38 protein-coding genes, 2 tRNA genes, 1 pseudogene and 1 CRISPR repeat array are annotated in these 42,776 nt (G+C 68.8%); of the genes and pseudogenes, 15 read left to right on the forward strand and 26 right to left on the reverse strand.

The features are described 5' to 3' along the window. Positions 1-225: 225 nt before the first annotated feature. From K344_RS0118695 to K344_RS25090, 8 genes and pseudogenes are all read right to left on the reverse strand, one after another. Entirely contained in the window at positions 226-1,692 is a 1,467-nt protein-coding gene (locus K344_RS0118695) for a sigma-54 dependent transcriptional regulator (protein ID WP_028081952.1), read from the reverse strand. After that, complete coding sequence (locus K344_RS0118700; RefSeq protein WP_028081953.1) at positions 1,685-2,068, reverse strand: response regulator; 384 nt, start codon at positions 2,066-2,068, stop codon at positions 1,685-1,687. Before K344_RS0118700 ends, K344_RS0118695 begins: the two co-directional genes overlap by 8 nt. Positions 2,069-2,100: 32 nt before the next feature. Then, positions 2,101-3,546: an RNA polymerase factor sigma-54 gene (rpoN, locus tag K344_RS0118705; RefSeq protein WP_245586266.1), complete on the reverse strand. Its 1,446-nt coding sequence runs from the start codon at positions 3,544-3,546 to the stop codon at positions 2,101-2,103. A 157-nt stretch (positions 3,547-3,703) separates the two neighbouring features. Further along, complete coding sequence (locus tag K344_RS0118710; protein WP_028081955.1) at positions 3,704-4,339, reverse strand: response regulator; 636 nt, start codon at positions 4,337-4,339, stop codon at positions 3,704-3,706. A 59-nt stretch (positions 4,340-4,398) separates the two neighbouring features. Beyond that, a complete protein-coding gene (locus K344_RS0118715) occupies positions 4,399-4,929 on the reverse strand; it encodes a PilZ domain-containing protein (protein WP_028081956.1) in 531 nt (176 codons plus the stop codon). A 1-nt stretch (position 4,930) separates the two neighbouring features. Next, positions 4,931-5,314, reverse strand: a complete 384-nt coding sequence (fliS, locus tag K344_RS0118720; RefSeq protein ID WP_028081957.1) for a flagellar export chaperone FliS — start codon at positions 5,312-5,314, stop codon at positions 4,931-4,933. A 43-nt stretch (positions 5,315-5,357) separates the two neighbouring features. Beyond that, on the reverse strand, positions 5,358-5,591 hold the full coding sequence (locus tag K344_RS0118725; protein ID WP_028081958.1) for a hypothetical protein: 234 nt from the start codon (positions 5,589-5,591) through the stop codon (positions 5,358-5,360). Between the two features lie 999 nt (positions 5,592-6,590). After that, a pseudogene (locus K344_RS25090) lies at positions 6,591-6,740 on the reverse strand (AAA family ATPase); the annotation flags it as partial. Positions 6,741-7,013: 273 nt separating this feature from the next. Here K344_RS25090 and K344_RS23260 point away from each other — a divergent pair. Both K344_RS23260 and K344_RS0118740 read left to right on the forward strand, forming a co-directional pair. Further along, positions 7,014-9,194, forward strand: a complete 2,181-nt coding sequence (locus K344_RS23260) for a TonB-dependent receptor family protein (protein WP_084197619.1) — start codon at positions 7,014-7,016, stop codon at positions 9,192-9,194. Between the two features lie 65 nt (positions 9,195-9,259). Further along, positions 9,260-9,700 carry a bacteriohemerythrin gene (locus K344_RS0118740; RefSeq protein ID WP_028081961.1) on the forward strand — a complete coding sequence of 147 codons (441 nt, stop codon included), beginning with the start codon at positions 9,260-9,262 and terminating at the stop codon, positions 9,698-9,700. A 26-nt stretch (positions 9,701-9,726) separates the two neighbouring features. Here the strand turns inward: K344_RS0118740 and K344_RS0118745 are convergent, their stop codons facing one another. Together K344_RS0118745 and K344_RS0118750 are read right to left on the reverse strand one after the other, a co-directional pair. Next, a complete protein-coding gene (locus K344_RS0118745) occupies positions 9,727-9,933 on the reverse strand; it encodes a hypothetical protein (protein WP_028081962.1) in 207 nt (68 codons plus the stop codon). A gap of 75 nt (positions 9,934-10,008) precedes the next feature. Further along, positions 10,009-12,354 (reverse strand): Tex family protein, encoded by a 2,346-nt coding sequence (locus K344_RS0118750; RefSeq protein ID WP_028081963.1) that lies wholly within the window; start codon positions 12,352-12,354, stop codon positions 10,009-10,011. A 440-nt stretch (positions 12,355-12,794) separates the two neighbouring features. Between K344_RS0118750 and K344_RS0118760 the strand changes: the two genes are divergently transcribed. Next, positions 12,795-13,406, forward strand: coding sequence for an LON peptidase substrate-binding domain-containing protein (locus K344_RS0118760; protein WP_084197620.1), 612 nt, complete (start codon positions 12,795-12,797; stop codon positions 13,404-13,406). A gap of 3 nt (positions 13,407-13,409) precedes the next feature. Here K344_RS0118760 and K344_RS0118765 read toward each other — a convergent pair whose 3' ends face one another. The 4 genes from K344_RS0118765 to K344_RS0118780 all read right to left on the reverse strand — a co-directional run bounded on the left by K344_RS0118765 (position 13,410) and on the right by K344_RS0118780 (position 16,799). After that, positions 13,410-13,991, reverse strand: a complete 582-nt coding sequence (locus K344_RS0118765; RefSeq protein WP_028081965.1) for a rhomboid family intramembrane serine protease — start codon at positions 13,989-13,991, stop codon at positions 13,410-13,412. Positions 13,992-14,387: 396 nt separating this feature from the next. Beyond that, on the reverse strand, positions 14,388-15,209 hold the full coding sequence (locus tag K344_RS22560; RefSeq protein WP_211234583.1) for a hemerythrin domain-containing protein: 822 nt from the start codon (positions 15,207-15,209) through the stop codon (positions 14,388-14,390). 130 nt (positions 15,210-15,339) lie between these two features. Further along, a tRNA-Ser gene (locus tag K344_RS24250) sits at positions 15,340-15,405 on the reverse strand. Positions 15,406-15,962: 557 nt separating this feature from the next. Next, entirely contained in the window at positions 15,963-16,799 is an 837-nt protein-coding gene (locus K344_RS0118780) for a RodZ family helix-turn-helix domain-containing protein (protein WP_028081966.1), read from the reverse strand. A 228-nt stretch (positions 16,800-17,027) separates the two neighbouring features. Here K344_RS0118780 and K344_RS22565 point away from each other — a divergent pair, with 228 nt between their 5' ends. Then, a complete protein-coding gene (locus K344_RS22565; protein WP_043114951.1) occupies positions 17,028-17,627 on the forward strand; it encodes an NUDIX hydrolase in 600 nt (199 codons plus the stop codon). Between the two features lie 97 nt (positions 17,628-17,724). Beyond that, positions 17,725-18,048 carry a ferredoxin FdxA gene (fdxA, locus tag K344_RS0118790; protein WP_028081967.1) on the forward strand — a complete coding sequence of 108 codons (324 nt, stop codon included), beginning with the start codon at positions 17,725-17,727 and terminating at the stop codon, positions 18,046-18,048. A 210-nt stretch (positions 18,049-18,258) separates the two neighbouring features. Here the strand turns inward: fdxA and K344_RS0118795 are convergent. Beyond that, positions 18,259-18,335 (reverse strand) — tRNA-Pro (locus K344_RS0118795). A 9-nt stretch (positions 18,336-18,344) separates the two neighbouring features. Next, complete coding sequence (locus tag K344_RS0118800; RefSeq protein WP_028081968.1) at positions 18,345-19,313, reverse strand: polyprenyl synthetase family protein; 969 nt, start codon at positions 19,311-19,313, stop codon at positions 18,345-18,347. Between the two features lie 220 nt (positions 19,314-19,533). Here K344_RS0118800 and rplU point away from each other — a divergent pair, with 220 nt between their 5' ends. From rplU to proB, 4 genes are all read left to right on the forward strand, one after another. Further along, positions 19,534-19,860, forward strand: coding sequence for a 50S ribosomal protein L21 (gene rplU, locus K344_RS0118805; protein ID WP_028081969.1), 327 nt, complete (start codon positions 19,534-19,536; stop codon positions 19,858-19,860). A gap of 39 nt (positions 19,861-19,899) precedes the next feature. After that, positions 19,900-20,157: a 50S ribosomal protein L27 gene (gene rpmA / locus K344_RS0118810; protein WP_028081970.1), complete on the forward strand. Its 258-nt coding sequence runs from the start codon at positions 19,900-19,902 to the stop codon at positions 20,155-20,157. A 121-nt stretch (positions 20,158-20,278) separates the two neighbouring features. Then, the gene (cgtA, locus tag K344_RS0118815; RefSeq protein ID WP_028081971.1) at positions 20,279-21,472 is read left to right on the forward strand and encodes an Obg family GTPase CgtA; all 1,194 of its coding nucleotides are present in this window, start codon (positions 20,279-20,281) and stop codon (positions 21,470-21,472) included. A 32-nt stretch (positions 21,473-21,504) separates the two neighbouring features. After that, on the forward strand, positions 21,505-22,668 hold the full coding sequence (proB, locus tag K344_RS0118820) for a glutamate 5-kinase (RefSeq protein ID WP_028081972.1): 1,164 nt from the start codon (positions 21,505-21,507) through the stop codon (positions 22,666-22,668). A gap of 65 nt (positions 22,669-22,733) precedes the next feature. Here proB and K344_RS23265 read toward each other — a convergent pair whose 3' ends face one another. Then, positions 22,734-24,242: an Ig-like domain-containing protein gene (locus K344_RS23265; protein ID WP_084197621.1), complete on the reverse strand. Its 1,509-nt coding sequence runs from the start codon at positions 24,240-24,242 to the stop codon at positions 22,734-22,736. Positions 24,243-24,479: 237 nt separating this feature from the next. Between K344_RS23265 and K344_RS0118830 the strand changes: the two genes are divergently transcribed. Together K344_RS0118830 and K344_RS22580 are read left to right on the forward strand one after the other, a co-directional pair. Further along, positions 24,480-25,970 (forward strand): thrombospondin type 3 repeat-containing protein, encoded by a 1,491-nt coding sequence (locus K344_RS0118830; protein ID WP_028081974.1) that lies wholly within the window; start codon positions 24,480-24,482, stop codon positions 25,968-25,970. Positions 25,971-26,116: 146 nt separating this feature from the next. Then, complete coding sequence (locus K344_RS22580) at positions 26,117-27,388, forward strand: EAL domain-containing protein (RefSeq protein WP_051362416.1); 1,272 nt, start codon at positions 26,117-26,119, stop codon at positions 27,386-27,388. Between the two features lie 10 nt (positions 27,389-27,398). On the opposite strand, the gene K344_RS0118845 is transcribed toward K344_RS22580, so the two are convergent. Together K344_RS0118845 and edd are read right to left on the reverse strand one after the other, a co-directional pair. Beyond that, on the reverse strand, positions 27,399-28,043 hold the full coding sequence (locus K344_RS0118845) for a bifunctional 4-hydroxy-2-oxoglutarate aldolase/2-dehydro-3-deoxy-phosphogluconate aldolase (protein ID WP_028081975.1): 645 nt from the start codon (positions 28,041-28,043) through the stop codon (positions 27,399-27,401). A gap of 22 nt (positions 28,044-28,065) precedes the next feature. Next, entirely contained in the window at positions 28,066-29,919 is a 1,854-nt protein-coding gene (gene edd, locus K344_RS0118850; protein WP_028081976.1) for a phosphogluconate dehydratase, read from the reverse strand. A 277-nt stretch (positions 29,920-30,196) separates the two neighbouring features. Here edd and zwf point away from each other — a divergent pair, with 277 nt between their 5' ends. The 4 genes from zwf to K344_RS0118870 all read left to right on the forward strand — a co-directional run bounded on the left by zwf (position 30,197) and on the right by K344_RS0118870 (position 33,841). Next, on the forward strand, positions 30,197-31,657 hold the full coding sequence (gene zwf / locus K344_RS0118855; protein WP_028081977.1) for a glucose-6-phosphate dehydrogenase: 1,461 nt from the start codon (positions 30,197-30,199) through the stop codon (positions 31,655-31,657). A 3-nt stretch (positions 31,658-31,660) separates the two neighbouring features. Continuing rightward, positions 31,661-32,386 carry a 6-phosphogluconolactonase gene (pgl, locus tag K344_RS0118860; protein ID WP_028081978.1) on the forward strand — a complete coding sequence of 242 codons (726 nt, stop codon included), beginning with the start codon at positions 31,661-31,663 and terminating at the stop codon, positions 32,384-32,386. Further along, entirely contained in the window at positions 32,383-33,261 is an 879-nt protein-coding gene (gene hexR / locus K344_RS0118865; RefSeq protein ID WP_043114955.1) for a transcriptional regulator HexR, read from the forward strand. The genes pgl and hexR overlap by 4 nt, the downstream gene beginning before the upstream one ends. Positions 33,262-33,322: 61 nt before the next feature. Next, positions 33,323-33,841, forward strand: coding sequence for a gamma carbonic anhydrase family protein (locus K344_RS0118870; protein WP_028081980.1), 519 nt, complete (start codon positions 33,323-33,325; stop codon positions 33,839-33,841). A 5-nt stretch (positions 33,842-33,846) separates the two neighbouring features. Here K344_RS0118870 and K344_RS0118875 read toward each other — a convergent pair whose 3' ends face one another. The 7 genes from K344_RS0118875 to K344_RS25095 all read right to left on the reverse strand — a co-directional run bounded on the left by K344_RS0118875 (position 33,847) and on the right by K344_RS25095 (position 42,381). After that, positions 33,847-34,542 carry a response regulator gene (locus K344_RS0118875; protein ID WP_028081981.1) on the reverse strand — a complete coding sequence of 232 codons (696 nt, stop codon included), beginning with the start codon at positions 34,540-34,542 and terminating at the stop codon, positions 33,847-33,849. Further along, positions 34,539-37,256, reverse strand: coding sequence for an ATP-binding protein (locus tag K344_RS0118880; protein WP_028081982.1), 2,718 nt, complete (start codon positions 37,254-37,256; stop codon positions 34,539-34,541). The genes K344_RS0118875 and K344_RS0118880 overlap by 4 nt, the downstream gene beginning before the upstream one ends. A 177-nt stretch (positions 37,257-37,433) precedes the next feature. After that, positions 37,434-38,003 carry a potassium-transporting ATPase subunit KdpC gene (gene kdpC, locus K344_RS0118885; RefSeq protein ID WP_028081983.1) on the reverse strand — a complete coding sequence of 190 codons (570 nt, stop codon included), beginning with the start codon at positions 38,001-38,003 and terminating at the stop codon, positions 37,434-37,436. 10 nt (positions 38,004-38,013) lie between these two features. Beyond that, positions 38,014-40,062, reverse strand: a complete 2,049-nt coding sequence (gene kdpB, locus K344_RS0118890) for a potassium-transporting ATPase subunit KdpB (RefSeq protein ID WP_028081984.1) — start codon at positions 40,060-40,062, stop codon at positions 38,014-38,016. A 19-nt stretch (positions 40,063-40,081) separates the two neighbouring features. Further along, on the reverse strand, positions 40,082-41,791 hold the full coding sequence (gene kdpA, locus K344_RS0118895; RefSeq protein WP_028081985.1) for a potassium-transporting ATPase subunit KdpA: 1,710 nt from the start codon (positions 41,789-41,791) through the stop codon (positions 40,082-40,084). A gap of 22 nt (positions 41,792-41,813) precedes the next feature. Beyond that, a complete protein-coding gene (gene kdpF / locus K344_RS25055; protein ID WP_084197622.1) occupies positions 41,814-41,900 on the reverse strand; it encodes a K(+)-transporting ATPase subunit F in 87 nt (28 codons plus the stop codon). 136 nt (positions 41,901-42,036) lie between these two features. After that, positions 42,037-42,381: a hypothetical protein gene (locus K344_RS25095; protein WP_436278836.1), complete on the reverse strand. Its 345-nt coding sequence runs from the start codon at positions 42,379-42,381 to the stop codon at positions 42,037-42,039. A 26-nt stretch (positions 42,382-42,407) separates the two neighbouring features. After that, a CRISPR array of direct repeats spans positions 42,408-42,770; the repeat unit is 29 nt; unit sequence GTTTCGATCCACGCGCCCGTGAAGGGCGC. The last annotated feature ends 6 nt before the right edge of the window (positions 42,771-42,776 follow it).

A 42,776-nucleotide genomic window follows, 5' to 3' on the forward strand; every position in this document is an offset into this window, starting at 1 on the left:
GGCCATGGATGGCCTGTCGGCGACGACCCCGAGCACGTGAGCAGCGCAGGCTTCCCTCGCGTAGCGAGGGATGCGGCCCTCAGGGTGTGCTTTCTCTTGCTTACTTCTCTTTGCACAAGCAAAGAGAAGTAAGTCGCCGCAAGGCGAAATCAAAAAGCCCAATCAAGCGCCCAACAAAAAAGCGCGCGATGAACGCATCGCGCGCTTCGGTCAGGCATGCAGCGCCTACGAGGCCAGTTCGATCTCGCCGCCCAGCGCTTCGCGCGACAGCCCGTACTTGCGCAGCTTCTCGACCAGCGTCGTGCGCCGCGTGTTCAGCAGCTTCGCCGCATGCGCCACGACACCGCCCGAGTGGCTCAGCGCCTGGCGGATCAGCGACAGCTCGATCGCCTCGATGTGATCCTTGAGATTCACGCCTTCCGCCGGCAGCTCGGCGAGCGACGCGGCCGACATCAGCGGCAGGTCGGCGGCCGCGGACACGGCGGCTTCCGGCTCCGCCTGCAGCGCATCGTCGAACGCGAAGTCGCAGACGCCGTCGGCGGGCGGCTCCATGCAGTAGCGCTTCGGCAGGCTGGCCGCATTCACCGTCGCCTGCGGATGCAGCACCGCGAGGCGTTCCAGCAGGTTCGACAGCTCGCGCACGTTGCCCGGCCAGTGATAGTGGCACAGCATGTTGATTGCATCCGGCGCCAGCTGCACGCGGCCGTGGCCGTGCAGTTCCAGCGTGCGCAGCAGATCGTCGATCAGCAGCGGCAGATCCTCGGCGCGCTCGCGCAGCGGCGGCGTCTCGATCGGAAACACGTTGAGGCGGTAGTAGAGGTCCTCGCGGAACGTGCCCTTGACGATGGCGTCCTCGAGATTGCGGTGCGTCGCGGCGATCACGCGCACGTCGCAGTGCGAGCTGCGGTTGGCGCCGACGCGTTCGAAGGTGCGCTCCTGCAGCGCGCGCAGGATTTTGACCTGCATCGACAGCGGCATGTCGCCGATCTCGTCGAGGAACAGCGTGCCGCCGTCGGCCATCTCGAAACGCCCGCGGCGCGCGGTGAGCGCGCCGGTGAAGGCGCCCTTCTCGTGACCGAACAGCTCGCTTTCGAGCAGCTCCGACGGAATGGCGCCGCAGTTGACGGCGACGAAAGGCTGGTTGCGACGCGCCGAGCGCTCGTGGATGGCGCGGGCGACGACTTCCTTGCCGGTGCCCGATTCGCCGGTGATCAGCACGGTGGTGTCGAACGCGGCGACCTGCTCGATCAGCTTGCGCACGCGGCGGATTGCCGCCGAGTTGCCGCTCGGGCCGCAGTGGCGCTTGGCGCCGACGTCCTGTTCCATCTGCAGCAGGCCGGCGCGCTTGAGATGCTCGGACAGCGGCGCGTAGCGCACCGGCACGTCGAGCGGCAGGCAGGCGCTGGCGTCGAGGCCGTAGCGGTTGAGCAGGGTGTCGTGATGCGGCTGCAGGACGATCAGCGGCGGATGGCGTCGATCGCGGCGCAGCCAGGCAACGAACGTGTCGAGGCTCGCGTCCGGTGCGCAGCCGACCAGCACGGCGAGCCAGTCCTGCGGGCGATGCTCGGCGAGCATCAGCTCGCTCGCCGAAGCGAGCACCGTCGCACGGTAGTCGATGAATTCGAGAATGGCGCGCAGCGCCTCTCCACGGGCCACATCGGGTTCGATGACCAGAACGCGTGATTCAGACATCCGACCTCTCCCGCAGCAACCGCCGCACCATGTCGATCACGTCGCGGTCGTAACTGCGCTTGTTGATGAAACCTTCGGCGCCTACCTGGGCGACGAACTCGCGATGCGCGGCGTCGTCGTAGTGCGAGGCGATCATGATCACCGGCGGCGCGTCCTGGGCCTTGATCAGGCGCGTCGCCTGCAGGCCGCCCATGCGCGGCATCGCCAGATCCATGATGATCAGTTCGGGACGCAGGCTCTCGGCGACGCGGATGGCTTCCTCACCGTCGTAGGCCTCGCCGACAATCTCGATTTCCGGGAAGCTGGTGAGCAGGTGCCGCGCCAGAATCAGGAACGGCCGATTGTCGTCGACCAGCAGCGTCCGTACCTTCGTCACCACACCTCCCCGGGCTTCTTGCCCTTTCCGATTCAGCCTGTCATCGGCAGGCGCCGCGTCGCCGTCTTCGGCAGCCGATCCTTCACCGCCGGTATGCGCATCGCCTCGCGATATTTCGCCACCGTGCGACGCGCCACCTCGACGCCTTGCCGGGCCAGCAGCGCGGCGATGTCGCCATCGCTGAGCGGCGCCTGCCGGTTCTCGGCATTGATGATCTTGCGGATCATCGCCCGAACCGCCGTGCCGGAGCTTTCAATGCCGCGGCCGGCGATCTGTGAGGGGAAGAATGCCTTCAATTCGTACACGCCCCACGGTGTAGCCACCCATTTGTTGTTGCTGACCCGACAGACGGTCGACTCGTGCATGCCGATGCTGTCGGCGATCTCGCGCAAGGTCAAGGCGACCATGCCTTCCTCGCCCTTCTCCAGGAAGGCCTGCTGGCGTTCGAAGATCGCGCGGCCGGCGCGCAGCAGCGTGTCGTTGCGCATCTCCAGGCCGCGCACCAGCCAGCGCGCCTCCTGCAGCTGCTCGCGCATGGCGCGATGCGCGGTGGCGCCGAGCATGCGCTCGTAGGCGGCGTTGACGCGCACGCGCGGCAGGCGTTCGGCATTGAGTTCGACGCGCCAGGCGCCCGGCGCGCCGCTGACGATGAGGTCCGGCAGCGCCGCCTCGGCCGCCGCCGTCAGCGCCCGCGCCGGTTTCGGATCGAGGCTGAGGATCAGGTCCAGCGCGGCGTGCAGCGCCAGCGCGTCGACGCCGAGGGCTTCGCCGAGCCCGGCATGGTCGTGCGCGCCGAGCTGGTCGAGATGCGCGGCGACGATGCGCTGCGCGAGCTCGCGGCCGGCGGTGGCGGCCGGCTGCGCGGCGAGCTGCAGCAGCAGGCACTCGCGCAGGTCACGCGCCGCGAAGCCGCTCGGCTCGACGCCCTGCACCAGGCGCAGCGCGGCCTCGACTTCGGCCGGCCCGGGCGGCGGCTGCAGGCCCGATTCGGCGGCGATGCCGTCGAGCGGCTGCGTCAGGTAGCCGTTGTCGTCGACGGCATCGACCAGCGCCGTGCACAGCGCCGCCTCGCGCTCGCTGCGCACGACCAGCTGCAGCTGGTCGAGTGCGGCGAGACGCGCATCGGTCTGCGCCGGCGCGGCGAGACGCGCCTGCCAGGGTTCGCCGTCCTCGTCGTCGCGCGGCTCGCCGCCGCTCCAGGATTCGCGGCTCGACCAGTCGAAGTCCGCTTCGACGCGGCCCGTCGCCGCGGCGTCGCAGCCGCTGACTTCGACGTCCTGGCGCTCGTCGCGCGCGGCGGCGTCGTCGCAGGCGACGCTTTCGTCGACGTCGTCCTCGCCCTCGAGCATGACGTTCTGGGCCAGCGCCTGGCGCAGCTCCTGTTCCAGTTCGAGCGTGGAAAGCTGCAGCAGCCGGATCGACTGCAGCAGTTGCGGCGTCATCGCGATCTGCTGGCTGACGCGTGCTTGCATGTTCATCTTGCTCATCGAGTCCCCCCCGGGCTCACGATCTGTGAGCGCTCTCGGCATGAGTACTGTGTGAGACTTCTGCCATGCCGATAAGAAAATTATTCCCGACCACCGATCGGGGTTTCCCCGACGCGCGACGGCATTCCGCCGCGCCCCGGGCACGGCGTCACGCGGTGCTGTAGTCGAGCCCCGCGCGGATCGCGTGACGCATCAGCGCATTGGTGCCGTACAGGCCGAGCGACTGCATGAGCCGCGCGCGATGCGTCTCCACCGTCTTCACGCTGATGCCCATCAGCGCGGCGATTTCCTTGGTCGACTTGCCGCGGCCGATCAGCTGCAGCACCTGGCGCTGGCGCGGCGTGAGCACCGCGGCGTCCTCGGCGCGCTCGTCGGCGCGGCGCTCGATGGCCTTGTGCGAAATGGCGGGGCTCAGATAGATCTGCCGGCGCTCGACGGCGCGCAGCGCGAGGCCGAGTTCCATCGGTTCGGCGTCCTTGGCGATGAAGCCGGCGGCGCCGTTCTTCAGCGCGCTGCGCACATGATGGCCGTCGCTCGGCGCGGCGAGGATGATGACGGCGATCTCCGGATAGTGGCGGCGGATCTGCGCCAGCGCTTCGAGGCCGGAGATCTGCGGCAGGTTCAGTTCCGTCATCACGACGTCGGGCCGCAGGCGTCCGGCGAGTTCGAGCAGCTCCTGGCCATCGCCCGCTTCGGCGACGACCTCGGTGCCGGTACCTTCCTCCAGCAATTTGCGCAGGCCGGCACGGATCAGCGTGTGCGGCTCCGCCAGGACCATTCGCATTTGCAGCAACCCCCAGGTGAGGTGTGTGTATCGACCTGTCAGGGATTGTAGGAATCGATTTACGCCTCGCCGCGATGAACTGGCGAACGTGCGCCGGCGACAGACCGACGGTGCCGGATGAACACATACTGCTCGAGCGCCGACAGCAGCGCCTCGGGCATCGGCCGCCAGCGCAGCTCGGCGGCGCCGGCCTCGCCGGCGACCATGTCGCCGAGCCAGCGCAGCGGCGCCGGCGCGGCGGGATGCAGATAAACACTGACGTCGACCAGCGTGCCCGGCGGCGGCACCGCGCCGTCCGGCGTCCAGCGCAGGCCGCCGCCGCTCAGCTGCAGCGGCACCGCGTCGGGCAGGCCCTGCATCGAACGCAGCAGCGCGCCGAGCAGCTCGATCATCAGGTCCACCTTGTGATGCAGGCGCTCGAACTCGGCGGCGCCCGGCGCGTCGGGCTCGACGCGCGTGCGTTCGGCGAGCGCGGCGATCGCCGCCAGCACCCGCAGGTCCTGCTCGACGACCGCGGCCGGCAGCGTGTCGGCGATCGCCGGACGCCAGGCCAGCGGCAGGGTTTCACGATAGGCCAGTGCCGCCGTCATCTCAGGCGCGGGCGCCGATCGCGTCCCAGGCCTCGCGCAGCGGGCGCAGCACGGCGATGACCTCGTCGAGCGCCGCCGCGTCGTTGCCGGCGTTGGCGTGCACGAGCCGGCGCAGGGCGTAGTCGTAGAGGGCGTCGAGCTGGCGCGCCAGCGCGCCGCCGGCCTGGTGGTCGAGGCAGGCGCGCAGGTGCTCGATGATGGCCAGCGCGCCGCTGACCGCCGGCAGCTTGGCGGCGAGATCGCCGCGCTCGATGGCGCCGCGCGCCGCGGCCAGGCGCGCCAGCGCGCCCTCGAACAGCATGCCGGTCAGGCGCGCCGGCGGCAGGTCGGCGACCACCGCGCTCATCGAGGCATCCTGGTACTGGCGGACGGCGGCGTGCGACACGGTGGGCTCCTGCGAATGGCGGTGGACGGCTCCGATGTCTCCCTTAGCGGCCCTGCCCGGTGCTTCTTGAACGCGCCGCGGCGCGCCGGCCATCGCGGCGCTTGCGGTGGATCGCCTGCACGTCGCTCTCGGCGAGCGCGAGCAGCTGCGAATGCGCGAAGCGCAGATAGCGCTCGAAAGCGCCCGGCCGCAACGGCGTGTCGCCGATCTTGGTCAGCGGCGCGCCGGCATAGGCGTCGCCGCCGCTGGCGGCATAGCGTCTCGGTCGTTCACTCATCTGTCTTCAGCTCCTCGATATTGGCCGCGCCGGATCGAGCGACGGCATCGGCGCGCGGGCGATCGGCAGCGCCTGCCGCCGGCACCCACCTCCCCCAGCCCCTCCCCCCGCGAGCGGGCGGAGGGGAATTGAAGGCGAGCATTCGTTCGTTCCCCGATGCCCGTCCATCGCGAGAGCCTCTCTTCCCCGAGGAGCGGAGAGGGTTGGGTGAGGTGGGGCCGCGGCGCATGAAGCGAGCTGCGCTGCGAGACGCGCGCACCCACCTCCCCCAGCCCCTCCCCCCGCGAGCGGGCGGAGGGGAATTGAAGGCGAGCATTCGTTCGTTCCCCGATGCCCGTCCATCGCGAGAGCCTCTCTTCCCCGAGGAGCGGAGAGGGTTGGGTGAGGTGGGGCCGCGGCGCATGAAGCGAGCTGCGCTGCGAGACGCGCAGACCCACCTCCCCCAGCCCTCCCCCCGCGAGCGGGCGGAGGGGAATTGAAGGCGAGCATTCGTTCGTTCCCCGATGCCCATCCATCGCGAGAGCCCTCTCCGCCCCGAGGGGCGGAGAGGGTTGGGTGAGGTGGGGCCGCGGCGCGTGGGGCAAGAGACACTGCGAGACGCGCAGACCCGCCTCCCTCAGCCCCTCCCCCCGCGAGCGGGCGGCGGGGAATTGAAAGCGAGCATTCATTCGTTCCCGATGCCCGTCCATCGCGAGAGCCCTCTCCGCCCCGAGGGGCGGAGAGGGTTGGGTGAGGTGGGGCCGCGGCGCGTGGGGCAAGAGACACTGCGAGACGCGCGCGCTCGACCCTGCCCGCGAGCGGGCGGCGGGGCGCCACGTGTCACTCGTCCGCTGCCGTGGCGATCTCGGGCGCCGCGCAGTTGCTCGATGATGGCCGGGTTCTCCAGCGTGATGAGTCCTGTGTCGCGGCTTCACCGCGGCCGATCGTGCGCAGCAGGCGGCGCATGATCTGGCCGGACCGTGTCTTCGGCAGTTGCGCGACGATGCACACCTCGTCGGGCCGCGCGATGGTGCCGAACGATGCCGGCGAAGCCGCGGCGCGCAGCGGCGCGTCGCCGGTCGACAGGCGCGGAATGCCGTAGTGCGCCGACAGCATTTCGCCCTGCGTGCCCTTGCCGGAACCCGGCGCGCCGAGCAGTACGATTCTCATGGGGGTGCTCCCGCGTGTCGCGAGGTTTTCGCGCAGCGGCGCCGAGCAAAGCCGGTACCACCGCCGCGCTGCCTGCGGGGGCAAGGGCCGTGTCAGCGACAGCGGTCGCAAAGTGCGACAGCACTGTCCCGTCTTCGGCACAATGTCGCGCCGCGATCGCGGCACGACCGTCGTCCGCCTTCGCTACGACGGGCCGCGCGCCTTGGCATATGGTTTGCGGTGCGCGCGGCCAACGGCGCGATGGCAGCGCCGATCGACAATCGAGGAGATTCCATGTTCCTGTCCCGCTGCGGCCCGCTGGCCCTCGCCGTGTGGGCGCTGGGCGCGGCCGCCGAGCCGATCGCCGAACCGGGCGAGGGCAGCACCGTCGTCGTCACCGCCACGCGCACGCCGCAGGCGGCGTTCGACGTGCCCGCGTCGATCGACGTCATCGGCGGCGAGCGCTTCCACGACGACACGCTCGCCGTGAATCTGTCGGAAGGCCTTGCCGACGTCGCCGGCCTGCTGGCGCGCGACCGCCAGAACTACGCGCAGGACACGCAGCTGTCGATCCGCGGCTTCGGCACGCGCTCGGCCTTCGGCATCCGCGGCCTGCGGCTCTACGTCGACGGCATTCCCGCCTCGCAGCCGGACGGCCAGGGCCAGATTTCGCATTTCAATCTCGCCAGCGCCGGCCGCGTCGAGGTGCTGCGCGGCCCGTTCTCGGCGCTGTACGGCAATTCCTCGGGCGGCGTGATCCAGCTGTTCACCGCGACCGGCGGCGCGCCGACCGTCTACGGCGGCTTTGCCGGCGGCAGCTTCGACACCTATCGCGAGAACGTCGGCGCCCGCGGCACGCTCGGCATCGCCGGGCGCGACGCCGGCTACAACGTCGCCTTCTCGAATTTCCAGAGCGAGGGCTTCCGCGATCACAGCGCCGCCGAGCGCCGCTCCTTCAACGGCAGAAGCGATCTGCATCTCGGCGCCGCCGACACGCTGACGCTGGTGCTGAACGTCTTCGATTCGCCCGAGGCGCTCGATCCGCTCGGCCTCACGCGCGCGCAGTTCGAGGCCAAGCCGGACGCCGCCGCGCCGCAGGCCACGCAGTACGACACGCGCAAGAGCGCCAGCCAGACGCAGGGCGGCGCGATCTGGGAGCACCGCTACAGCGAGCGCCAGCGCAGCGAGCTGCTCGCCTACTACGGGCATCGCAGCATCGAGCAGTTCCTGGCGATCCCGATCGCCACGCAGACCAACGGACCGGGCGCCTACCTGCATTCCGGCGGCGTCGTCGATCTCGGCACCGATTACGGCGGCGCCGAGGCGCGCTGGCACTACCGCGGCGGCAGCGACGAGCGGCCCTGGAAGCTCGTCGCCGGGCTCGCCTACGACGACCTGCGCCAGCACCGCCAGGGCTACGAGAATTTCGTCGGCAGCGAGGTGGGCGTGAAGGGCGCGCTGCGGCGCGACGAGATCGACACGGTCTGGGCCTTCGATCAGTACCTGCAGGCCGACTGGCGCTTCGCCGAACGCTGGAACCTGACGGCGGGCGTGCGCAACAGCCGCATCGTCTTCGCCTCCGACGACCACTACGTCACCGCCAGGAATCCGGACGACGGCGGCGGCAAGGACTACTCGGCGGTCTCGCCGGTCGCCGGCCTGATGTTCCGCGCCAGCGAGGCAATGCGCCTGTACGGCTCCTACGGCCGCGGCTTCGAGACGCCGACCTTCGCCGAACTCGCCTACCGGCCGATCACGCAAGTGCCGGACCCGAACGATCCCTCGCAGACCATTGCGCAGGCCGGCCTGAACTTCGACCTCAAGGCCTCGCGCAGCGACAACGCCGAGCTCGGTGCCAAGTTCAGGTTTGGCGCCGGCATGCACGCGCAGCTCGCCGTGTTCGACGCCGAAACCCGGAACGAGCTCGTCGTGCTCAGCAACAGCGGCGGCCGCACCGTCTACGGCAACGCCGGCCGCACGCGCCGCCAGGGCGCCGAAGCGCAGTTCGGCGGCCGCTTCGCCGGCGACTGGCAGTTCGATCTCGCCTACACCCTGCTCGACGCGCGCGTGCGCGAGGACTACCAGACCTGCACCGGCACGCCGTGCACCGCGCTCAACGCGACCGTGCCGGCCGGCGCGCGCATTCCCGGCATCGCCGAATCGAATCTCTACGGCCGCCTCGCCTGGGGCCGCGACGCGGGCTGGCACGCCGGCGTCGACGTGCGCTACCTGAGCCGCGTCGCCGTCAACGACGTCAACAGCGAGGCGGCGCCGTCCTATGCGATCGTCGGCCTCGACGGCGGCTACGTGTTCGACCTGCCGACCGTGCGTCTGCGCACCTTCGTCAATCTCGACAACCTGCTCGATCGCGACTACATCGGCTCGGTCATCGTCAACGACGGCAACGGCCGCTACTACGAGCCGGGCCCCGGCTTCGCGGTGCTGGCGGGCTTCGGGCTGGAGTGGAAATACTGAGCGGCCGGAGCATGCCGCGCTAGAATCGACGTCCGCCTGAGCGCTCGCCCGCTGGATACCCGACGATGTCCGCCGCACCCGTCTTCACCTGGACCGACCGCTACAAGCTCGGCTACGAGCGCATGGACGACACGCATCGCGACTTCGTCGAGAAGGTCGATGCGCTGCTGACCGCCGGCGACGACGCGCTGCTGGCGCGGCTCGACGACTTCATCGCCCACGCCGACGCGCACTTCGGCGAGGAGAAGGAGTGGATGCAGACGACCGGCTTTCCGGCCGCCGACTGCCACATCGACGAGCACGCCGCGGTGATGAAATCCGTGCACGAGGTGCGCGAGCTGCTCGCCGGCTCGCCCGGCCCGCGCGCCTTCGCGGCGGCACGCTCGCTCGGCCGCGCGCTGGTCGACTGGTTCCCCGGCCACGCCACCTACCTCGACTCCGCGCTATCGGCCTGGATGTGCAAGCGCGTCTACGGCGGCAAGCCGGTGGTGTTCCAGCGCGACTGAGGCGCCGGCGACGGCCGGCTCCGGCCTCACCGGCCGAACATCCGCGATTGATGCGCCGCCGCGCCGGCCTGCGCGCCGTCAGGGACGGACAGCGCGACCTTGCCCGCCGCACGCGCGGCGTCGCCGCAGGCCAGCACGCCCGGCACCGTCGTCTTCTGCAACGCATCGGTGCGGACGGAGCGGCCGAGCGGCCCCTCTTCGAACTCGCAGCCGAGCTGCTTCGGCGAGCGCATTCGCCACCGTCGTCCGCGTGGCCGTGAACAGGCCGTCGAGCGCGTCGGCCGGGCTTTTTCCTGAGCGGACCGGGCTTACTTGCGCTTCATCGCCTCGAGCAGCGCCGCGCCGAGCGAGCCCTGCTGCGGCTTCGCTGGCTGCTGCGGCGGACGCTGGCCGCGCGCGTTGCGCCCATCGCCCTGCCCCTGCTTGAGGCCGCGCGGCGCGTCCCGGCGCGGGCCGGGCGCGCGCTGCGCGCTGCCGTCGTCCTTCTTCATCGACAGGGCGATGCGCTTGCGCGCCGCGTCGACGTCGACGACGCGCACCTTGACGACGTCGCCGGCCTTGACGACCTCGTGCGGATCCTTGACGAAGCGGTCGGCGAGCTGCGAGACGTGCACGAGGCCGTCCTGGTGGACGCCGATGTCGACGAAGGCGCCGAAGGCGGCGACGTTGGTCACCGTGCCCTCGAGCACCATGCCGGGCTTGAGATCCTTGATCTCGTGCACCTCGTCGCTGAAGGTCGCGGTCTTGAATTCCGGACGCGGATCGCGGCCCGGCTTGTCGAGCTCATTGATGATGTCGCGCACCGTCGGCAGGCCGAAGCGCTCGTCGGCGAACACGCGCGGATCGAGCGCCTTGAGCGCCTTGCTGTCGCCCATCAGCGATCGCACGTCGCGGCCGCAGGCGGCGACGATCCTCGAAGCGACCTCGTAAGCTTCCGGATGCACGGCCGACGCGTCGAGCGGCTCGGCGCCGTCGCGGATGCGCAGGAAGCCCGCGCACTGCTCGAAGGTCTTCGGGCCGAGGCGCGCCACTTCGAGCAATTCCTTGCGGGTCTTGAACGGGCCGATCTGGTTGCGATGCACGACGATCGCCTCGGCGAGCGAGCTGCCGAGGCCCGACACGCGCGCCAGCAGCGAGGCCGAGGCGGTGTTGAGATCGACGCCGACCGCATTCACCGCGTCCTCGACCACGGCATCGAGCGTCTTGGCGAGGCGGTGCTGGTCGACGTCGTGCTGGTACTGGCCGACGCCGATCGCCTTCGGCTCGATCTTCACCAGCTCGGCGAGCGGATCCTGCAGGCGGCGCGCGATCGACACCGCGCCGCGCAGCGAGACGTCGAGATCGGGAAATTCGGCCGCCGCCGCCGCCGAGGCGGAATACACCGACGCGCCGGCCTCGCTGACGACGAGCTTGGTCGGCTTCGGCGCCGACAGCGCGGCCAGCAGATCGGCGACCAGCTTGTCGGTCTCGCGCGAGGCGGTGCCGTTGCCGATCGCGATCAGCTCGACCTTGTGGCGGGCGATGAGCTTCGCCAGCTCGGCCTGCGCGCCGCGCACGTCGTTCTTCGGCTGGAAGGGATAGACGGTCGCGGTATCGACCAGCTTGCCGGTGCCATCGATGACGGCGACCTTGACGCCGGTGCGGATACCCGGATCGAGCCCCATCGTCGGCCGCGAACCGGCCGGCGCGGCGAGCAGCAGGTCCTTGAGATTGCGGCCGAACACGCGGATCGCCTCCTCTTCGGCGCGCTCGCGCATTTCCATCATCAGATCGAGCGACAGCGAGAACGCGAGCTTGACGCGCCAGGTCCAGCGCGCCACTTCGAGCAGCCAGGCGTCGGCGTCGCTGCCGTTGGCCGGAATCGCGCAGGCATCGGCGATCATCTGCTCGGCCGGCTTCAGCGCGCCGACATGATCGGCGTCGAGTTCGAGCTCGAGCATCAGCACTTCCTCGTTGCGTCCGCGCAGCATGGCCAGCGCGCGGTGGCTCGGCACGGTCGCCCAGCGTTCGCGGTGATCGAAGTAGTCGGAGAACTTGGCGCCGGCCTCCTGCTTGCCGTCGACGACCTGCGCGCGCAGCACCGCGTGCTCCTTCATGTAGGCGCGCAGGCGGCCGAGCAGCTCGGCGTTTTCCGCGAATCGCTCCATGAGGATGTCGCGCGCGCCTTCGAGCGCGGCTTTCACGTCGGGCACGCTCTCGCCGATGTAGGCGGACGCCGCGTCGTTCGGCACCAGCTTGCGATCGTCGAACAGCGCATCGGCGAGCGGGCCGAGGCCCTTCTCGCGCGCGATCTCGGCGCGCGTGCGGCGCTTCGGCTTGTACGGCAGATAGAGATCCTCGAGATCCGCCTTGGTGGTGACGGCGGCGATCTTGCTTTGCAGTTCCTCGCTCAGCTTGCCCTGCGCGCGGATCGAGTCGAGCACGGTCTGCCGGCGCGCCTCGAGTTCGCGCAGGTAGACCAGGCGCTCCTCGAGCAGGCGCAGCTGCGTGTCGTCGAGGCCGCCGGTCGCTTCCTTGCGGTAGCGCGCGATGAACGGCACGGTCGCGCCCTCGTCGAGCAGCTCGACGGCGGCGACGACCTGGCGCGGCTGCGCGGCGATCTCGGCGGCGATCGTGCGGGCGATCTGGGTCTGAATCGATTCTTGAATGGACATGCAGCGGTGCCTGGAATGGGGAGCCGGCCGACGGCGCGCGTGCGCCCGACGGTGCGGATCTGCGAATGGAGACGCCACGCTGGCGCGGCGTGCGGGATGGCGATGCGATCGGGTGATGCGTTCGGAAGGGGCGCCGGGCCCGCGTTCCGCCGGATTTCCTCTACTTGTCGTCGTATGGCGGCCGGCGCACCACCGCGCGTCGGCCGCCGGATTCTACCCGCCGCCGTCGCGCGTGCTCAACGCCGGCCGCACGGCGGTCACACCGTCGCCACCGGCCGCATGCCGGCACACGCCGGGAACGTGCGGCACAGCCAGAATTCGCGGCCGGCGATCGGCAGCGGATTCACGGCGTCCCTTCCATGGCATCTTGAAGCGCAAACCTGCCGCATCACGGAAACCCTGCCGCGCCGGCGACGCGCCGGAGTACCATCGCCGTCTGCATGAGCGTGGGTGCCGCGATGGCCACGACCCTGGAAATCCCGATCTTCCCGCTTGGCACGGTGCTGTTTCCCGGCGGCCGGCTACCGCTGCGCATCTTCGAGCCGCGCTACGTCGACATGACCAAGGCCTGCCTGCGCGACGGGACGCCGTTCGGCGTCGCGCTGATCCGCGGCGGCTACGAGGTCGGCCGGCCGGCGATTCCGTACGAGACCGGCTGCACCGCGCACATCGTCGAGTGGCAGGTACCGTCGCCCGGCCTGTTCTCGCTGGTCACGCAAGGGCAGACACGCTTTCGCCTGCGCGAGCGCCGCACGCAGGACGACGGCCTCATCATCGGTACCGTGGAACTCATCGAACCGCCTGATCCGACGCCGCTGCCGAGGGAACAGGCCTGGCTCGGCGAGCTGCTGCGCAAGCTGATCGCCGAACTCGGCGGCGAACATTTCCCGGCGCCGCAGCGCCTCGACGACGCGGCCTGGGTGGGCTACCGCTTCGCCGAGCTGCTGCCGATCACGCCGGAACGCCAGCAGCTGCTGCTCGAGCTCGACCAAGCGCAGGCCGTGCTCGCCGGCATCGAGCGCATGCTCGCGGACCTGCGCAGCGCGGACTGAAGCTCAGCGCCGCGACGGCCGCACTCTCCACAGCTTCATCAGCGCAAAGCCGCCGACCAGGCCGCCGAGGTGCGCGAAGTGCGCGACGCCGGACATCGAGCCGGTGACGCCGGAATACAGCTCGAAGGCCGCGTAGAGCACGACGAACAGCGGCGCCGGCAGCGGAATCGGCGGGAACAGCAGCACGATGACGCGACGCGGAAACAGCATGGCGAACGCCACCATCACGCCGAACAGGGCGCCGGACGCGCCCACCGTCGGCTGCGGCGCGCTGAACCAGGTGGCGACGAACAGCTGCGCCGCGGCCGCCGTGACGATGCTCAAGCCGTACAGCAGCGCGAAGCGCAGTGAACCGAGCGCGCGCTCGACGTCGCGTCCGAACACGAACAGACCGAGCATATTGGCGCCCAGGTGCATCAGGCTGCCGTGCAGGAAAGCGCTGCTGAGAATCTGCCAGGGCGCGAAGCCGGCGCCGAGCGGCCACAGCGCGTAGCGCTCGATGATGGGGTCGCCGATCGCGAGCTCGAGCGCGAAGATCGCCATGTTGGCGATCAGGAAGAGATAGGTCAGCGGCGAGCGGTTCATCGGCGGCGGATCGGGGCGAGGTCCGCCGATTGTACGGGCAGCGCCGGCGCCCATCGGCGCGACGCGGAGCCTTCGGTGTCCCGGAAACCCCGGGGCATGTCGGTGCGCACTACGCCCGGCGCGACGAGATTGCGCGACTGCCGCGCGCGCCGTGGTCCGCCGCGATCGACTGCGCGGGACCGATGAGTCCGGCCTTCACCGCGCCGCAGCGGGCGCCGCCCATGCCGGCGCGCCGGCCCGGACCGAGCCGATGTTGATGATCGGCGAACCCGGCTGCATCACACGCAGCGCCGCCCCGGCAGAAACAGAAAACCAGCTCGATCGGCGGCCTCGCGTGCGAGGTGCGGCCGTTTCAGCGTCGTTCCGCGGCGCCGCGATGCGCGGCAGCCGCAAAGCTCAGGCAGCGCGCGCCGCGGCGAGCGTGCGCGGCTTCTTGGAAACGGCGCCGCTCGACAGGACCGGGAAGCTGACGGTGTCGCCGACGAGCATCGGCGGGTTGGCGTCGATCAGCTGATCCTTCATGGCCTGCAGCCGTTCGCACACCTTCTTCTGATCGAGCCCGGCACGGGCGACTTTCGGGAAGAACTCGTTCTCCTCTTCCTTGACGTGATGCTGCACGTATTCCTTGAGCACGGTGACACGCGCCTCGAACAGGTCGTCGCCGGCCTTCATGCCGTCGAGATCCGCCATCAGCTGCTTGAGGCTGGCGTGCTCGACGACGGCCTCGTCGACCTGATCCTGATCGCCCTTGCCCAGCACGCGGCGCGACTCGGGATAGAAAATCTGCTCTTCGATTTCGGCATGAACGGTCAGCGCGTGGCAGATCGCGCTGGCCAGGGCGACCTTCTCTCGATCGTCCGTGGTGTTCTCGAACTGCTTGAACAGCGCTTCGACTTCGCGATGATCGGCCTTCAACAGCTCGATCGCTTGTGGCGCGTCGCCGAGGGACAGGCTTCCGATCTGCATGGTGGCTTCCTCGTTCGATGGACTGAGACGCCACGATAGAAAGCCCTGAATGAACCACGCCAGAATGGCGTTTTGCGATTGCGCCCTGCAAAACGCCGTGCTCGCCGAGATCGCAGCCCTGTCGGCGGCGAGCTTGTCGATGCCGGCCTTGTGCGCGCCGCAGGCCGGTCCGTAGACATCGTGGACGGCGCCGGAAGCCGAGGTGAAGACGATCAGCCCGCGAGCGATGCCGCGACCGGCGCCCGTCGTCACCGCAACCTCCCGGTGCTCCGCCATCCTCGCCTCCGCCGCGCCTGATCGCGCCGCTGAACATGTGTTCGGCATTTATAGCGTCGGCGATTTCACGCGGTCAGTCGACGCGCGTGCAATCAACGTTGATGGATGGTGCCCAGGGACGGACTCGAACCGTCATGCTCTTGCGAGCGGCAGATTTTCGTACCACTTCGGCTTTCGCCGCCGACGAACGTTCGTGGTCTGGAGCACGCCTTCACCGTGGCCCAACAGGGCTGTAGGTGCCCGCCGTCTGCTCTCTACACCTTCCCGACGCGGTTCGCGCGGGCTTGGCTCGGCATTAGCACGGGTAATCCCAGAGCCTTCACCGAGTTTGACGGGCTTCACCTGCAGGGTTTCCCCCGCAGGGCTCATTGGTTGGTTTGAGTCTGCTGTGTCTACCGATTCCACCACCCGGGCAGGGCGTCGTGCGATTTTCGCATTTACGTGCCGGCGCTGTATAGCGGCCCCGCATCCGCGCCAGGCTTTCCCGGCGCGCAAATAGGCGAGCCCCGGCAGGGACCGGGGCTCGGGGGAACCGCCGCGTCTTCAGGGGTGACTTGGCGGAATCGAGCCGATTTCAGGGGGACCGGCTCGAAACTCATGGTACGCAGGGCCGCCCCCATGCGCCGTCACGCAGTCGGCAAACTTTGTTTCAAAACGTAAATGCGCGCCGGCCCGAAACGGAAAAGGCGGCCAGCGGCCGCCTTTTCGTGCTGCTTCCACAGCGCCATTTCAGAGCTTGAAGTCCAGGCGCACGCCGGCGTGGTAGCTGTAGGTGCGCGCTTCGCGCTCGGCGTAATAGACCACGCCGCCGCCGCCGATGCGCACGTCGGGGAACCGGCTTTCCGGGTTGACGTACACCGGGAACTCGACATTGAGGCCGAAGCTGAGCGAGTCGAACTTCACGCTGCCATTATTGTTCTCGAGGCGCAGATGCGAGTAGCCGATCGGCGCCGACACTTCGAGGAAGCGGAACAGATTGCCCGTCGGCACCACATAGAGACCATACATCTGGTTGGTCTCGACCTTGTCCGAAGCATTGCCGTCCTCGTTCTTCACGCCGAACTGCGCTTCGATGCCGATCGACGGAAACAGGCGCGTGCCGACGCGCAGGCGGTAGAAGTCCGAGTCGAACTCGTCGCCGCCCAGTGCCTGCTTGAGGCTGTCCTTCGACAGCGAGGTGCTCAGGAAGGCGTAGTCGACGCCGCCGTAGACGTAGAAGGGCTCGCGCGACGCGGAACCGCTGCGGCTCTCGTCGCTCGCTGCGGTGTCGCTGCTGCCGGCATCGGCGCTGCCGTCGGCCGGCGCGGTCTCGCCGCCCGCTGCCTCGGTCCCGGTGCTGTCGGGGCCCGCGGCACTGCTGTCCGCGGCCTGGTCGGTACCGCTGTCGGCCGGCGTGGCGGCATCCGCGGTGTCGTTCTGGGTCGATTCGCCGCTCGCCGCATCGGGCGTCGTCGTGGACTCGGTGGCGGCCGGATCGGTGGCGGCATCCTGGGCCTGCGCCGGGACAGCGAAACCGGCGGCCAGCAGCAACAGACCGAGAGGCGCGTAGGCGCTATGCATTTTCATGCTCCCCTTCTCCCTAGATTAATTGTCATGGGCCCATCATGGGCCGTTCATTCGATTGCGCCCGAAATGTTCCCCGATTTCCCCCCTCAAATCTAGTAAGCGGCGCCCACCGCCCCGGGCGCTGCGGTCACTGTCGCTACCGGCGATTTATGCTCGCCGCGAGCGCCGCACACCGCACGAAGCGGCGCTCAGGCTCTATAGTGCCGGCTCGCTCGTCGCCTACCACCCATGTACGCCGATACCCGCTTCTGCAACGCCTGCGGCCACGCCGTCGAGTTCCGTGTGCCGGACGGCGATCACCTGCCGCGCCACGTGTGTCCCAGTTGCGGGCACGTCCAGTACCTGAATCCGAAGCTCATCGTCGGCGTCATTCCGGAAGCCGCCGACGGCCGCGTGCTGATGTGCAAGCGCAACATCGAACCGCGCCTCGGCCTGTGGACCTTCCCCGCCGGCTTCATGGAACTTGGCGAGACCAGCGCGCAAGGCGCGGCGCGCGAGGCGCTCGAAGAGGCGCAGGCCGATGTCGAGGTCGACGCGCTGCTGATGGTGATCAACGTGCCTTACGTCAGCCAGGTCTACATGATCCATCGCGGTCGCCTGCGCAAGGAGCACTACGGTCCGACGTTCGAAAGCTCCGAGGTGCGGCTCATGCAGGAGAGCGAGGTCCCCTGGGACGACATCGCCTTCCCGACCATCCGCCACAGCCTCAAGCAGTTCTTCGCCGACCGCCGCGCCGGCCACTACGCCACGCACAGCCTCGACCTCGCGCACCGCCCGCCACCGCCGGAACGCGCCGAGACCGGACGCGATCAAGCCGATCCCGCCTGAGGCACAGGCCTCCTCCGTTCTGCCGATCGTCACCGCGACGCAATGGTTTAAACTACGCGCCCCGTAGAACCAGACCGCATCAAGCTGCGAGCGCCTCATGACCTTTGTCGTTACCGAGAACTGCATCAAGTGCAAGTACACCGACTGCGTGGAAGTCTGCCCGGTCGATTGCTTCCATGAGGGCCCGAACTTTCTCGTGATCGATCCGGAAGAATGCATCGACTGCACGCTGTGCGAGCCGGAATGCCCGGCCAATGCGATCTTCGCCGAGGACGATCTGCCGGCCGAACAGGCCGACTTCAAGGCGCTGAACGCCGAGCTGGCCAAGCAATGGCCGGTGATCACCGAAAAGAAGGACATGGCAGCCGACGCCAAGGAATGGGACGGCAAGCCGGGCAAGCGCGAGATGCTCGAACGCTGAAGTCGCCGCCACGGAACAAGTGCAGGCGCGGAAAGAGCTCCTTCCCGCGCCTTTCTTATTCCCGCCGAGGATTTCTTCCGCGCGCGCCCGCGCCGCCGCGGATGCCCTCGGCCCGCCATGGCATTGAGACGGAGCGCACTTCTTCGCGGATGCAGTGACGCGCCGCGCAGAAAACAAAAAAGCCGCTGACGGATCAGCGGCTTTTCATGCTGGTCGGGGCGACAGGATTCGAACCTGCGACCTCTTGCTCCCGAAGCAAGCGCTCTACCAAGCTGAGCTACGCCCCGTCTGGGAAATCAGGCTGCGCGATTGGTGTTGAATCGGGCCAGCTCGATCATCGCTTCCTTGTATGGTGAGTCGGGAAGATCACCGAGCGATTCGATCGCCTTGAGGCTGTGCCTTTCAGCGAGGGCGCGAGTGTAAGGAATCGCCCCCGTGGATTCAACTGCTTTCAGCACGTCGGCGAGCTGGTCGACACGGCCGTGGGTGACCGCGTCGCGGATCAGTCCGCTCTGTTCGGCGCTGCCGTGCTTCATGGCATGGATCAGGGGCAAGGTCGGCTTGCCTTCGGCGAGATCGGTGCCGACGTTCTTGCCGCTGACCGCGGCATCGGCGACGTAGTCCAGCACATCGTCGACCAGCTGAAAGGCCAGGCCGAGATGATGTCCGTAATCGTGCAGGCGCTGCTGCACGGATTCATCCTGCTCGGCGGCGATGGCGCCGAGCCGGCAGCCAGCCTCGAACAGGCGCGCCGTCTTCAGCTCGATGACACGCATGTAGCGCGCCTCGTCGGTATCGGGATCGCCGCAATTGAGCAACTGCAGGACTTCGCCCTCGGCGATGGCATTGGTGGCATTGGCCATGACATCCATGACCTGCATGCGGCGCGACTCGACCATCATCTGGAAGGCACGCGAGTAGAGGAAATCGCCCGACAATACGGCGCCGGCATTGCCCCAGACCGCGTTGGCGGTCTTGCGGCCGCGGCGCAGGCCGGACTCGTCGACGACATCGTCATGCAGCAGCGTCGAGGTGTGGATGAATTCGATCATCGCCGCATGCAGCACCGGCTCTTCGGTGCGGCAGCCGAGCGCGCGCGCCGCCATCAGCACCAGCGCCGGGCGCAGGCGCTTGCCGCCCGCCGAAGTGATGTAGCGACCGATTTCGTTGATGAGGGCGACTTCCGAGCGAAGTCGTGCGTGTATCGTCTCGTCCACCTGCCGCATGTCGTCGGCAATGGGCGCTAGGATGGTCTTGAGGTCCATAGGGGCGGCGCGATGCTAGGCGGAGTTGCGCTTGGCCGTCAACGACTTAGGGATTTCTCGCCGGGCATCTGGCGCGGCCGCGCCGGGTCGCGGCCGCGCTGAAAGTCTGTTGACGCGGCCAAGGGGGCTCCCTACAATTGCGCGCTTCATTCGGGCCGGCGGCTGATCGCGCGGCTTACAATCAGAACTAGATCGTTTCACTACTTATCTGGAGTCAACGATGTACGCCGTGATCAAGACGGGTGGCAAGCAGTACAAGGTCGCCCAGGGCGATACGCTGAAGATCGAGACACTGACCGCCGAAGTCGGCAGCGTCGTGTCGTTCGATGAAGTGCTGATGGTGGGCGTGGGCGAGCAGGTCAAGGTCGGCGCGCCGACCGTTGCCGGCAGCGCCGTGAAGGCCGAGGTGCTCGCGCACGGTCGCGGCGACAAGATCCGCATCGTCAAGCACCGCCGCCGCAAGCACTATCACAAGGAACAGGGCCATCGCCAGAACTTCACGGAAGTGCGGATCGTGGAGATTGGCACCGAGATCGTCGGCGCCTAAGCCGGCCGCCCCAACCTTCAAGATTCAGGAGCAACAGACATGGCACACAAAAAGGCAGGCGGTTCTACCCGCAACGGCCGCGACTCCGAAGCCAAGCGCCTTGGCGTCAAGAAGTTCGGCGGCGAAGCGGTCATCGCCGGCAACATCATCATCCGCCAGCGCGGCACGCAGTATCACGCCGGCGTCGGCGCCGGGCTCGGCAAGGATCACACGATCTTCGCGCTGGTCGACGGCAAGGTGCAGTTCCGTCCGCGCGGTCCGGCGGGCAAGCTCCACGTCGACATCGTTCCGGCCTGAACGTCGCGAGACAAGCGCAGAAGAGCCCCGGAAACGGGGCTTTTTTGTGTGTCGTTGATCTGTACATCCTGTACAAGCCGGGGCCATCCTTGGCCCCGGCTATCAAAACAAGCACTCGGCCATGAAGTTCGTAGATGAAGCCAGGATCCGCGTCGAAGGCGGCAAGGGCGGCAATGGCTGCATCAGCTTCCTGCGCCTCAAGTACATGCCCTTCGGCGGGCCCGACGGCGGCGACGGCGGCGACGGCGGCAGCGTCTGGGCGGTGGCCGACGCCAATCTCAATACGCTCGCCGACTTCCGCTATACGCGCCTGTTCAAGGCGCAGCCGGGCATCAACGGCCAGGGCTCGAACTGCACCGGCGCCGCCGGCGCCGATCTCGACATTCGTGTGCCGCTCGGGACGCGCATCTTCGACGACGGCACCGAAGAACTGATCGGCGAGCTGACGCGCGACGGCCAGCGCGTGAAGGTCGCCCAGGGCGGCCACCGCGGGCTCGGCAATCCGCATTTCAAATCCTCGGTCAACCGCACGCCGTACAAGGCGACCAAGGGTTCGCCGGGCGACGTGCGCGAACTGCGCCTCGAACTGTCGCTGATGGCCGACGTCGGCCTGCTCGGCATGCCGAACGCCGGCAAGTCGACGCTGCTCGCCTCGGTGTCGGCCGCGCGTCCGAAGATCGCCGACTATCCGTTCACCACGCTGTATCCGCAGCCCGGCGTCGTCGCCGCCGGTCCGGGCCGCTCGTTCGTGATGGTCGACATTCCCGGCCTGATCGAGGGCGCCGCCGAAGGCGCCGGCCTCGGCATCCGCTTCCTCAGGCATCTGCAGCGCACGCGCCTGATGCTGCATCTGGTCGACGTGCTGCCGCCGGACGGCTCCGACATCGTCAAGAACATCCGCACCATCAATGCCGAGCTGAAGGCGTTCAGCGACGAACTCGCGCAGCGCGAACAGTGGCTGGTCTTCAACAAGATCGACGTGATGCCCGAGGACGAGTGGCAGAAGCTGGTCAAGGCCGCGCTCAAGAAGCTGCGCTGGAAGGGCCGCTGGTTCGCGATCTCGGCCGCCTCGCACGCCGGCTGCGATGAACTCGTCGAGGCGGCGATGCAGTGGGTCGAGGCGCATGTTCCGGCGACATCCGTTGTGATCAGCGCCGAAGAAGCGCCGGTCGAAGCGGCGCCGGCGCCGAAACGCAATCGCGGCGCCGTGCCTCGCGCCCGGGACGAGGCGGTGCCGAACAAGGATCTCGGCCGCACGACCACGCGCAGCACCCGCACGCGCCGCTCGACCGCGACCAAACGCCCGCTCGACTGATACCGCTCCACGATCCGATGACGGCCCCTCCGATGACGGCCCCCGCCTCCAGCGCCAGCGGCGCCGCACGCCACAAGCTTCCCGAGACACGCCGCTGGGTCGTCAAGGTCGGCAGCTCGCTGGTCACCGCCAAGGGCCAGGGCCTCGATCACGAGGCGATTCGCGACTGGTGCGCACAGATCGCCGCCCTGCGCGCGGCCGGCAAGCAGATCGTGCTGGTGTCGTCCGGCGCCGTCGCCGAAGGCATGGCGCGCCTCGGCATGAAGAAGCGGCCGAGCGATCTTCACGAATTGCAGGCGACCGCCGCCGTCGGCCAGATGGGCCTGGTGCGCGCCTACGAGGCCGAGTTCAACACGCACGGCATCAAGGCCGCGCAGATTCTGCTGACGCACGAGGACGTCGCCGATCGCGGCCGTTATCTCAATGCGCGCGGCACGCTCAACACCCTGCTCGAACTCGGCGTCGTGCCGGTCGTCAACGAGAACGACACGGTGGCGACCGACGAGATCCGCCTCGGCGACAACGACACGCTCGGCGCCCTGACGGTGAATCTGGTCGAAGCCGACCTGCTGGTGCTGCTGACCGACCAGGAAGGCCTGTTCGAGGCCGATCCGCGCATCGACCCGGGCGCCAAGCTGGTCAGCGAAGCCTCGCTCACCGACGCCAAGCTCGCCGGCATGGCCGGCGACAGCAAGGGCGCGCTCGGCCGCGGCGGCATGCGCACCAAGCTCAATGCCGCGTACACGGCGGCGCGCTCGGGCGCGGCGACGGTGATCGCCCATGGCCGCAAGCCGGACGCCTTGCGGCAGATCGCGAGCGGCGCGGCGATCGGCACGCTGCTGACGCCGGCGCAGGGCGTGATGACCGCGCGCAAGCGCTGGATTGCGGGCCAGCTGCAGGTGCGCGGCAAGCTGTGGCTCGACGACGGCGCCGTGCGCGTGCTGCGCGAGCAGGGCCGCAGCCTGCTGCCGGTCGGGGTCAGGAAGATCGAAGGCCGCTTCGCGCGCGGCGATCTGGTCGCGCTCGTCGATGCCGCCGGCGAGGAGATCGCGCGCGGGCTCAGCAATTACGACGCCGACGACGCGGCGAAGATTCTCGGCGCCAAGGGCGAGGAGATCGCGCAGCGCCTCGGCCAACTCGGCGAGCCCGAGCTCGTGCATCGCGACAACCTCGTCGTGCGCCAGCGCGTCGGCTGAGCCTCCGCCGAAATGAAAAAGCCCCGCGACATGCGGGGCTTTTTCGTGAACACCCGGCTATGGGCTCACTCGGCCGGCGCCACGGCCGTCGAGCAGGCCGAGTAGATCTGCGTCGTGGTCAGGGCCGACAGCACGCCGGAGTTGTAGGTGAGGCGGATGGCGTCGAAGTTCTTCGTCGCATCGACCGACACCAGCGCCTGCTGGTTGTCTCCGAGCAGGCCGAGCAGCGTCAGCCGCAGGAAGTTCGACTGCGCCGTGCCGCTTTCCTGGACCACGCCGTCGAGCAGCGTGCTCACCTCGATTTGCGACAGCAATTCGGCCGACAGCAGCTGGTTTGCCTTGCGGCCGATCACGAAGCCGGCGGTATGCGGCGCGTCCGTCGAAGCGTCGAACACCGTGCCGCCCGCGGCACTGACGGTCAGCGACACATTGCCGCCCAGCAGGCCGACCGGCACGACCATGTTCGCGTAGTTGGTCGGATCGGCGTCGATCACTTTGTTTTCGTCATCGACGATGCAGCCGAGGCAGCCGAGCGCACCGAGAATGCTGTCCGCCGCGACGGCCGTCGTTGCGCCCTGCGAAGCGAGCAGCGCGGTGACGCAGGCTGCGTTCGTCACGCCCAGCGAGGCGCTCGCCGAACGCGTGCTGCCGCTCGACGGCACCGCGGCCTTGAGGGTCGCCTTGATCGTCACCGAGCCGACCGCGACGCCGGTGGCAACGCCGTTGGCATCGACCGTTGCCCGCGTCGGATCGGAACTGGTCCAGTCGAAATTCGTGGCGGGAATCTCCGCCTCGCTGCCATCGGCGTAAGCGCCGTAGACGTGGAAGGTCTGCGTGTTGCCGATCGCCACCGACGCCGTGCTCGGCTCGATGCGCGCGACCGAAACCAGCGCCGCATTCGTCACGACGATGGTGCCGTTCGCGCTGAGCGCGGTGCCTTCGCTGTTCGTCGTGCTGGCAATGATCGTCGTCGTCCCCACGGCGACCGGCGTCGCGTTGGTCACCACGCCCGTCGTCGGCGACACGGTGGCGATCGCGGCGTCACCGGATGCCCAGGTGATCGGCGTCGAGGCGACGTCGATTTCCTCGGGATCCGTCGAATTGCTGTAGCGGCCGAAGACCTTGTAGGCCTGCGTCGAACCGAGCGCGACCGTGGCCGAACTCGATGTCGTCGGCTGCCCGTTGACCAGCGTGAACACCGCCAGGGATTCCAGCACCGGCGCACCGACCGTGACCGTGGCCGTGTTGCTCGTGACGTCGTCCGCGGTCGCGGTGACCGTCACGGTGCCTTGCGCCAGGGTGGTCAGCACGCCACTCGCATCGATGGTAGCGATGGCAGAGTTGCTGACGTGCCACTCCACCTTCGGCGAGCAAGCGGTCGGCGCCTGCTCGGCGATGGCACAGGTGCCGGTGACGGTGAATGCCTGCGTCCGTCCGAGCGCCACGCTTGCGGTCGAAGGCGAGATCGTCAGGGTCTGCACCACGGATGGCGCATCCGGACTCTTGATGCTGCCGTCACCGCAACCGACGAGCGCCAGCGCGAAAAGCGCCGCCAAAAAGCGAACTGCCTTCATTCCAAGCTCCCTCTTCCCTACAAGCTGCGGCCCGTTGTGAGACACCAGACCGAAATATCAGTTGTTTACGGCTTCCCTTTGCGCAATCATAATCTAGAAAGCCTCACGAGAGAGAAGGGCCACGTTCGAGGGATGACGTGCGCTTGGTCGCGATGCGATCTTCAGTACGGGATCCAATCCGGCCGAGTTCGCCGGCAGGGTCGGTTGAGGCGCGTTCTAGGGATGGGAGACAAGCTAATGCGGAAGTTCGGGTGGCTCTTGCTGGCCGGGGCCTTGTGGGCTGGCAGCGCGGCGGCAGATGTGGATTACGACGGGCGCTGGTACGTGTCGCCCAGTGTTGGCCTTGTCTTCGCGGACAGTGATACCGGGCCGATGGGCTCGATCGCCGTCGGCCGTTCGATCGCGCCGTGGCTCGGCGTCGAAATCGAAGGCGGCTACAGCAGCCTGGACGTCGCCGACCTGATCTCGAAGAACGACTACAAGCGCAGCGTGCTCGGCTTCAATCTGGTGCAGTACCTGGCCAGCGAGAAAGCGACGATCCGCCCGTACCTGCTCGGCAACGTCAACGGGCATTACATCAAGTTCCTGCAGGAGAACATCGGCGGCGCCGGCGTCGGCGTCGGTCTCGGCACGTTCTTCAATCTGTCGCAGAACCTCGATCTGCGCCTCGAGGGCCGCTACAACCTCGATTTCATCAGCAGCAAGGGCGCCGTCCAGGACGACACCTTCTACCTGTGGACCGCCGGCCTGGGCCTGCGCTGGAAGTTCGGCGCCGACCCGAACGACGACGACGGCGACGGCGTGCCGAACTCGCGCGACAAGTGCCCCGGCACCCCGAAGGGCGTGACGGTCTATTCGGATGGCTGCCCGACCGACCTCGACGGTGACGGCGTGCCCGATTACCTCGACAAGTGCCCGAACACGCCGAAGGGCACCCAGGTCGGCCCCGACGGCTGCGAGCTGGACTCCGACGCCGACGGCGTGCCGGACGTGCGTGACCGCTGCCCGAACACGCCGAAGGGCGTGCAGGTCGACGCCAACGGTTGCCCGCTCGATTCCGACGGCGACGGCGTGCCCGATTACCTCGACAAGTGCCCGAACACGCCGCCCGGCACCAAGGTCAATGCCGACGGCTGCTCGTCGAACGATTCCGACGGCGACGGCATTCCGGACGATCTCGATCGCTGCGCGAACACGCCGAAGGGCGTCGCCGTGGGCCCGGATGGCTGCCCGCTCGACTCCGACGGCGACGGCATCCCCGACTACCTCGACGAGTGCCCGCACTCGCCGCCGGGCGCCAAGGTGCTGCCGAACGGCTGCGCGCTGGTCGGCGACTGCCGCAAGCCGCGTCCGGGCGAGCAGGTCGACGCCAACGGCTGCGCGATCGACAAGAACTTCATCCTCAAGGGTGTGAAGTTCGAGTTCGACTCCGACCGCCTGACGCCGGAAGCCCAGCACATCCTCAACCACGTCGCCACGACGCTGCAGGCCTACCCGAACGTCAACGTCGAAGTCGAAGGCCACACCGACAACATCGGTTCGGATTCGTACAACCTCGGCCTCTCGGAGCGGCGCGCCATCGCGGTCAAGAAGTACCTCACCGACCACGGCGTCGCCGCCAAGCGCATGACGCCGGTGGGCTACGGCGAGACGCGGCCGATCGACAGCAACGAGACCGAGGAAGGTCGCGAGAACAACCGCCGCGTCGAGCTGCACGTCGTCAACTGACGACGGCCGGCGTGTCATTGCCAAAGCCCCGCTCCGGCGGGGCTTTTCTTTTGCGCCGCCGACGAACGTCCGCCGGCGCCCGCCATCAGGGCTTCAGGAAAGGCGGCACGCGGCCGCTACAAGCCACGAACCGCCGACTTCCTGCCATGCCTCAGTCCAATTTCGGGCGCTTCTGCCGCCAACTCGACGAATGGAACCCGTATCCGGGCGCCATGCTGGTCCACGTCGACATCCGGCACATGCGCAGCATCAATCAGTGGGCCTCGCCCGGCACGGGCGACCAGGTCATCGCCGGCACGCTGGCGGTGATGGCCGACTGGGCCGGCCCGCACGGCCTCGCCACCCGGCTGTGGAGCAATGAATTCGTCGCCGCCAAGGCGATCGATCACGGCCAGATGGCGATGGACGAGTGCCATGCGCTGCGCGACCGTCTGTGCGCGATCCGCTTCCCGTCCCTGCTCGGCGAAGGCGAGCTGAGCGTGTCGATCGGCCTGATTTCGACCGGCGCGGCGCGCGGCGACTGGCGGCAGCGGCTCATGCAGGCGGCCGACGCCTGCCTCGAAGCCAAGCGCCGCGGCATCAACCAGATCGTGCGCGGCGGCGCGACCGCGCCTGAACAGAGCGGCACCCACCGCGACCCCGCGGCGGTCCTCAACTTCCGGCGCTTGCGCAGCGAGATGCGCCTGACCCTGCACCCGCAGCCGGTGATGGACATCCGCGGCAGCAATCCGCGCCTCGCCAAGGCCGAGTTCCTGCTGCGCATGGAGGAGAACGGCCGCTTCAAGCCCTTGCCGGCCGGCACCATCGAGACCCTCGAATACTTCGGCCTGACGCCGGAGCTCGACGCCTTCACCGCGCAGACCGTGCTGGCCTGGATCGACGAGCATCCGGATCTGGTCGCGCGACTCGACGGGCTGACGATCAACCTCTCGGCACGTTCGGTGGCCGACGCGCGTTTCATGCAGCGCTTGTTCAGCGACGTGCGCGCGGTGCATCCGCCCTCGGGCAAGCTCGGCTTCGAGATCACCGAGACGGCGGCCATCGAACAGCTCGACGTCGCCGCCGACATCATCCAGGACTTCCGCACGATCGGCTGCTCGTTCAGCCTCGACGATTTCGGCTCCGGCCTCTGCTCGTTCGGCTATCTGCACTCGCTGCCGGTCAGCGAGGTGAAGATCGACGGCCGCTTCATCCGCCAAGTCGCCGACGATCCGCTTTCGCAGGAGATCGTCCGCGCCATTCGCCAGGTGGCGCATGCCGCCGGCAAGAAAACCGTTGCCGAATTCGTCGACGATCCGCGCAAGCTGATGATGCTCAAGGCGCTCGGCGTCGACTACGCGCAGGGCTTCCTGTTCTATCCGGCGATCTCCACCGAACAGCTCGCCGCGCTGCTGCTGCCGGCCGCCGCGACGGCCTGAACACCGCGCTTCAGCGCGCCGGCCGCAGTGAACCGACCTGGCGCGCCAGCGCGCTGATGGCGGCCCAGTCGCCGGCCTCGATCAGCTTCTTCGGCGCCAGCCAGGAGCCGCCGATGCAATCGACGTTCGGCAGCGCGAGGAAATCCGCCGCGGTCGCCGGACTGATGCCGCCGGTCGGGCAGAAGCGCAGCTGCGGGAACGGTCCGGCGAAAGCCTTGAGCATGTCGACGCCGCCGGCCGGCACCGCCGGGAAGAACTTCAGCGCCGTGAAGCCCGCATCGAGCGCGGCGACGATATCCGACGGCGTCATCACGCCCGGCAGGAACGGCATGCCGGACGCGCGTGCCGCGGCGAGCAGCTTCGGCGTCGCGCCCGGGCTGACGCCGAACGCGGCGCCGGCCGCCTGCGCGCGCCGCAGATCGTCCTCGTTGAGGATGGTGCCGGCGCCGACGATCGCCTCCGGCACGGCCTCGACCATGGCGCGGATCGCGTCGGCGGCGGCCGGCGTGCGCAGGGTGACTTCCAGCACGCGCACGCCGCCGGCGACCAGCGCGCGCGCCAATGGCACCGCATCGTCGACGCGATCGATGACGATCACCGGCATCACCGGCGCGGCCGTCATCACTTCGCGGATCGTCGGGTAGCTGCGGCTCATCGCACTCTCCTGGCAAAAATCTTCAGACCGTGGCGCCGATCGCCGCGTTGAACGTACCGCCGAATATCTGTGCGCCCTGCTCGGCGCCCGCGGCCAGCGCGCGCGCATTGGCGAACAGCTCGCGGCCGACGCCCCAGCCATTCGCGTCGAGATCGGGATGCGCGATCGCGCGCCGCGCGAGCTCGGCGGCATCGACTTTCACCTCCAGCACACCGGCCTCGGCGTCGAGACGGATCGGATCGCCGCTGCGCACGCGCGCCAGCGGGCCGTCGCTCAGGCATTCCGGCGTGACGTGAATCGCCGCCGGCACCTTGCCCGACGCGCCCGACATGCGGCCGTCGGTGACGAGCGCGACGTGAAAGCCCTCGTCCTGCAGGCTGCCCAGCGCCGGCGTCAGCTTGTGCAGCTCCGGCATGCCGTTCGCGCGCGGCCCCTGGTAGCGGATCACGGCGACGAAGTCGCGATGCAGCTCGCCACGCTTGAAGGCCTCCATCATCGCGTCCTGGCTGTCGAACACGACGGCCGGCGCCTCGACGATGCGGTGCTCCGGCTTCACCGCCGAGACCTTGATCACGGCGCGGCCGAGATTGCCGGTCAGCAGCTTCAGGCCGCCGTCGGCGCTGAACGGCGCGGCGGCGCCGCGCAGCACGTTGGCGTCGAGGCTCGCGGCCGGCGCGGCGCGCCACGCGAGCGTTTCGCCATCGAGGAACGGCTCCTCGGTGTAGCGCCGCAGGCCCGGGCCGGCGACGGTCTTCACATCCTCGTGCAGCAGGCCGGCGTCGAGCAGCTCGCGCACCAGGAAGCCCATGCCGCCCGCGGCGTGGAAGTGATTCACGTCGGCGCCGCCGTTCGGATAGATGCGCGCCAGCAGCGGCACGATGCCGGACAGCGCGTCGAAATCGCCCCAGTCGATGAGCATGCCCGCCGCCTGCGCGATGGCGATGAGATGGATCGTGTGGTTGGTCGAGCCGCCGGTCGCCAGAAGGCCGACCACGGCGTTGACGATCGCCCGCTCGTCGACGATCTCGGCGATCGGCGTGTACTGGCCGCCGTCGCCGAGCGACGTGATCTTCGCGGCGCGCTGCGCGGCGGCGCGCGTGAGCGCGTCGCGCAGCGGCGTGTTGGGGTTGACGAAGGCGGCGCCCGGCAGATGCAGGCCCATGATCTCCATCAGCATCTGGTTGCTGTTGGCGGTGCCGTAGAACGTGCAGGTGCCCGGACCGTGGTAGGACTTCATCTCCGATTCGAGCAGCGCCTCGCGGCCGACCTTGCCCTGCGCATACAGCTGGCGCGTCTTCGCCTTGTCGGCATTGGAGATGCCGCTGGTCATCGGCCCGCCCGGCACGAAGATCGCCGGCAGGTGCCCGAACTGCAGCGCGCCGATCAGCAGGCCCGGCACGATCTTGTCGCAGATGCCGAGGCACAGCACCGCGTCGAACACGTTGTGCGACAGCGCCACCGCCGTCGCCATGGCGATCACGTCGCGCGAGAACAGCGACAGCTCCATGCCGGTCTGACCCTGCGTGACGCCGTCGCACATCGCCGGCACGCCGCCGGCGAACTGCGCGACCGCGCCGGCCCGGCGCGCCGCGTCCTTGATCAACGCCGGGAAACGCTCGTAAGGCTGGTGCGCCGACAGCATGTCGTTGTACGCGGAGACGATGGCGAGGTTCGGCCAGGCCGGGCCGCGCAGCGCATCCTTGTCGGCATCCGGCGCCGCCGCGAACGCGTGCGCAAGGTTGGTACACGACACCTGGGCGCGCACCGTGCCGCGCGTGCGCGCCGCCGCGACGTGCCGCAGATAGCGCTCGCGCGACGGCCTGCTGCGCGCGCGGATGCGTTCGGTGACTTCGTGAACGAGCGGATGAAGGCGCATGTCGGTTCCTCGCGGCGATTCAGCGTCCATGTATTAATACTACAAGATATGCGGCAGCCCGGCCAGCCGTCCGTGCCCGGCTCCATCTGGACAATGGCTTGCCGCCATCGGTTCCTTGCCGCCACGAGCCTTCAGAACTCAGGCTCGCGGATGAGGTCCATGACGGAAGCCGCATAGGCAGGCGGCCGGAAATCTTGTAGTATTCATACAAGATTTGGCAGGCCAACGAGTCCATAGCCCGAAAGGAGCCGCTTCGCGGCGCGAAGCGGAACGTGCAATGGCAGCAACCGATACTTTCGATTTCATCCTGTTCGGCGGCAGCGGCGATCTGGCGATGCGCAAGCTGCTGCCGGCGCTCTACTACCGCCACCGCGACACCAGCGACACCGCCGGCTGGCGCATCATCGGCATCGGCCGCCAGGCGATGACCCGCGAGGAGTACATCGCGCTCGCGCACGAGCACTGCCGCAAGTACGTCGCCGCCAAGGATTTCATCGACAGCGCCTGGACCGCGTTCGCCGGCTGTCTCGATCACGTGCGGCTCGACGCGACGGCGGCGGCCGACTACCTGGCGCTGGCCGACAAGCTCAAGGACGGCGCCACGCGCACCCGCGTCTTCTATCTCGCCACGGCGCCGAGCCTGTTCACCGGCATCGTCGAGAACCTCGGCGCCGCCGGGCTCGTCACGCCGCTGAGCCGCGTCGTGCTCGAAAAGCCGCTCGGCCGCGACCTCGCTTCGGCGCGCGAGATCAACGATCACGTCGGCCGCGTGTTCGAGGAGCGACAGATCTTCCGCATCGACCACTACCTCGGCAAGGAAGCGGTGCAGAACCTGATCGCGCTGCGCTTCGGCAACGCGCTGTTCGAGCCGCAATGGAACCGCGCCTGGGTCCGCGACGTGCAGATCACCATCGCCGAGACGGTCGGCGTCGAGGGTCGCGGCGAGTTCTACGATTCGACCGGCGCGCTGCGCGACATGGTGCAGAACCATCTTCTGCAGCTGCTCTGCATCGTCGCCATGGAACCGCCGGCGAGCATCGATGCCGACCGCGTGCGCGACGAGAAGCTCAAGGTGCTGCACTCGCTGCGTCCGTTCAGCGCCGACGAGGCCGCGCAGCGCACGGTGCGTGGCCAGTACCGCGCCGGCGCGATCGGCAACAAGCCGGTGCCGGGCTATCTCGAGGAGCAGGGCATCCCGGCGCAGAGCCGCACCGAAACCTTCGTGGCGATCAAGGCCGAGCTCGACAACTGGCGCTGGGCCGGCGTGCCGTTCTACCTGCGCACCGGCAAGCGCATGCAGCAGCGCCTCGCCGAGATCGTCGTCAACTTCCGCGGCGTGCCGCATCCGATCCTGCGCGCGACCGGCGGCGAGCCGATCAACCGTCTCGTCATCAGCCTGCAGCCCGACGAGGGCCTGCGCCTCGATCTGATGGCCAAGGTGCCGGGCCAGAGCATGGACATCCGGCCGATCTCGCTCGACGTCGCACTGACCGAGACCTATCACTCGCGGCAGTGGGACGCCTACGAGCGCCTGATCGTCGATGCGATCGAAGGCAATCTGACGCTGTTCATGCGCCGCGACGAGCAGGATGCCGCCTGGCAATGGGTCGAGCCGATCATGAAGGCCTGGGACAAGAGCGGCCAGCCGCCGCGCTCCTACCCCGCCGGCACCTGGGGCCCGACCGCGGCGAGTGCGCTGATCGCACGCGACGGCCACGCCTGGCACGAGGAAAGCTGAGCGATGCCCGCACCGGCACCACTCGCGCTGCCGTCGCGGATCGTCCAGCATCTGGCCGCCGACGCGGCCGCATCGGCGCTCGCGCTCGCCGACTTCGTCGCCGAAACCCTGCGCGCCGCGCTGCGCGAACGCGCGCGCGCGACGCTGCTGGTGTCCGGCGGACGCAGCCCGATTGCCTTCTTCGCGGCGCTGTCGCGCCGTGAGCTGGACTGGTCGCGCGTCATCATCAGTCTCGTCGACGAGCGCGCCGTGCCGCGGACCCATGCCGACAGCAACGCGCGCCTGCTCGCCGAACACCTGTTGCAGAACGCCGCGGCGGCGGCGCAGTTCGTGCCGCTGTACGTCGAGGCCGGCGACATCGAGGAGGCGGCCAGCGATGCCGCCGCGCGCATCGCCGCGCTGCCGACGCCGTTCGACGTCGTCGTGCTCGGCATGGGCGACGATGGTCATACCGCCTCGCTGTTTCCCGGCGCGCCGGGCACCGACGCCGGACTCGATCGCGCCCAGACCCATCGCGTCGTCGTCACGCGACCGCCGGCCGCGCCGCACGCGCGGCTGACGCTGACGCGCCGCGCCCTGCTCGACTCGCGCACGCTGATCCTCGCCATCCACGGCGAGCGCAAGCGCGCGGTGCTGGAAGCCGCGGCGACCGCCTCGCCGGAGCAGCTGCCGATCGCCGCTTTCGTGCAGCAGGACGCCGTGCCCCTGCAGCTGTTCTACAGCCAATGAACCGCGGCCGCGCCGCGCCGCCCAGCTCACTGCTGGCGCGCATCGCCACCGGGCTCGACGCGTTGCGCAAGTCCGAACGCGCGGTCGCCGACTTCGTGCTCGCACAGCCGAACGACGTGCTGCAGCTGTCGATCGCCGAGCTCGCCGAGCGTGCCGGCGTCAGCCAGCCGACGGTCGCGCGCTTCGCGACCGCGCTCGGCTTTTCCGGCTACCGCGAATTCAAGCTGCGCCTCGCGCAGAGCCTCGCCTCGGGCGTACCGTTCGTGCACCAGGATGTCGGCCCCGACGACGCGCTCGAAATGGTCGGCCCCAAGGTCTTCGATCGCACCATCGGCGCGCTGCTCGACGTGCGCAACCACCTCGACGCGACGCGGCTCGCGCAGGCGGTGCATCTGCTCGCCAAGGCGCGGCGCATCGATTTCCACGGCATCGGCAATTCCGGCATCGTCGCGCTCGACGGCCAGCACAAGTTCTTCCGCTACGGCGTGCCGGCGGCCGCCTATGTCGACGCGCACGCGATGCTGATGGCGGCGACCGTGCTCGGCCGCGGCGATGTCGTCGTCGCCATCTCGGCGACCGGCCGCACCACCGACATGCTCGCCGCCGCCGAGATCGCCCGCGAAGCCGGCGCCGGCGTGATCGCCATCACCGCCAGCGCCTCGCCGCTGGCGCGCCTGGCCAGCGTCACGCTCGCCGTCGACGTGCCGGAAGACCCCGATGTCTACACGCCGATGATCTCGCGCATCGCGCACCTGGCGATCGTCGACGTGCTCGCGGTCGGCGTCGCGCTCGAACTCGGCCCGGCGCTGGTCAAGCGTCTCGAGCGCGCCAAGCAGACCCTGCGCGACAAGCGCGTTTCCGAACCGGAGGCCTGACGCGCTGCGCGCGCCGCGCACTTCGCCGACAATCGCGGCTCCATCCACTTGGAGAAGCGCCATGCTCTACCGCCTCGGCGACCGCGTCCCGCATTTCGAAGGCCAGCACTGGATCGCGCCGAACGCCACGGTGATCGGTTCGGTGCGCGCCGCGCCGGGCGTGAGCATCTGGTTCAACGTCGTCATCCGCGGCGACAACGACGACATCGTCATCGGCGAGAACACCAACATCCAGGAAGGCTCGGTGCTGCACACCGATCCGGGCCTGAAGCTGACGATCGGCCGCGACTGCACGATCGGCCACATGGTGATGCTGCACGGCTGCACGATCGGCGAGCGCACGCTGATCGGCATCGGCTCGACGGTGCTCAACCGCGCGAGGATCGGCAGCAACTGCATCGTCGGCGCCAATTCGCTGGTCACCGAAGGCAAGGAGTTCCCGGACAACGCGCTGATCGTCGGTGCGCCGGCCAAGGTCGTGCGCACGCTGAGCGATCAGGAAGTGCAGATCCTCAAGATCCAGGCGCAGGGCTATGTCGCCAACGGCAGGCGCTTCGCCGAGCAGCTGCAAGCGCTCTGAAACGCTCAATCCGGCGCGCGCAGCCGGTAGCCGACGCCGGCCTCGGTCTGGATCAGCTCCGGATGCTGGCCGTCGCGCTCGAGCTTCTGGCGCAGCTGGCGCACGTAGATGCGCAGGTACTGCACGTCGATCTCCGCCTCGCCGGGCCAGACCGCGGCCATCAGCGCGCGATGCGTCAGCACTTTGCCGGCATGCAGCACCAGCTGTTCGAGCAGTGCGTACTCCTTGGGCGAGAGCTTGACCTCCTCGCCCGCCAGCGACACGCGGCGATGCACGAGATCGATGGTCAGCGCGCCGCTGCGATAGAGCGGCCGCGCGCCCTGCTGCTGCAGGCGATGGCGCAGCGCGGCGCGGATGCGCGCCATCAGCTCCTCCGTGCCGAAGGGCTTGCTGACGTAGTCGTCGGCGCCTTCGTCGAGCGCCTGCACCTTCGCTGCCTCGAAATCGCGGCTCGACAGGATCAGTACCGGCAGCGCCGAGCCGGCGCGGATCTCGCGCAGCACCTCGATGCCGTCGCGATCCGGCAGGCCGAGATCGAGCACGACGAGCGAAGGCTTGTCGCGATGCACGCTGGCGATCGCCTCGGCCGCGGTCGCCGCTTCGAACACGTCGTAGTCGTGCGCCTGCAGGGTCGTGCGCAGCAGGCGACGGATCGGTTTCTCGTCGTCGACGACGAGGATGCGCACGGCGTTCGACGTCACGAGCTGCCCACCGCGACCGTGACGAGCTGGCTCGCCGGGAACTCGACCTCGAACTGCGCGCCCGGTCCGTCGTCCCGGTTGCGCACGCGAATGCGGCCGCCCATGGCCTGCACGAAGGCGCGGCAGATGGTCAGGCCGAGGCCGGTGCCGGCACGCTGCCGGTCGGCCTGCTTGATGCGGTAGAACACGTCGAAGATGCGCTCCTGCTCGTCCGGCGGCACGCCGGGCCCGCGGTCCGCTACCGTCAGCGTCAGCGCGTAGCGGTGCAGGCGGGCGCTGACGTCGATCTCGCTGCCCTCCGGCGCGTACTTCGCGGCGTTGTCGAGCAGATTGACGAACACCTGTTCGAGCAGCACCGGATCGGCGCGCAGGAACGGCAGGCCGGTCGGCAGGTTCAGTTTCACGACGTGCCGCGCCAGCGACTTCTCCATGCGCCGCAGGGCGCCGCCCAGTACGTCGCGCAGCTCGCAGCTTTCGCTGCGCACTTCCAGCGCACCGGCGTCGATGCGCGTCATGTCGAGCAGATTGCCGACGAAGCGGCTGAGGCGTTCGGTTTCGTCCTGCGCCGTCGCCAGCAGTTCGTCGCGCGCCGCCGGCGCGTAGCTCTCGCCGTAGGCGCGCAGGCTGGTGATGCTGCCGAGGATGCTGGCCAGCGGCGTGCGCAGATCGTGCGAAACCGAGGTCAGCAGCGCGGCGCGCATCTTCTCGGTCTCGACGCGCATCTTCGCCTGGTCGACATCCTTGGCGAGGCGGATGCGCTCGGTGCCGATGGCGACGAGATCGGCGAGCGCGTCGAGCAGGCGCCGCTCGCCGGCGCCGAGGCGGCGGCCGTCCTTGGTGCGAATGCCGATCACGCCGGCCGCCGACTGCTCGGACAGCGCCGGCACGAACAGCCACTGCGCGCCGGGCAATGTGTCGGAGCCGCGGCCGGCGACCTGGGCCTTGTCGCGGCACCAGTTGGCGGCCGCCAGATCGGCTTCCTCGAGCACGATGTTCGACGACGAGGCGCCGCGAATGTGCAGGCCGTCGGGATCCGCCGACAGCAGCACGACGTCGGCGGTGAGCATCTGGCCGATGCGCTTGGCGGCGACGCCCATCAGCTCGTCGAGCCGCCGCAGACCGGCGATCTGCCGGCTGAACTGCAGCAGCTCGCCGTTGAGCATGGCCTGGTCGCTGGCGAGACGCGCCTGATCGCGCGCGCGCGACGACAGGCGGCTGGTGAACGCCGCCGTCGCCAGGAAAGCGACCAGGGCGATGACGTTGGCCGGATCGCCGATGGTGAAGGTGTACAGCGGCGGCAAGAACAGGAAGTTGTAGAGCGCCGCGCAGACCAGCGCGCAGACCAGGCCCGGCGCCAGGCCGGCGCGCGTCGCGGCGATGATCACCGCCGGCAGGAACACCATCGATACGTTCGGCACCGTGAGCCAGCGATCCACCGCCAGCGCGACGAGCGCCGCGAGCGCCGCGTAGAGCACCGCGTGGGCGTGGTCGATGCCGGCGCCCCAGGACCAGCGGCGCTGCTCCAGCGCGCTCGCCTCGCGGCGCCGCTTCGCCATGCGCTCCGGCGGCGCCTCGACGATGACCTGCACGGTGATGCCGTCGGCCTTGCGCACCAGCTCGCGCACCACCGAGCCGTGCCGCCATTCGAACCAGCGCGAGCGGTGCGACTTGCCGACGATCAGCTGCGTGACGTTGCGCTCGCGCGCCAGGCGCAGCACGGTCTCGGCGATGTCCATGCCGCCGGGCAGCGTCTGCGTGTCCGCGCCGAGCTGCTCGGCCAGCCGCAGGGTCGCGGCGATCTGTGAGCGCTGCGCATCGTCGAGCTCCAGGCTGCGCGCGGTTTCGAGATACAGCGCCGTCCACGACGCGTCGAAGCGATCGGCGACGCGCTTGGCATGGCGCACCAGCGACTCGCCGGCCGGCGACTCGTTGATGCACACCAGCACGCGCTCGCCGGCCGCCCAGACATCGCCGACGCCGCGTGCCCGACGCTGCTGCTGCAGCTGCTCGTCGACGCTCTCCGCCGTGCGGCGCAGCGCCAGCTCGCGCAGCGCGGTGAGGTTCGAGCCCGTGAAGTAATGCTGCAGCGCGCGCTCGCCGGCCTCGCCGCGATAGACCTTGCCCTCGCGCAGGCGCTGCATGAGATCGGCCGGCGTGATGTCGACCACTTCGATGTCGTTCGCCGCCTCGAGCACCGAATCGGGCACCGTCTCGCGCACGCGCACGTGCGTGATGCTGGCAACGACGTCGTTGAGGCTCTCGACATGCTGGATGTTGAGCGTCGTGTAGACGTCGATGCCGGCATCGAGCAGCTCGATCACGTCCTGCCAGCGCTTCGGATGGCGCGAACCGGGCGCGTTGCTGTGCGCCAGCTCGTCGACCAGCGCGAGCTGCGGACGCCGCGCCAGGAGCGCGTCGAGATCCATCTCCTCGAGTTCGCGGTTGCGGTACGCCTCGCGACGCCGCGGCAGGACTTCGAGGCCGTCCAGCAGGGCCTCGGTCTCGCTGCGGCCGTGCGTCTCGACGACGGCGGCGACGACATCGACACCCGCCGCGCGCTGGCGCTGCGCCGACTGCAGCATCTCGTAGGTCTTGCCGACGCCCGGCGCGGCGCCGAGGAAGATCTTCAGCCGGCCGCGGCCTTCGTGCCGCAGCTGCTCGAGCAGCGCATCGGGGGATGGCCGCGATGAATTCGCGCCGGCGGCGTCGTTCACGGCACGCCCCGCGGCAGGGAGAATCTGGCCTTGCTCATACCGGCGCAGTATGGCGCCGCACCCGATCGAACAACAGCATGCGCCGTTCCGACGGCGCCGCCTGGCGGCGCGCGGTCAGGCCGACGGGCAAAGCCCGCGCCGCGCCGTGGCGGGCGCTGCGGCAGGCGCGCGTGGCTGCTAGCGCGGCATCGCATCCAGCGCCAGGTTCAGCGCGAGCACGTTGACCGTCGGCTCCCCCAGGAACCCGAGCTGGCGCGTCTTCAGCTGCGCTTCGACGAGCTGCCGCACCGCGCTCTCGTCGATGCCGCGCGCCTTGGCCACGCGCGGCACCTGGAACAGCGCGCCCGCCGGCGAGATGTCCGGGTCCAGGCCGCTGCCCGAGGCGGTGACCAGATCGGCGGGCACCGGCACGCCGGGGTTCTCGGCGCGCAGCCTGGCAAGGTCGCCGGCGATGCGATCCTGCAGCGCCTTGCTCGACGGCCCGAGATTCGAGCCGCTCGATGCGCTGGCGTCGTAGCCGGCGGTACCGGCCGCCGATGGCCGGCCGTGGAAGTAGCCCTCGCCGGCGAAGCCCTGCCCGAGCAGGGCCGAGCCGATGACCTTGCCGTCGCGCTCGAGCAGCGAGCCGTTCGCCTGCCGCGGCAACAGCAGCTGGCCGATGCCGGTGACGGCAAGCGGATACGCGACGCCGGTCAGCAGCGTGAACAGCACGAGCATGACGAGCGCGGGTCGCAGGTGGGTGAGCATGGGGTTCTCCTCAGACGAGTCCGACCGCGTTGATCGCGAAGTCGATGAGCTTGATGCCGACGAACGGCGCGACCAGACCGCCGAGGCCGTAGATCGCCAGATTGCGCGCCAGCAGCGTCGCCGCTGGCGCCGGCCGGTACTTCACGCCGCGCAGCGCCAGCGGCACCAGCAGCAGGATGATGACGGCGTTGAAGATGGTCGCCGAGAGAATCGCCGACTGCGGCGAGCCGAGATGCATGACGTTGAGCGCGGCGAGCGGCGGATAGATCGTCGCGAACATCGCCGGCAGGATCGCGAAATACTTGGCGACGTCGTTCGACACCGAGAACGTGGTCAGCGCGCCGCGCGTGATGAGCAGCTGCTTGCCGATGGCGACGATCTCGATCAGCTTGGTCGGATCGGAGTCGAGATCGACCATGTTGCCGGCCTCGCGCGCCGCCTGCGTGCCGGTCTGCATCGCCACGCCGACGTCGGCCTGGGCCAGCGCCGGCGCATCGTTGGTGCCGTCGCCGCACATCGCCACCAGCTTGCCCTGCGCCTGCTCCTTGCGGATCAGCGCCAGCTTGTCCTCCGGCTTGGCCTGCGCGAGAAAATCGTCGACGCCGGCTTCGGCGGCGATCGCCGCCGCGGTCAGCGGATTGTCGCCGGTGATCATCACCGTCTTGATGCCCATCGAACGCAATTCGGCGAAGCGCGTCTTGATGCCGTTCTTGACGATATCCTTGAGATGGACGACACCGAGCACGCGGCCGTCGCGCGCCACGATCAGCGGCGTGCCGCCGCCCTTGGCGACGCGCTCGACGTCCTCGAGCACCGCGCCCGGAACCGGCTGGCCGTGGCCGTGCGCCTTCGCGTAATCGACGATCGCGTCAACCGCGCCCTTGCGGATTTCGGAGCCGTCGAGATCGACGCCGGACATCCGTGTCTGTGCCGAGAACGGCACGAAGCGCGCGTGCAGCGAGGCGACGTCCCGCGGACGCAGGCCATAACGCTCCTTGGCGAGCACGACGATCGAGCGACCCTCGGGCGTTTCGTCGGCGAGGCTGGCGAGCTGCGCCGCCTCGGCGAGCTCGCGCGCATCGACGCCCGGCGCCGGCAGGAAATCCGCCGCCTGGCGGTTGCCGAGCGTGATCGTGCCGGTCTTGTCGAGCAGCAGCGTATCGACGTCGCCGGCCGCCTCGACCGCGCGGCCCGACATCGCCAGCACATTGAAGCGCACCAGGCGGTTCATGCCGGCGATGCCGATCGCCGACAGCAGCGCGCCGATCGTGGTCGGAATCAGCGTCACGAACAGCGCGATCAGCACGATCGTGCTCACCTTGCCGCCGGCGTAGGCGGCGAAGCTGGGAATGCTGGCGCAGGCAAGAATAAAGATCAGCGTCATGCCGGCGAGCAACACGTTGAGCGCCAGTTCGTTCGGCGTCTTCTGCCGCGCCGCGCCTTCGACCAGCGCGATCATGCGATCGAGGAAACTCGATCCCGCGGCGGCGGTGATGCGGATCTTGATCGAGTCGGAGAGCACGCGCGTGCCGCCGGTGACGGCGGACCGATCACCACCCGACTCGCGCACGACAGGGGCCGACTCGCCGGTGATGGCCGATTCGTCGACCGTCGCGACGCCCTCGATCACCTCGCCGTCACCCGGAATGAATTCGCCGGCCTCGACGAGCACCACGTCGCCGGTGCGCAGTTCCGTCGCCGGGACCCAGGTGACGTCCGCCGCGCCTCCGGCTTTGCCGAGGCGGCGTGCACGCGTCTGCGTGCGCGTTTGGCGCAGGGCCTCGGCCTGTGCCTTGCCGCGGCCTTCGGCGAGCGCTTCGGCGAAGTTGGCGAACAGCACCGTGAACCACAGCCAGATGATGACCTGGCCGGAGAACAACAGATGGCCGGCGCCGGACGTCAGGTCACGCACGAACAGCACGGTCGCGGCGGCGGCGACCAGCGCGGTCGTGAACATCACCGGATTGTGGATCAGGCTGCGCGGATCGAGCTTGACGAAAGCATCGCGCAGGGCGCCGAGCCAGAGCCGGCGGTCGAAGGAGGTTTGAGCAGGTTTCATGGAACGTTCCCGGGGCGCGCTAGAAGCTCGTGCCGGCCAGCATCGCGTAGTGCTCCGCGATCGGACCCAGCACAAGCGAGGGAAGGAAGGTGAGGCCGCCGAAGACGAGCACGACGGCGACCACCAGCGCGACGAACAGGCCGCCATCGGTCGGCAGCGTGCCCGCCGACGCCGGCACCTGCTTCTTCGCCGCGAGGCTGCCGGCAATGGCCAGCATCGGCACGATGATCGCGAAGCGGCCGATCAGCATGGCGAGGCCGAGCGTGACGTTGTAAAAGACCGAGTTCGCCGAAAGGCCCGCGAAGGCACTGCCGTTGTTGCCGGCCGCCGAGCTGTAGGCGTAGAGCATCTCCGAGAAGCCGTGCGGACCGGCGTTGGCGAGGCCCTTGAGGCCATCCGGCAGCACGCAGGCGAGCGCCGTGAAGCCGAGAATGGCGAGCGGCGCGGCGAGCACCGCGAGCGAAGCCAGCTTGACCTCGCGCGCCTCGATCTTCTTGCCGACATATTCGGGCGTGCGGCCGACCATGAGGCCGGCCATGAAGATCGCGATCAGCGCGTAGAGCATCATGCCGTAGAAACCGGCGCCGACGCCGCCGATGACGACCTCGCCGAGCATGATGTTGAGCATCGGGATCGCACCACCGAGCGCGGTGAAGCTGTCGTGCATCGCGTTGACCGCGCCGCACGACGCCGCCGTGGTGATGACCGCGAACAACGCCGAACTGGCGACGCCGAACCGCGTTTCCTTGCCTTCGAGGTTGCCGGCGGCCTGCACGCCGTCGATATGCGCGAGCGCGTTCGGCGCGCTCGCTTCCGCCCAGTACGCCAGCGCCACGCCGGCGACGAACAGCACCATCATCGCGCCGAGAATGGCGTGGCCCTGCCAGCGGTTGCCGACCGCGCGACCGAACACGTCGGTCAGCGCGGCGCCGATCAGGAAGATCGACAGCATCTCGAAGAAATTGCTGAGCGCCGTCGGATTCTCGAACGGATGCGCCGAATTGGCGTTGACGAAGCCACCGCCGTTGGTGCCGAGCATCTTGATCGCTTCCTGCGAGGCGATCGGCCCCTGCGCGATGACTTGCTTGGCGCCTTCCAGCGTCGTCGCTTCGGTGTACGCCGAGAAATTCTGCGGCACGCCCTGCCAGATCAGGAACACGGCATAGAACAGACAGATCGGCAGCAGCAGATACAGCGTCGCCCGCGTGATATCAACCCAGGCGTTGCCGATCTCGCCCGCCGTCTTGCGCGCGAAACCGCGGATCAGCGCCAGCGCCAGCGCGATACCGGTGGCCGCCGACAGGAAATTCTGCACGGCGAGGCCGACCATCTGCGAGAAATAGCTCATCGTCGCCTCGCCACCGTATGCCTGCCAGTTCGTGTTGGTGGTGAAGCTCATCGCCGTGTTGAAGGCGAGATCGGCGGAGAGATTCGGCAACTGCTGCGGGTTCAGCGGCAACCAGACCTGGGTGCGCAGGATCAGATACAGCAGCGCGAAGCCGAGCATGTTGAACAGCAGCATCGCGACCGCGTACTGCAGCCAGTTCTGCTCGCTCCTCTGGTCGACCCCTGCCAGCTTGTAGAAGCCGCGCTCGACCGGCCCGAGCAGCGGCGTCAGGAACACGCGCTCGCCGGCGAACAGGCGGTGCATGAAGCCGCCGAGCGGCCGCACCGAGAGCAGCAGCAGCACGCAATAGAGAACGATTTGTAACCAACCGTTGACGGTCATCGCTTCACTCCCGGGATGGCGCTCAGAACTTCTCGGGACGTGCGAGCACGTAAACGAGATACGCGAAAAGGAAAGCGGCAACGGCGCCGCCGAGAACGTAGTCGAGCATGTCGGCTCCTAAAGTTGCTGCAGCACGCCGAGCACGGCAACGGCGGCCACCGTGATGAGCGCAAGCACGGACGGGTTGCGGAAAACCGCCGGCATGCCGCGCGGTCGTGAAGGACGTTCAGTCATGGCAGCCACTCCTAGAGCTTCTGGCAGGCGCGCACGTAAAGCAGCATCAGCGCGAAGCCGGCCACACCCAGACCCAGATAGAGAAGATCGCCCATGTACCGTGCCTCCCGCGAAGCCGCTTGCTGCGGCGGGCATATTGGAACGCCGCCGGCCGTAGGAATTCGAGGCCCCGGGCTGACGCTGCGCATATACGCCGCATATAGATTCCGCCCGCCGCGCGCGTTTTCCAATGCAGTGGCTATACGCGAGCGGCGGCGCCCCTCTCGTTTCACTATGGGAAGCTTTTTCTCGATGAACAACTGCGGATTGCCGCAATCGGGCGCCATGCCGCCCGCGAGAGCGCGGCATGGCGTCATGACTTCGTGTTTCTCGATGACTTCGAGTTTCGATCCACGCGCCCGTGAAGGGCGCGACCAGCACGCGGTCACCGCGACTACCGGTAAGGCCCGTGTTTCGATCCACGCGCCCGTAAAGGGCGCGACGGGGATGAGACTGGTGAGAGTGTTTGCCATGTGATGTTTCGATCCACGCGCCAGTGAAGGGCGCGACGCGTTGTTGGCGTTCTTCATCACAGGTCCTTGAGGTTTCGATCCACGCGCCCGTGAAGGGCGCGACTTGCCGCGCGCTGTATGGCACAAGGGGACACTTTGTTTCGATCCACGCGCCCGTGAAGGGCGCGACTGTTACGCATTTTCGAATCTCCATCAGTAACTGGCGTTTCGATCCACGCGCCCGTGAAGGGCGCAACGAG

It is taken from the genome of Solimonas soli DSM 21787, assembly GCF_000474945.1.
GTDB lineage: Bacteria > Pseudomonadota > Gammaproteobacteria > Nevskiales > Nevskiaceae > Solimonas > Solimonas soli.

Coding starts and splice junctions, on each gene's coding strand:
- K344_RS0118760 (WP_084197620.1), top strand. CDS start 12,795: ATGAGCGTGGGTGCCGCGATGGCCACGACCCTGGAAATCCCGATCTTC.
- K344_RS0118830 (WP_028081974.1), top strand. CDS start 24,480: ATGCGGAAGTTCGGGTGGCTCTTGCTGGCCGGGGCCTTGTGGGCTGGC.
- K344_RS25095 (WP_436278836.1), bottom strand. CDS start 42,381: ATGACGCCATGCCGCGCTCTCGCGGGCGGCATGGCGCCCGATTGCGGC.
- K344_RS23260 (WP_084197619.1), top strand. CDS start 7,014: ATGTTCCTGTCCCGCTGCGGCCCGCTGGCCCTCGCCGTGTGGGCGCTG.
- kdpA (WP_028081985.1), bottom strand. CDS start 41,791: ATGACCGTCAACGGTTGGTTACAAATCGTTCTCTATTGCGTGCTGCTG.
- K344_RS0118740 (WP_028081961.1), top strand. CDS start 9,260: ATGTCCGCCGCACCCGTCTTCACCTGGACCGACCGCTACAAGCTCGGC.
- K344_RS0118870 (WP_028081980.1), top strand. CDS start 33,323: ATGCTCTACCGCCTCGGCGACCGCGTCCCGCATTTCGAAGGCCAGCAC.
- hexR (WP_043114955.1), top strand. CDS start 32,383: ATGAACCGCGGCCGCGCCGCGCCGCCCAGCTCACTGCTGGCGCGCATC.
- kdpB (WP_028081984.1), bottom strand. CDS start 40,062: ATGAAACCTGCTCAAACCTCCTTCGACCGCCGGCTCTGGCTCGGCGCC.
- K344_RS0118715 (WP_028081956.1), bottom strand. CDS start 4,929: ATGACGGCGGCACTGGCCTATCGTGAAACCCTGCCGCTGGCCTGGCGT.
- rpmA (WP_028081970.1), top strand. CDS start 19,900: ATGGCACACAAAAAGGCAGGCGGTTCTACCCGCAACGGCCGCGACTCC.
- fdxA (WP_028081967.1), top strand. CDS start 17,725: ATGACCTTTGTCGTTACCGAGAACTGCATCAAGTGCAAGTACACCGAC.
- K344_RS0118845 (WP_028081975.1), bottom strand. CDS start 28,043: ATGAGCCGCAGCTACCCGACGATCCGCGAAGTGATGACGGCCGCGCCG.
- K344_RS0118750 (WP_028081963.1), bottom strand. CDS start 12,354: ATGTCCATTCAAGAATCGATTCAGACCCAGATCGCCCGCACGATCGCC.
- edd (WP_028081976.1), bottom strand. CDS start 29,919: ATGCGCCTTCATCCGCTCGTTCACGAAGTCACCGAACGCATCCGCGCG.
- proB (WP_028081972.1), top strand. CDS start 21,505: ATGACGGCCCCCGCCTCCAGCGCCAGCGGCGCCGCACGCCACAAGCTT.
- kdpF (WP_084197622.1), bottom strand. CDS start 41,900: ATGCTCGACTACGTTCTCGGCGGCGCCGTTGCCGCTTTCCTTTTCGCG.
- K344_RS0118710 (WP_028081955.1), bottom strand. CDS start 4,339: ATGCGAATGGTCCTGGCGGAGCCGCACACGCTGATCCGTGCCGGCCTG.
- zwf (WP_028081977.1), top strand. CDS start 30,197: ATGGCAGCAACCGATACTTTCGATTTCATCCTGTTCGGCGGCAGCGGC.
- K344_RS0118800 (WP_028081968.1), bottom strand. CDS start 19,313: ATGGACCTCAAGACCATCCTAGCGCCCATTGCCGACGACATGCGGCAG.
- K344_RS0118695 (WP_028081952.1), bottom strand. CDS start 1,692: ATGTCTGAATCACGCGTTCTGGTCATCGAACCCGATGTGGCCCGTGGA.
- kdpC (WP_028081983.1), bottom strand. CDS start 38,003: ATGCTCACCCACCTGCGACCCGCGCTCGTCATGCTCGTGCTGTTCACG.
- K344_RS22580 (WP_051362416.1), top strand. CDS start 26,117: ATGCCTCAGTCCAATTTCGGGCGCTTCTGCCGCCAACTCGACGAATGG.
- K344_RS0118780 (WP_028081966.1), bottom strand. CDS start 16,799: ATGAAAATGCATAGCGCCTACGCGCCTCTCGGTCTGTTGCTGCTGGCC.
- K344_RS0118725 (WP_028081958.1), bottom strand. CDS start 5,591: ATGAGTGAACGACCGAGACGCTATGCCGCCAGCGGCGGCGACGCCTAT.
- K344_RS23265 (WP_084197621.1), bottom strand. CDS start 24,242: ATGAAGGCAGTTCGCTTTTTGGCGGCGCTTTTCGCGCTGGCGCTCGTC.
- K344_RS0118765 (WP_028081965.1), bottom strand. CDS start 13,991: ATGAACCGCTCGCCGCTGACCTATCTCTTCCTGATCGCCAACATGGCG.
- rpoN (WP_245586266.1), bottom strand. CDS start 3,546: ATGAACATGCAAGCACGCGTCAGCCAGCAGATCGCGATGACGCCGCAA.
- cgtA (WP_028081971.1), top strand. CDS start 20,279: ATGAAGTTCGTAGATGAAGCCAGGATCCGCGTCGAAGGCGGCAAGGGC.
- K344_RS0118745 (WP_028081962.1), bottom strand. CDS start 9,933: ATGCGCTCGCCGAAGCAGCTCGGCTGCGAGTTCGAAGAGGGGCCGCTC.
- pgl (WP_028081978.1), top strand. CDS start 31,661: ATGCCCGCACCGGCACCACTCGCGCTGCCGTCGCGGATCGTCCAGCAT.
- rplU (WP_028081969.1), top strand. CDS start 19,534: ATGTACGCCGTGATCAAGACGGGTGGCAAGCAGTACAAGGTCGCCCAG.
- K344_RS22565 (WP_043114951.1), top strand. CDS start 17,028: ATGTACGCCGATACCCGCTTCTGCAACGCCTGCGGCCACGCCGTCGAG.